The following is a 55,463-nucleotide window of genomic DNA, read 5'->3' as shown; positions in this document are numbered from 1 at the left end:
AGCGGCACCGGCGGGGGACCGGTCGGCGAGGGGTCGGCCTCGAGCAGCTGCTCGGTGACGGGAGCGGCGAGCGTCTCCGGGGTCTCGAAGGCGTCGCAGGCCTCGTTGGACATGAGGACCTCGGCGCAGACGGGGATGTCGTCGATGCGGGTGCGGGCCTCGAGCCAGGTGCCGGAGCGCTCCTGCGCGCTGATCGCCTCTATGCCGGCGACCTTCGCGAACTGCAGGACGCCGGAGGAGTCGTTGGTGCCGAAGTTCAGGCGGACGCTGAAGCCCTGCAGTTCGCCGACGACGGCGGCCGACCTGGGGAGGGTGGCCAACTGCTCGACGATGCGGTCCTTCAGCGCGGACGCGCGGCGGTAGGCCTCGCGATCGCTCTCTCTGACCTCGGATGGTGCGGCGGGTGTCGTGGGCTGGGTAGCCTGTTGCATGTGAACCTCATTGCGTTGTGGTGAGGCGATTTCTTCGGCGGGGTTGCGGGACCGGGCAGGGTCCGCGGCCCCGTTTCGCGTGCGGGGTCAGGCGCTCCGGCGCTGCGTGGTCTCGGAGAGCGGACGGACAGCGGTCATCTCGCTGATCTCGCGGATGTCACGCCCCGTGAAGGAGACCCGCTTCGCGCCATCGTTGTAGGGGATCTCTCGGGCGTACGCCTTGCGCCTCAGCTGGAGCGCTGACCAGGGCAGAAACCCCGCCGCCTCCTCGGGCGTGTAGTGGAAGAGCTCGCCCTCCGGGGTACCCGGATAGGGGACCTCGCGCGGCGGAGCCTTCTCCTTGGCCGTGGTCGCGGCCATTTGTCCTCCTTGGGTGATGTCGTCGACCGGCACGGCAAGTGCTTCCGCCAGGCGCTTGAGGAGGGCCTCACCAGGGTCTTGAGTCAGCCCTCGCTCGATTCGGGAGAGCGTCGCCGCCGAGCATCCGACCAGGTGCGCGAGATCACGCAGGCTAAGTTTCAGACCCTGGCGTAGAGCCCGGATTGCCGTTCCGTTCGGTGTCACGTCAAGAAACTATACGCACGGCGCGACCTGAGCAAGACGTTTGGGATACTTGTGGGGTCGGCAAGTGCTCGTGACGTTGCGTCAGCAGGGCGCTACCGGCGCACTTCTAGCGTCCGAAACGCAACGCATGCCCCCTTAAAGCGCTGGTCATGGCGCTGTGATGTTGCGTCCGCGTGGGGCATGATGTGAGGCATGGCCACTAAGTGGACCCGGCTCGGCGAGAAACTGAAGACGGCACGTATCGCCCTGGGTAAAGAGCAGCAGCAGATCGCTGCCGAGATCGGCATCGGTCGAGTCGCTGTTGGCAACATCGAGAAGGGGCGCGTCTCCAAGCTCACGCCGAGCATCAGGAGCTACGCGCAAATCGTGGGCTGGACTGACGACTCGCCGGAACGAGTGCTTGCGGGTGGCGAGCCGACGCTCCGCAACGAGGGTCCGCAGGCGTCGACCGAGGCCCTCGGTGTCGCGCCCGACCTGGCGATCGATGTCCGGGAGGCACTGCGGCGCGGGCCGCTGCTGAAGTCTCAGGTCGTCGAGGTGGAGACGCCGGCGGGCAAGGTCTTGGCCACCATCGTCCTCCGGGGGCAGGAGGGCATGTCTGCCGAGGAGCTCCTCGCTTCGCTGCGGGCGGTGACCGTCCGCGTTTCCGCAGATGAAACGGGAAACCAGCCGAAAGAGTGATTCTAAGTTACTTCTGAATACCCTCTGCCGTCATCCGTGTCTTTGTGATCAGATCTCAGGACCGGATGAGGGGGCCAAAACCGATTTCGGCAGGGGGACCTATGCCGACGCCTGCGCAGGATCAGGCTCGCGTGGTGCGAGTGCCCGGCGTTCCACCCAACGTCGTCATGTGGGTGGACCACGAGCACGCCGACGGCGTGCTGCGCCTGAACGCAGATCTGATCGACACCCCGACCGCACAGCAGCTCGAGGCTGCGCTGAAGGAGGGGAGTTGCACGGCCACGGAGCTCATTCAGGCTCTCGTGGCGCGAGGAGGTTAGAAGAACGTGGCCTACGCAGAGAAACGAATCGGCCGCGGGGGCAAGCCCTACTACAGGGCCTGTTACCAGCGACCGGACCGTAAGGCGCAAGGGGTCGTGGTCGACGCGGACGGCAAGGCCGTCCGCTACCCGACCAAGACCACCGCGCAGAAGGCCGCTGAGAAGGCAGAGGTCGAGGCCTTCGAGGAAGCGAAGAAGGGGCGCTGGACGCCGCCGGAGCTGAAGGTCGAGGCAGGTCAGAAGACCTTCGCCGAGTACGTCGCCGCCTGGATCGAAGACCAGGACCTCGCGCCGTCCACCATGCAGAACTACCGCCGTTCGCTGGCCCACCTGCTGCCTACGTTCGGGCCTCATCCCATTCGCAACATCTCCAAGGAGATGATCGCTGGCTGGGAGAGGCAGCAGAAGGCATCGGGCGCGATGCCGTCCTCGGTCCGTACCCGGCGCTCCCTGCTGCACCTGATTCTCGCGGACGCCGTGGACGAGGAGTACGCAACGAAGAACGTGGCGGAACGCCGGCGAGGCCGCGGCCGCCGACAGGGCAGGAGCCGTTCCAGGGGCCCCGAGAAGAAGATCACCTCCATGTTGGGTGCGCTGCTCGTCGCCGAGCGCGCGTCGCTGTTGTCGGGCCGCGACGACGAGTTCGTGGGGAGCATCAACAAGGCGTACACCGGCATGCGTTGGGGCGAGATCGTCGGCCTGGAGCGGCAGTTCGCGAGGCCGGAGGCGCGGTCCATACGTGTCGAGTGGCAGCTGTACGAGCTGGACACCGGACAGCTCGACCGCTGCCCGCCCAAGGACGACAGCTACCGCACCATCGACATCCCCGCGTGGCAGGCCGACCTGAACGCCCGCTTCTTCGCCCGCACTCCGGGCGTACCGTGCCCGTGCCACGGCCTCGTGTACGCCTTCACCGGGCGAGGGGTGGCCGGCCAGAAGCGGAGCGGGCCGACCCTCAAGCAAGTGGCCCAGGCGTGCGGGGTGTCCACCGGAACCATCTCCAACGTCCTCAACCGGCCGGAGATGGTGGCCGAGGCAACCCGGGCCAAGGTGGAGCTGGTCATCGCCGAGCTCGGCTATCAGCGTCCGGCCGGCACGGATCGCGAGGCGGCGCACTGGCGTCGTTCCGGGCACGCCACGTGGATCTTCACGCCAGCGGCCTCGGGGTGGTACCCGAAGAAGGCGCCGCAGGAGGCGCACCCGGTCCCGGTGACTGCCGAACCATGGCCGGGAGTTCCGGTACGTGGGCGCGGCGCGGCGGCGCGCGCGGAGGCATGCTGGCTGCCCATCAGGACGGGGCTGACCCGGCACGGCTTGAGGCACGGGAACCGGACTCTCCTCGAGGAGCTCGGCACGCCGAAGGTCCTCATCGATGACCGCCTGGGCCACGAGGACGGCTCGATCAGCGCCCGGTACACGCACATCACGGACTCGATGCGTGCGGCTCTGATGGAGCATCTCTCGACGGTTTGGTTCGCGGCGCTCGACGAGCGTCTGGCGATGGCGCCGCGCTCCGCGGTACGGATCCTGGACGAGTTGTTGCAGCAGCGTGCCGCCGATCTAGACCCGCTCGCCAAGATCACACCCAGCTGACACCCAGACACCCCAGAACAGCCGTCAGGCCCTGGATCCTTTTGCCGGATCCAGGGCCTGACCTGGTACTTCACTGTCGGGGTGGCGGGATTTGAACCCACGACCTCTTCGTCCCGAACGAAGCGCGCTGCCAAGCTGCGCTACACCCCGATTGTCGCTGCTTGTCGCGGCGACGTCGTTTACTTTAGCCCACCGGTGGCCGGAGACGAAATCCGGTTTTCGGGGTGGCGGTCCGGGCGGTCGGAGCGCCCCCGGCGAGGGTGTACCGGGTCGGGGCGGAGGTGGTCGATGACGACCAGGAGGAGGGCGACGGCGCAGAAGGCGAGGCCCAGGAGGAGGGCGTTGCCGAGGACCGCCTTGTAGCCGTGGCGCTCGACGTCCAGGAACGGGTAGAGGTACGGGGCCGGCCAGTCCGTGGTCACCAGGGCGGCGCGGCCGAGCGTGGACGCCAGGTACACCAGCGGGTAGAGCAGCCAGGCCGCCGCCTGGATCAGGCGGGGTGGGGACGGGCGGGTCAGCAGCAGCCAGTCCGCCACCACCGCCAAGGGGATCGCCGTGTGGAAGGCGAGGTTGGTCAGGGCGAGCCAGCCGGTGGGGGTGACCGGGGCGCCCGTCGGCGTCATCGTCATGGCGAAGGTCGCCGGGTCGTTCGAGAGGAGCAGGTGATACACCGACGCCGTGATCACGGCGTAGAGGACCGTGCCGCCGGTCACGGCGGACGGCAGGGGGCGGCGGGCCGACCAGGCGCGGCGGGCCGAGACGGCGAAGACCAGTGCCACCAGGGCCGTGCTCTGGACCGAGAAGTGGCTGAACGCGCGCAACGGGCTGCCCAACACCATCTCGGTCACCACGGCCGCTGCCGCCGCCAGTGCGACCAGGGCGCGGTACGTCCCCGCGAGGGGGCGTCGGGTCGGTGCCACCACCGCCGTCGCGGGCACGACGGACGTCACCGGAGCGGGGATGCCCGAGATCGCGGGCAGGTCGGGGATGTCCCTGGGTATCGGTGCGGTCATGCGCTCACGCTAAGCCGACCGGACGAAACGGGCCATCCAGGATGATCCGTACGGGTGGGTGGGTGGGTGGGTGGATGGGAGAAAGGTGTGGGGGAGGGGTGGTGGGTTCAGGGGCGGAGGGTTTCTGCGTGTCAGAGCATCGGCCGGGGGGCCGCCGTGGGGCGGTGCGGGCCCGGGTTTATCCCTCCCGTGCCACCAACGTCAGTAGCGAAGCCTCCGGTGGGCACGCGAAGCGCACCGGGGTGTAGCGGTTCGTGCCGCAGCCGGCGGAGACGTGCATGTAGGCGGTGCGGCCGTCGGCCGTGTGGGTGGAGAGGCCCTTGACGCGGTCCGTGTCGAGATCGCAGTTGGTGACGAGGGCGCCGTAGAAGGGGATGCAGAGCTGTCCGCCATGGGTGTGCCCGGCGAGGATGAGCGGGTATCCGTCGGCGGTGAACGCGTCCAGGCTGCGGAGGTAGGGGGCGTGGACCACGCCCAGGGAGAGGTCGGCGGAGTCCGACGGCCCCCCGGCCACCCTTGCGTACCGGTCCCGCTTGATGTGCGGGTCGTCCAGGCCGGTCAGCTCGACCGACATGCCCTCGATCTTCAGTGTGCCGCGGGTGTTGGTGAGGTTGAGCCAGCCCGCCCCGTCGAAGCCGTCCCGCAGGTCCTCCCACGGGTTGTGGATGGCGCCCACCACCGGCTTGTTGCCGTTCAGCCCGTGTCGGCCCTGGACCTTCTCCAGGAGGTAGCGCGCGGGGTTGCGCAGTTTCGGGCCGTAGTAGTCGTTGGAGCCGAAGACGTAGGCGCCGGGGAACTCCATCAGGGGGCCCAGTGCGTCCAGTACCTCGGGGACGCCCTCGGGGTCCGAGAGGTTGTCCCCGGTGTTGATCACGAAGTCCGGGCGCAGCCCGGCCAGGGACCGCAGCCAGCGCTGCTTCTTGCGCTGCCCGCTCACCATGTGGATGTCGGACACCTGGAGTATGCGCAGCGGCCGCATGCCCGGCGGCAGCACCGGCACCGTCACCCGCCGCAGCCGGAAGGAGCGGGCCTCGAAACCCGCCGCGTACACCACACCGGCGGCACCGACCGCCGCGATCCCCAGAGGTACTCCGTATCGCGCTCGCATGTGTCCATCGTGTCAGACCCCGCGGAGCCCGAGCGCCCGCCTGTGGACAACCCTCGCCCACCACCGCCGATCGTCACCGATCGTCAACTCGCCCTGTGGACAACCCACTCCAGCCGCTCCGCCCGATCCGCACACACCAGCGAAATCAAGGCGCGCTTCTCGTGCCGCACCTGCGACAATCGACGCCATGACCACGCTCAAGTCGAAGCTGCAGGAAGACCTCAACGCCGCCATCAAGGAGCGCGACGAGCTCCGCTCCTCGACGCTCCGGCTGACCCTCACCGCGATCACGAAGGAAGAGGTCGCGGGCAAGGAGAAGCGTGAGCTCTCCGACGACGAGGTGCTCAAGGTGATCACCAAGGAGGCGAAGAAGCGCCGTGAGGCCGCGGAGGCGTTCGCCCAGGGCGGTCGTACCGAGTCGGCCGAGCGGGAGAAGGCGGAGGGCGTGCTGCTCGCCGAGTACCTGCCCAAGCAGCTGTCCGACGAGGAGCTGCGGGAGATCGTCGTCCAGGCCGTCGAGGAGGTGCGGGCCGCCGGTGCCGAGGGGCCGCGTGCGATGGGCCAGGTCATGAAGATCGTCAACCCGAAGGTGGCCGGGCTCGCCGAGGGCGGCCGCGTCGCCGCCATCGTCAAGCAGCAACTCGCGGGCGGCTGAGCACCTCACCGCTCGCGCGGGCCTGCCGCGGCGACGGCCGACTGCAACCGCCCGACCTCCGGTTGCCCTCCGGTTGCCCTCCGGTCGCCCGCCGAGTTCACCCGCTCCGCCCCACCGCCCCCCTACCTTCCAGCCCACCCAAACGAACGGCGGTGGAGTCGCCCCTTCTCCAGGGACGCCTCCACCGCCGTATCTGTGTCCGTGATCCGTAACTGCGCCAAGGGACCCGAAGCGCCGCCGTGACCGCGGCGCCAAGCACCCGAGGCGCCGTCACCCGTCACTCGGCACCAGTCACCCGGTACCCGTCACCCGGCACCAGTCACCCGGTACCCGTCACCCGGCACCCGTCACCCGAACCCCCCACCATTGCCGTTCCCCCTGTTCCCGCCGTTCGTCTGGCCCTGGATCCAGTTCTCCGGGATGGTGAAGTCCGGGGTCGGGAAGCCGGTCCCGCCGTCGGTGCCGCCGATCAAGCCGCCGTTGTCGTCGCCGTTGCCGTTGTCGTCGTCGTTCCCGCGGCCGTTCCCGTTCCCGTTCCCGTTCCCGTTGCCGTTGTCGTCGTCCCCGCGACCGCGGTCCGGCCGCTCGTCGGGGATGAAGACGCGGTTGAAGTCGGGGTTCGGCCTGCCCTCCAGCGCGCCGGACATCATGTCCCGCCAGATCGGACCGGGGACCTGGCCACCGAAGACCTTGGCGTGCCGTTCGCCGCCGATGACGATGTTGACCATGCGGCGCTTGTGCGCGGGGTCGCCGACCCAGACGGCACCGGCCATGTTGGGGGTGTAGCCCACGAACCAGGCCGCGTAACGACCGTCCGTCGTACCGGTCTTACCGGCGCTGGGCCGGCTGCTGCCGAGGCCGGCCTCCCGGCCCGTACCGTCCTCGACCACGCCCTCGAGCAGCGTGTTGATCGTGTCGGCGGTCTTCTCCGACATGGCACGCGAACACGTCGACTTCGGAACCTCCAGCGACTTCGACTTGTCGCCGACCCGCTGGGTGATGGAATCGATGGCGACCGGCGTGCAGTACATGCCGCGCGCGGCGAAGGTGGCGTACGCGTTCGCCATGGTGAGCGGGGACATCTCCTGCGTGCCGAGCGCGATCGACGGGGCCTGGTCGATCTTGCGGCCGTCGGCCCGCTCGACGCCCATCTTCCCGGCCATCTTCGTCACGGGGCAGATGCCGATGTCCGCGATCATCTGCACGAAGTAGGTGTTGACCGACAGCGCGGTCGCCTTCTCCATCGAGTACGGGCCGACCTCGCTCGCGCTCTCGTTCTCGAGCTTCGCGGCGTTGGTGCCGGTTCCGTTGCGCCAACTGCCGCCGCCGCAGGTGGAGATCGGGCTCGGGTAGGCCATCTGGTACGGCGCGGAGTAGATCTTCCCCGGGGACATGCCGTCCTCGATGGCCGCCGCGGCGACGATCGGCTTGAACGTCGAACCGGGCTGGTAGCCCGCTCCGCCACCCATGGACTCGTCCACCGAGAGGTTTATCGACGTCTCGTTCTTCTTGATGTCGAGGCCGTACGGCCTGGACTGCCCCATGGCGAGGATCTTGCCGGTGCCCGGCTCCACGATCGTGGCGGCGGTGGCCACCTCGTCCTTCTGCCGGACGTGCGCCTTGACGGAGGCCTGGACCGACTTCTGGGCCTGCGGGTCCATCGTCGTCTGGATGGTCAGACCGCCCTGGTTCCAGATCTTGGCCCGGTCTTCCTTCGTCTTGCCGAAGATCGGGTCGTTGAGGAACACCTCGCGGACGTAGGCGCAGAAGAAACCGGCACCCTTGACGGCGGTGATGCAGCCGTTCTTCGGCTTGCTGATGTCGAGGCCGAGCGGCTTCTTCATGGCCTTGTCGGCGTCCGTCTGCGAGATGTCGCCGACATCGGCCATGCGCTGCAGCACGGTGTTGCGCCGCTTGGTGGCCTCCTGCGGGTCGTTCACCGGGTCGTACCGGCTGGGCGACTGCACGATGCCGGCGAGGAGTGCGGCCTCCTCGACGTCCAGGTCCTTGGCGGACTTGGAGAAGTAGCGCTGGGAGGCGGCCTCGACGCCGTAGGCCTGCTGCCCGAAGAACGTGATGTTCAGGTAGTTCTCGAGGATCTTCTTCTTGCCGAGTTCCTCTTCGAGCTGGATCGCCTTCTTCAGCTCGTTGATCTTCCGGCCGAGGGTCTGCTGGGTGGCCTGGGCGACCAGCGTCGGGTCGTCACCGGCCTCCTCCACCGCCACGTTCTTCACCAGCTGCTGCGTCAGCGTGGACGCGCCCTGGGCGACACCGCCTTCCCGCGCGTTCCGGTTCAGCGCGCGCAGGACGCCCTTCATGTCGACCGCGCCGTGCTGGTAGAACCGGGCGTCCTCGATGGCGATGATCGCCTGCTGCATGTACGGCGAGATCTCCTTGAGATCGACCACCGTACGGTCGCGGCTGTAGATCGTGGCGATCGAGTCGCCCTTGCTGTCGAGGATCGTCGTGCGCTGGCTCAGCGGTGGCTGCTTGAGGTTGGCGGGGAGTTCGTCGAACCCTTCGACCGAACCCTTGGCCGCCAGCCCCAGGGCGCCGACCGCGGGCAGGGCGATGCCCGCCATGACGGCGCCGGCGAGCACGCTGACACCTAGGAACTTGGCGGCCTGCTGTGTGGGGGACAGACCACCACCCGAGCGCTTGTTTGGCATGGAGGCAGCCTAATCCGTACCGATGACCGTTCCGAAGGAGCAGGTGGGTCCGGAGGGGTACGGGTGCCGGATCGTGACATCCGTCGCCGAGGGCGCGGCAACGCCGGGGCGTGAAGAGAACGTGAACGGTTGTCTACGTTCTCATTTGCCGGACACGCGCGCAGGCCTTGGCCTAAGCTGCTCTCAACTGTCACAGCCATAGGCCCTTGTATCAAGTACGTCGGGCGAGCCCGAATCGTTCTGACGTTCTTCCGATTTTTTTCCGGTGCCGTGTCCGAATTTACCTCGTGTGTTATTCGGTGTCCGTTGTGACGCATGTCAACTGTCCCGTTCTGACGGGATAGTCATGTATGTCCTCAGGTCACTCCCGCGGGTGATCTGCCGCTTACGCATAGTCCGTTCGGGCCATTCAAGATTGGGCCCGAAGGGGGTGTTGCGCTGTGCCCACCTTCCGTAACGTCCTCAACTGGCGGCGGTGAATATGCCGCTGCCGCCGTGGGGGAGCCTCGATTCGGGAGAGGACGGCGCCGGTATGGGCTGGGTTACCGACTGGAGTGCGCAGGCTGCCTGCCGCACTACCGATCCGGATGAACTGTTCGTTCAAGGAGCAGCGCAGAACAGGGCCAAGGCGGTGTGCACCGGATGCCCGGTGCGGACGGAGTGCCTGGCGGACGCGTTGGACAACCGCGTCGAGTTCGGCGTGTGGGGAGGAATGACGGAGCGTGAGCGCCGCGCACTGCTGCGCAGGCGACCGACCGTCACGTCGTGGCGCAGGCTGCTGGAGACCGCGCGCACGGAGTACGAGCGTGGCGCGGGCATTCTGCCGCTCGACGATGACGAGATGTACGAGAACTACGCGGCGGTGAGCTGAGGGCGAGGCCCCTTCCGGGTCACGTCACGGGCCACGTCGGTCGAGGGCGCCCTTGAGGTGTCGGCGCGTCGGGCAGGTGTGCCGGCTCTCGGGTGCCCCGAGGCGTGGACCGGCTTCCGGGCTTCGGGCTGTGAGTCGCTGTGAGTCAGGGCCGCGGGTCAGGCGGGCGCGGCCGGTCGATCGGTCAGCTGTCGGAGGTGGGTAGCTCCGGCCTTATGGCCGCGAGCCGGTCCCCGATGTCCCGCAGACCCGCCAGGTCATGTACATCGCCGGGCAGCGCGGCCACTTCGGCCACGGCCACCTCGGGATGAAGCGCGGTGAAGCGGTCACGCGTGCGCTGCTCGCGGGAGAGCAGACGCATCCGCTCGGCGTGCAACCTGAGCAGGCCGGCCGTGAGTTGTTCCACCGTCGGATCCGGGGCGGGGGAGCCGTCCTCGGCGCCGGTCGTTGCGGGAGACACCGAACTGACCTGGCTGTCAGGACTGGCAGAACCGACAGAACTGTCGGGACTGGCAGAACTGGCTGGGCTGTCGGAACTGACGGGACTGCCTGAACTGTCGTACGTGTCGGGAGAGTTACGAACTGCTTTCCCGTCCATCTGATCCACAATGCGGGGCTCGTCAAGATTTTCCGCGGCGGCGAGCGCGCGCTCGGCGGACAGCTGGGCCGCGCCGCTGCCATGGACGCGGTTCAGCACCAGCCCGGCCAGCGGCATGTCCTCGGCCGCCAGCCGCTCCACGAAGTACGCCGCCTCACGCAGCGCGTCCCGCTCCGGCGCGGCCACCACCAGGAAGGCAGTGCCGGGGGCCTGGAGCAGCTTGTACGTGGCGTCCGCACGTGTACGGAAGCCGCCGAACATGGAGTCCATGGCGGCCACGAACGTCTGGACGTCCTTGAGCAGTTGACCGCCGAGCAGCTTGCCCAGGACACCCGTCATCATCGACATGCCGACGTTCAGGAACTTCATCCCGGCCCGCCCGCCGACCTTCGCGGGCGCCAGCAGCACCCGGATCAGCTTGCCGTCGAGGAACGAGCCCAGCCGCTTCGGCGCGTCCAGGAAGTCCAGCGCCGAACGGGACGGCGGGGTGTCGACGACGATCAGGTCCCACTCGTCACGGGCCCGGAGCTGGCCCAGCTTCTCCATCGCCATGTACTCCTGCGTGCCCGCGAAGCCCGCCGAGAGCGACTGGTAGAAGGGGTTGTTCAGGATCGCGGACGCCCGGTCGGGGTCCGCGTGCGCCTCGACGATCTCGTCGAAGGTGCGCTTCATGTCGAGCATCATGGCGTGCAGTTCGCCGTTCCCGTCGACGCCCTTCACCCGGCGCGGGGTGTTGTCCAGCGAGTCGATGCCCATCGACTGGGCGAGCCGCCGGGCCGGGTCGATGGTGAGCACGACCACCTTGCGGCCGCGCTCGGCGGCCCGCAGCCCGAGCGCCGCCGCCGTGGTCGTCTTGCCCACGCCGCCCGCGCCGCAGCACACCACGATGCGGGTCCGCGGGTCGTCCAGCAGGGGATCGACGGCCAGGGGCCGGGTCGAGGCGAGCACGCGATGTCCGTCGGGTGTCTGGGAGGAGGCGTGCGCCGGGTTCGAGTCGCGGTCGTGCGCCGCGTCGCGCGAGGCGGCCGGGTCCGGAGTCATGAGATCCCTTGCTGACGCAGTTCCGTGGCGAGTTCGTAGAGGCCCGCGAGGTCCATGCCCTCGGCGAGCAGCGGCAGTTCGTGCAGCGGCAGACCCAGCTCGGCCAGGACGCCCCGCTGTTCGTGCTCCAGGGTGTAGCGCTCGGCGTACTCCTCGGCCTGCGCGAGCAGCGGCTCCACCAGCCGCTCGGCGTTGCCGCCGCGCCGCGCGCCGCCCAGGCCGGCCGTGGACAGGGACTTGGCGACGGCCGTACGCGGCACCGCGCGCGCGAACTCCAGCTCGTCGGCGTCCAGCACCTCGGACCGCACCATGTTGACGATGATCCGTCCCACCGGCAGCTTCGCCGCCCGCAGCTCGGCGATGCCGTCCGCCGTCTCCTGGACGGGCATCTCCTCCAGCAGGGTCACCAGATGCACGGCCGTCTCGGGCGACTTCAGGACGCGCATCACCGCCTGTGCCTGATTGTGTATCGGGCCGATCTTCGCGAGGCCCGCCACCTCGTCGTTGACGTTCAGGAAGCGGGTGATGCGGCCGGTGGGCGGTGCGTCCATCACCACGTAGTCGTACGTGAACCGCCCGCTCTTCTCCTTGCGGCGCACCGCCTCGCAGGCCTTGCCCGTCAGCAGCACGTCCCGGAGGCCGGGCGCGACGGTGGTCGCGAAGTCGATGGCACCGAGCTTCTTCAGGGCCCTGCCCGCACCGCCCAGCTTGTAGAACATCTGGAGGTAGTCCAACAGGGCCAGTTCGGGGTCGATGGCCAGCGCGTACACCTCCCCGCCCCCGGGGGCCACCGCGATCTTCCGCTCCTCGTACGGCAGTGCCTCTGCCTCGAAGAGCTGTGCGATGCCCTGTCTGCCCTCGACCTCGACCAGGAGGGTGCGCTTCCCCTCGGTCGCGAGGGCGAGCGCGAGTGCGGCGGCGACCGTGGTCTTTCCGGTCCCGCCCTTGCCGCTGACGACCTGGAGCCTGCTCACGTATTCGAGCCTAACCAGTCGGCCCGCGGCATACGCGGGAGGCTGTGGACAACTTGTGCCCCTGCCGTCTGTCGGTCCCCGCGCGACCCGTGCCCGGACGGCGACGGAACCCGTGCCGGACGCCGGCCGGGCAGCGGATAAAGTCGCCCACATGACCAAGTGGGAATACGCAACCGTGCCGCTGCTCGTCCATGCCACGAAGCAGATTCTGGACACCTGGGGCGAGGACGGCTGGGAGCTCGTCCAGGTCGTGCCCGGGCCGAACAACCCCGAGCAGCTGGTGGCCTACCTGAAGCGGCCCAAGCCGTGAGCGCCGTCGAAGCGAAGCTCGCGGAACTCGGGCTGAGGCTGCCCGAGGTCGTCCCGCCGCTCGCCGCGTACCAGCCGGCCGTGCGGAGCGGGGTGTACGTGTACACCGCCGGGCAGCTGCCCATGGTGGACGGCAAGCTGCCCGTCACCGGCAAGGTCGGCGCCGAGGTCACCCCCGAGGAGGCCAAGGAGCTCGCCCGCACCTGCGCGCTGAACGCGCTCGCCGCCGTCAAGTCCGTGGCGGGCGACCTGGACCGGGTCGCGCGCGTGGTGAAGGTCGTCGGCTTCGTGGCCTCGGCCTCCGACTTCACCGGCCAGCCCGCCGTGCTGAACGGCGCGAGCGAACTCCTGGGCGCCGTCTTCGGCGACAAGGGCGTCCACGCGCGCAGCGCGGTCGGTGTGGCGGTCCTGCCGCTGGACGCGCCGGTCGAGGTGGAACTCCAGGTGGAGCTCACCGACGCCTAGCCGACGCCTGGCTCGGGCCGGGATCGCGGAGGCTCACTCGAACATCAGCCCGTGACGAGTTAGCCTCCGCCCATGGCAAACGGGCAGTGGTACCCCGCCGAATGGCCGGACCGTATCCGCGCACTCGCGGCGGGCACGCTGACACCGGTGACCCCCAGGCGGGCCGCCACCGTCATGCTGCTCAAGGACACGGCCGACATCCCGGTCGTGCACATGCTGCGCAGACGCGCCTCCATGGCCTTCGCCGGGGGCGCGTACGCGTATCCGGGCGGCGGGGTCGACCCCCGCGACGACGACCGGCAGATCCGCTGGGCGGGCCCCACGCGCGCGTGGTGGGCCTCCCGGCTCGGCGTCGAGGAGTCCGACGCCCAGGCGATCGTCTGCGCGGCCGTCCGGGAGACCTACGAGGAGGCGGGCGTCCTGCTCGCCGGGCCGAGCCCCGACACCGTGATCGGCGACACCACGGGCGACGACTGGGAGACCGACCGCGCGGCGGTGGCCGCCAGGGAGCTGTCCTTCGCCGAGTTCCTGGAGCGACGGGGACTGGTCCTGCGCTCCGACCTCCTCGGCGCCTGGGCGCGCTGGATCACCCCGGAGTTCGAGGCCCGCCGCTACGACACGTGGTTCTTCGTCGCCGTGCTCCCGCAGGGCCAGCGCACCCGCAACGCCTCCACGGAGGCCGACCGCACGGTGTGGATCCGGCCCCGGGACGCGGCGGACGGATATGACAAGGGCGAGCTGATGATGATGCCGCCCACCATCGCGACCCTGCGGTCGCTCGCGGAGCACGGCTCGGCCGCCGCCGCGCTCGCCGCCGCACCCGCCCGCGACCTGACACCCGTCCTCGCCCGGGCCCGCCTGGAGAACGACGACGTGGTCCTCTCCTGGCCGGGCCACGACGAGTTCACCAAGCGCGTCCCGGCCGCCGGAGACCCCACATGACCGCCACGACAGCCCTCGTGGGCCGGTCAGCGGTTCCTGGCGGGGGAGCCCTCCTCGGCGGACCGACCCTCACTTGCGGACTGGCCCTCCGTGGCGGACAGGCCCTCCCTGGCAGGTCAGCGTTCCCTGGCGCGGCGGCCATCCTCGCCGGGTCGGCCATCCCGGACCCATCAACTCCCCTGGCAGGGGTGGCCCTCCCGGACCGGTCAGCTCCCCTCCCCGGGTCGGCCCTCACAGGCCGGTCAGCTCTCCCGGCCGGGTCGGCTCTCCCGGGCCGCTCGGGTGACCGGCCCGCGCCTGCGCGCGCGTCCCGCGTCCCGCCGCGCGGGGGCGTCGTACGGGTCCGCGACCGCGACCGCGGCACCCCTCCCCTCCCGATGGAAGGCACCTCCGCATGACCGACGCAGCAGCCCTTCCCGGCCAGCCCAGGGGCGGTGTCCTCTCCGGCCCCGCCACCGCGCGCGCCGTCAACGTGCTCGCGCCGAACCCCTCCATGATGACGCTGGACGGCACCAACACCTGGCTCGTCTCCGAACCGGACTCCGACCTCGCCGTCGTGATCGACCCCGGCCCACAGGACGACGCCCACCTGCGCAACGTCGTCGACACGGCGGAGAAGGCCGGAAAACGGGTGGCGCTGACCCTGCTCACGCACGGCCACCCCGACCACGCGGAGGGCGCCGCCCGCTTCGCCGAGCTGACCGGGACGAACGTACGGGCCCTGGACCCGGCGCTGCGGCTCGGCGACGAAGGGCTGGGCGCGGGCGACGTCGTCTCGCTCGGCGGCCTGGAACTCCGGGTCGTCCCGACCCCCGGCCACACCGCCGACTCGCTCTGCTTCCACCTGCCGGCCGACCGGGCGGTCCTGACCGGTGACACGGTTCTCGGGCGCGGTACGACGGTCGTGGCCCACCCCGACGGCCGTCTCGGCGACTATCTCGACTCCCTGCGCCGCCTGAGGTCCCTCACGGTCGACGACGGCGTCCACACCGTGCTCCCCGGCCACGGCCCCGTCCTGGAGGACGCCCAGGGCGCCGTCGAGTTCTATCTCGCCCACCGCGCCCACCGGCTGGCCCAGGTCGAGACGGCCGTCGAGAACGGTCACCGCACCCCCGGCGAAGTGGTCGCCCACGTCTACGCGGACGTCGACCGTTCCCTCTGGCCGGCCGCGGAACTCTCGGTACGGGCGCAGATGGAGTACCTGAGCGAACACGGCCTGATCTGACCGCTCCCGAGCCTGAGCGCCCTTCTCCGGGCTTCACCGGCGGCCGGGGCGCCACACGGACCTCAGTACCCTCCCGGGCCCCAGAGGCCCCTCCCAGGCGCGTCCAGGAGGTCCCGGAGCGCGCCCGTGCCGCCCTGGGCACGGGCGCGGGCCGCCCTGGACACGACAACGGGGTCCGCCCCGAGAAACGAGACGAACCCCATCGGTGTACGGCCGGCGGCCCAGCTGTCAGCGGGACCGCTTGGCCAGTCGCTCCACGTCCAGCAGGATCACCGCGCGGGCCTCCAGTCGCAGCCACCCGCGCTGCGCGAAGTCCGCCAGTGCCTTGTTCACGGTCTCCCGGGAGGCGCCGACGAGCTGCGCCAGCTCCTCCTGCGTGAGGTCGTGCACCACGTGGATGCCTTCCTCCGACTGCACGCCGAAGCGGCGGGAGAGGTCCAGCAGCGCACGGGCGACCCGCCCGGGCACGTCCGAGAAGACCAGGTCGGACATCTGGTCGTTGGTCCTGCGCAGTCGCCGGGCGACCGCGCGCAGCAGTGCCGCGGCCACCTCGGGCCGCGCGTTCAGCCAGGGCTGGAGGTCGCCGTGGCCGAGGCCCAGCAGCTTGACCTCCGTCAGCGCGGTGGCCGTAGCGGTCCGCGGGCCCGGGTCGAACAGCGACAGCTCGCCGATCAGCTCACCGGGGCCGAGCACGGCCAGCATGTTCTCGCGACCGTCGGGCGAGGCGCGGTGCAGCTTCACCTTGCCCTCGGTGACCACATACAGGCGGTCACCCGGGTCGCCCTCGTGGAAGAGAGCGTCACCGCGCGCGAGGGTCACCTCACTCATGGAGGCGCGGAGCTCCGCGGCCTGCTCGTCATCGAGCGCCGCGAAGAGCGGGGCGCGCCGCAGAACGTCGTCCACGAGTTCTCTCCTTGTCGACCTGCTCAGGGGATCTTGCTCCCCGTACTACCAGGGGACCGTGTTCCCCATCTTGCCGGACGGTCCAAACAGTGTGATCTGTCACAAGGATGCCGCACACATGTCCCGGGGTAAGCGGCAGGGGTCCAATTGGGGGCCGATCTTCTGGGCCCGGGGCGGATGTCGGTGCCGGGCTTTAGGCTGGCCGGGTGTCCAAATCGCCGGTGAGAGCACAGGCCGAGGGGGCTGCGCGGGTGGTGGTACGGCGTGATTCCGCTGTGGGCGAACAGGGCCCCACGGGAGCGAACAAAACGGCAAAGGCGACGAAGGTGTCCGATCCATCAGCGGCGGAGAACCCCGCCCGGAAGACCACGGCCCCGGCGAAAGCGGCCCCGGTGAGGAGAGCGGCCCCGGTGAAGAAGGCCGCCGCTGCCCCGAGGACGGCGCAGGCGAAGAAGGCGGCCGAGACGCAAGGGGCTGCCCCGGCCCGGAAAACGCCCGCGGCGGCCAAGCCCGAGTCCCGTACGGCCCTCGTCCGCCGGGCCCGTCGTATCAACCGCGAACTCGCCGAGGTGTACCCGTACGCCCACCCGGAGCTGGACTTCGAGAACTCCTTCCAGCTGATCGTGGCGACGGTCCTGTCCGCGCAGACGACCGACCTGCGGGTCAACCAGACGACACCGGCGCTGTTCGCGAAGTACCCCACCCCCGAGGACCTGGCGGCGGCCGACCCGCAGGAGGTCGAGGAGATCCTGCGGCCTTGCGGGTTCTTCCGGGCGAAGACGAAGTCGGTGATGGGGCTGTCGAAGGCCCTGGTGGAGAACCATGGCGGCGAGGTCCCCGGCCGTCTGGAGGACCTCGTCAAGCTGCCAGGCGTCGGCCGCAAGACCGCGTTCGTCGTGCTGGGCAACGCCTTCGGCCGCCCTGGCATCACCGTGGACACCCACTTCCAACGGCTCGTACGGCGCTGGCGGTGGACCGAGGCGACCGACCCGGACAAGATCGAGGCGGCCATCGGCGCGCTCTTCCCCAAGAGCGAGTGGACGATGCTGTCGCACCACGTGATCTTCCACGGCCGCCGCATCTGCCATGCCCGCAAGCCGGCCTGCGGCGCCTGCCCCATCGCCCCGCTCTGCCCGGCGTTCGGCGAGGGGGAGACGGACCCGGAGAAGGCCAGGAAGCTCCTGAAGTACGAGAAGGGCGGCTTCCCCGGCCAACGCCTCAAGCCTCCGCAGTCCTACCTGGACGCGGGCGGCATCCCGGCCCCGCCCCTCGGAGCCGCCGGATGACGGCCCGCACCGAGCACCCGGACCGGCGCACCACCACGGCCGCGCCCGTACGCTCCGGTCCACGCCCTGTCCGCCCCTCTCCACGCCCTCTCCGCCCCGGCCCGCGCCACCCACAAGGGGGACATGGGGCCCAAGTGGAACGATCAGCGGTCCTCCGGGCGTTGGGACCGGAAGAACGACGGGGGTGGCTATGACACGCGCGAGCCGGACGGACGGCGGCACGGACACCGACAACGGGCACCATGCGGGGCGGCGCCACGCATGGGACGACCGCGTCGGCCTGGACAAGGCGGGCCTGCCCGCCTGGCTGGACCCGGTGGTGCACGCCGTCGAGACGGTCGAGCCGCTGCAGCTCAGCCGTTTCCTGCCGCCGGAGAACGGCTCGGGGCGGCAGTCGGCGGTCCTGATCCTGTTCGGCGACGGCCCGGGCGGGCCCGAGCTGCTGCTCATGGAGCGCGCCGGTTCGCTGAGATCGCACGCGGGCCAGCCGTCCTTCCCGGGCGGCGCACTCGACCCCGAGGACGGCGACCCGCAGACGGACGGCCCGCTGCGCGCCGCCCTGCGCGAGGCCGAGGAGGAGACCGGCCTCGACCCGGCCGGCGTCCAGCTCTTCGGTGTGCTGCCCAAGCTCTACATCCCGGTCAGCGGCTTCGTCGTGACGCCCGTCCTGGGCTGGTGGCGCCGCCCCACTCCGGTCCGGGTCGTCGATCCGAACGAGACGGCCCGCGTCTTCACCGTTCCCGTGGCGGATCTCACGGATCCCGCCAACCGAGCCACCGCCGTGCACCCCCGCGGGTACGCAGGTCCGGCATTTCTGGTCGAATCGGCCCTGGTGTGGGGTTTTACGGCCGGAGTGATCGACCGTCTGCTGCACTACTCGGGCTGGGAGCGTCCCTGGGACCGCGAGAAGCAGGTCCCGCTCGACTGGCGCTCATGACAGGGTGTCTGCCGTGCTGCGTCTTCTGGGGCCTGTCGCGTCCCCCTGTCGCCGCGCGGCGGACCGGTCCCCCGGTCGGCCTGTAGTGATCGCGTAGTGACGAGGCGAGGCTTGAAGCGGTGAACGTGCTGGACATCCTGTTGCTGGTCGCCGCTGTCTGGTTCGCGATCGTGGGCTACCGACAGGGCTTCGTCGTCGGCATCCTCTCGGTGATCGGCTTCCTCGGCGGCGGACTCGTCGCGGTCTACGCCCTGCCCGTCATCTGGGACTGGATGACCGACAACTCCGAGGTCAGCACCGCAGCCGCGGTCGTCGCCGTGGTCATCGTGATCGTCTGCGCCTCCGTCGGCCAGGCCCTGACCACCCACCTCGGCAACAAACTGCGCCGCTACATCACCTGGTCCCCGGCCCGCGCCCTCGACGCCACCGGCGGCGCCCTCGTCAACGTCGTCGCGATGCTTCTGGTCGCCTGGCTGATCGGTTCCGCGCTCGCGGGGACGACCCTGCCGACGCTCGGCAAGGAGGTCCGCAACTCCAAGGTGCTCCAGGGCGTGGCCGGTGCCCTGCCCCACCAGGCGGACACCTGGTTCGCGGACTTCTCCTCGGTCCTCACACAGAACGGCTTCCCGCAGGTCTTCAGCCCGTTCTCGAACGAGCCGATCACCGAGGTCCAGCCCCCCGACCCGGCGCTCGCCAGCAGCCCGGTCGCCCAGCGCGCCAAGCGATCCATCGTCAAGGTCATGGGCACCGCCCAGAGTTGCGGCAAGGTCCTCGAAGGCACCGGCTTCGTCTTCGGCGAGCGCCGGGTGATGACCAACGCGCACGTGGTCGGCGGAGTCGACGAACCCACCGTCCAGATCGGCGGTGAAGGCCGCAAGTACGACGCCAAGGTCGTCCTCTACGACTGGGAGCGCGACATCGCCGTACTGGACGTGCCCAGCCTCAAGGCGCCCGCGCTGAAGTTCACCACCAAGGACGCCGTCAGCAGCGACGACGCGATCGTCGCGGGCTTCCCGGAGAACGGCGCGTACGACATCCGGCCCGCGCGTGTGCGGGGCCGCATCACGGCCAACGGCGCCGACATCTACAAGCGCGGCACCGTCCACCGTGACGTCTACTCGCTCTACGCGACCGTCCGTCAGGGCAACTCCGGCGGCCCGCTGCTCACACCCGAAGGCAAGGTCTACGGCGTGGTCTTCGCGAAGTCCCTCGACGACCCGCAGACGGGCTACGCCCTCACCGCGGACGAGGTCGAGGAGGACATCACCAAGGGCCGTACGGCCAACCAGCAGGTGGACAGCGACAGCTGCGCGCTCTGAGGCCCGGCGGAGCCGGTGGTGAAAGATCCTGTGCGGGTCGCCCCGCAGGGGTCAGGGGCGAGGATGGCGCAGCCGGGCCGAGACCCAGCGGGCCCGGCGGCGCAGGATGCGCGGAATGCCCAGCCGGGGATCGGTGCCCTGCAGTTGCGGGCCGCCCCTCTGGTGGGAGCTCAGGCCCGAGGCCGAGCGGCGGTTGCGTGCTGCGTCACTGTAGTCGTGCGTCCAGCCCATACCCCGACGTGTGCCCCCGCCCCAAGGTCGATAACCGCCCCCACGCCCCCCAATTGGCCTATGCGCCGGGCAAGTGGCTGTTCGTGGAACAGGTGTTCACGTTCGGATAGCGGGCGGCCCGGCCGACTCACCGGTCGGGCTCGGGGTCCTTCAGCCAGTTGATGAGTTCGGTGGAGAACGCCACCGGATCCTCCTCGTGCGGGAAGTGTCCCAGACCGTCGAACAGCCGCCAACGGTACGGCGCTTCGACGTACTCCCCGGACCCGGCCGCGCTGCGGGTGCGCATCACCGGGTCGAGCGACCCGTGCAGATGGAGGGTGGGCACCCGGACCGGCCGCTTCATCCGGCGGTTGAACTGGATGCCGTCCGGGCGGGCCAGGGACCGCACCATCCACCGGTACGGCTCGATCGAGCAGTGCGCGGTCGACGGGATGCACATCGCCCGCTGGTACGCCTCCACGGCCTCGTCGTCGGGCAGCCGCGGGCCCGACCAGTCCCTGATCAGCCGGCCGACCAACGCGCCGTCGTCGGCGGTGAGCTGCCGCTCCGGGATCCAGGGCCGCTGGAACCCCCAGATGTAGGAGCCCGCGGAGGTCTGCTTGACGTCGGAGAGCATCGCCGAGCGCCAGCGCCGCGGGTGCGGCATGGAGGAGACGGCGAGCCGCCGGACGAGCTTGGGGCGCATCACGGCCGCCGTCCACGCCAGATAGCCGCCCAGATCGTGACCGACCAGCGCGGCGTCGGGCTCGCCGAGGGACCGTACGACGCCGGTGATGTCGAGGGCGAGGTTCGCCGGGTCGTAGCCCCGGGGCGTGCGGTCGCTGCCGCCGACCCCGCGCAGGTCCATGGCCACGGCCCGGAAGCCGGCGTCGGCGAGGGCGACCAGCTGGTGCCGCCAGGTCCACCAGAACTGCGGGAAGCCGTGCAGCAGCAGCACCAGCGGTCCGTCGCCCACCTCGGCGATGTGGAAGCGCGCACCGTTGGCGGCCACGTCCCGGTGGATCAGCTCCTTGGCGCCGGGCACGTCGAGCCGTACGGGAGACGCGGGCTGATTCGAGGGGGCGGCCGGGGCGGTCGCGGGGTCGGTCATGACGTCGAGCGTGCCACAGCCTCGACCGCGCTGTCGGCCGGGGCGGGCCGACGGGGGTGCGGCTTGGCGTTCTGCAGCACGCCCGCCGTCTCCTTCATGGACGCGGCGACCTTCTGCGGGCCCTGCCCCTTCTTGGCCTTCTTGGAGAAGGCGACGCCGACGACCGTCAGGACGACGGCGACCAGCACGTTCGCCGCGAACGACAGCAGGAAGCAGATCGCCAGGTTCCAGTCGCTCCAGGTGCGGATGCCGTACGCCAGGGCGAAACTCAGCATCGGCAGGGAGAAGATCAGCACCGCGCCGGCGGCCGTGAACGCGCCACCGCCGACCATGCCGCGCTTGACGTCCTGCCTGAGCTGGGCCTTGGCCAGCGCGATCTCGTCGTGCACCAGCGCGGACATCTCGGCCGTCGCCGAGGCGAACAACTGGCCGACGCTGCGTTCGGCTCCGACCGGGCTGCCGTCGGGTGCGCTCATCGGGGTCTCCCTCATATGCGTTTGTACGGTCCTGTCTACGGTCCTGTCAGATCATGCCGGACCGTCGTCGCCGACGCCTGCCCCGCCCGCCACTTCGGCAAGCCTGCGGTGTTCGGCGGCCTTGCGTTCATAGATCTCCGCCATCCGCAGGTGGTACGCCGGGTCGTCCTGTTCGTAGACGTCGGGGATGCCGTCGAGGTCGTCGTCGCGCTCCTCGGCGGCCCAGAGCGCCTGGTACTTGGCGTTCCTCAGCTTCAGCAGAACGCTTGCCAGGACCGCCGCGACGAGCGAACCGGTGAGGACGGCGGCCTTGACGCCGTCGGTGAGCACCTGGTCGCCCTCGAAGGCCAGTTCACCGATGAGCAGCGACACGGTGAAGCCGATTCCGGCGAGGGAGGAGACGGCGAACACGTCCGGCCAGGACAGGTCCTCGGAGAGCGAGGCCCGGGTGAAGCGAGCGGTCAGCCAGGTCCCGCCGAAGATCCCGACCGCCTTGCCGATCACCAGGCCGAGCACCACCCCGAGCGTCTCCGGCTCGGTGAACACCTTCGCCAGCGCGCTGCCCGACACCGCGACCCCGGCGCTGAACAGGGCGAACAGCGGCACCGCCAGACCGGCCGACAGGGGGCGCACGAGATGCTCGATGTGCTCACCGGGGGAGTGCTCCTCGCCCTCGCGCCGGGTGCAGCGCAGCATCAGCCCCATCGCGACCCCGGCGATGGTGGCGTGCACGCCGCTGTTGTACATCAGCGCCCAGACGACGAGCGCGAGCGGAACGTACACGTACCAGCCGCGCACGCCCTTCCTCAGCAGCAGCCAGAACACGGCGAGGCTGGCGAACGCGCCGCCGAGCGCGGCGAAGTTCAGGTCGTCGGTGAAGAACACCGCGATGATCAGGATCGCGCACAGGTCGTCGACGACGGCGAGGGTGAGCAGAAAGGCCCGCAGCGCGTTCGGCAGGGAGGTGCCGATGACGGCGAGCACGGCCAGCGCGAAGGCGATGTCGGTGGCCGTGGGCACCGCCCAGCCGGCCAGGGAGCCGCCGCCGGTGACGGTGGTGAGCGTGTAGACGAGCGCCGGTACGGCCATGCCGCACAGCGCGGCGACCACGGGCAGCGCGGCCGTCCTCGGGTCCTTGAGATCACCGGCGACCAGCTCGCGCTTGAGCTCGATGCCGGCGACGAAGAAGAAGACCGCGAGGAGCCCGTCGGCCGCCCAGTGCGCCACCGAGAGGTTCAGGCCGAGTGCCTCAGGGCCGAAGTGGAAGTCGCTGACGCTCTCGTAGCTGTCGTGCAGCGCGGGGACGTTGACCCAGACCAGCGCGGTGACGGCGGCCAGCAGCAGCAGACAGCCGCCGACGGTCTCCGTGCGCAGCGCGTCCGCCACGAAGGTCCGCTCGGGCAGGGAGAGCCGGCCGAGGACCTTGCGGGTGGGGGTGGTGCGGGACGCGGCCACGGTGGGGACCTCCGGTCGGTGGGCAGCACGGAACACTCGCCGACCAGACTTCCCGGCACACCTGTTCTTTAGCTTAGCTAAGGGGCACCAGGCGTGCCTGTCGCCGGGTGCCCCTCGTCGTCGTACGAGACGCGTCAGTCCTCGCTGGGCGCCGCCGGCAGCTTGGCCTGGATGAGGTCCATGACCGTGGAGTCGGTCAGCGTCGTGACGTCACCGAGCTGACGGTTCTCCGCCACGTCACGCAGCAGGCGACGCATGATCTTGCCGGAGCGGGTCTTCGGCAGCTCCTGCACCGGCAGGATCCGCTTCGGCTTGGCGATCGGGCCGAGGGTGGCGCCGACGTGGTTGCGGAGGGTCGCGACGAGGTTCTCGTCCTCGGCGTTCGCCGTGCCGCGCAGGATCACGAACGCCACGATCGCCTGACCGGTGGTCTCGTCGGCGGCGCCGACGACGGCCGCCTCGGCCACGGACGGGTGCGAGACGAGCGCCGACTCCACCTCGGTCGTCGAGATGTTGTGACCGGACACGAGCATCACGTCGTCGACGCGGCCGAGGAGCCAGATGTCCCCGTCGTCGTCCTTCTTCGCCCCGTCACCGGCGAAGTACTTGCCCTCGAACCGCGACCAGTACGTGTCGAGGAACCGCTGGTCGTCGCCCCAGATGGTGCGCAGCATCGACGGCCACGGCTCGGTGAGGACGAGATAGCCACCGCCGCCGTTCGGCACCTCGTTCGCCTCGTCGTCGACGACCGTCGCCGAGATGCCCGGCAGCGGCGTCTGCGCGGAGCCCGGCTTGGTCGACGTCACGCCCGGCAGCGGCGAGATCATCATCGCGCCGGTCTCGGTCTGCCACCAGGTGTCCACGATCGGCGTCGCGTCGGCACCGATGTGCTTGCGATACCAGATCCACGCCTCGGGGTTGATGGGCTCACCGACCGAGCCCAGCACGCGCAGGCTGCTGAGGTCGAACTTCGCGGGGATGTCGTCGCCCCACTTCATGAACGTGCGGATGGCCGTGGGCGCCGTGTAGAGGATCGTCACCCCGTACTTCTGCACGATCTCCCAGAACCGCCCCTGGTGCGGGGTGTCCGGGGTGCCCTCGTACATCACCTGCGTCGCGCCGTTGGTCAGTGGTCCGTAGACGATGTACGAGTGGCCGGTGACCCAGCCGACGTCGGCCGTGCACCAGTACACGTCGGTCTCCGGCTTGAGGTCGAAGACGGCGTGGTGGGTGTACGACGTCTGCGTCAGGTAGCCGCCGGAGGTGTGGAGGATGCCCTTGGGCTTACCCGTCGTGCCGGACGTGTACAGGATGAACAGCGGGTGCTCGGCCCCGAACGGCTGCGGGGTGTGCTCGCTGCTCTGCCGGTCGACGATCTCGTGCCACCACACGTCACGGGAGTCGTTCCACGCGACGTCCTGACCGGTGCGGCGGACGACGAGGACGTGCTCGACATTGCCGGCGCGGTCGGCCGCGTCGTCCACGGCGGGCTTGAGCGCGGACGGCTTGCCGCGCCGGTAGCCGCCGTCGGAGGTGATGACCACACGTGCGTCGGCGTCCTGGATACGGGTCGCGAGCGCGTCCGCCGAGAAGCCGCCGAACACCACGGAGTGCGCTGCGCCGATCCGGGCGCAGGCGAGCATCGCCACGGCCGTCTCCGGGATCATCGGCATGTAGACCGCGACCCGGTCGCCTGCCCGGACGCCCAGCTCCAGCAGGGCGTTGGCGGCCTTGCTCACCTCGTTCTTGAGCTCGGCGTAGGTGACGGAGCGGCTGTCTCCGGGCTCACCCTCGAAGTGGATGGCGACCCGGTCGCCGTTGCCGGCCTCGACATGGCGGTCGACGCAGTTGTACGCGACGTTGAGTTCGCCGTCCTCGAACCACTTGGCGAACGGCGGGTTCGACCAGTTCAGTGTCTCGGTCGGCTCCTTGGCCCAGGTCAGCCGCCGGGCCTGAGCCGCCCAGAAACCGAGCCTGTCAGCCCTGGCCTGCTCGTACGCCTCACCCGTGACGTTGGCGTTCTCGGCCAGGTCAGCGGGCGGCGCGAAGCGTCGCTCCTCCTTCAAGAGGTTGGCCAGGCTTTCGTTGCTCACGACATCTCCCTCGCGGTGCTTTGCCGGGGCGACCGTTGTGTCCCAAGCCACAGCTCATCAGACCCGGACCCTCGATGACAAGGGGCTTCGTCAGATTGGTTTAGACCTGTGGGCGGGTGGCCTCGGGGCCAGGACGCCACCCGTTCCCACGGATCCGGACGGAAATCGGTTCACGCGCGCGTGTCGGACAGGACCGTTCCGGCGGGGTCGGCCGGGTCGGGCGGGTCGATCGCGCCGGAGACCCGATCGAAGACCGCGCTCTCGGACGCTGCCTCCGTGAGCAGATAGGCCTGTGCCTCGCCCACATGGAAGTACATGCCGTGCAGTTCGAGCGCGCCCTCGCGCAGGGCGCGGGCGACGGAGTCATGGGCTCTCAGGTGTTCCAGCTGCTGGATGATGTTGGTCAGGCACAGCTGTTCGATGGCGTCGGCGGGTTCGCGGCCCGCGAGACGGGCCCAGGGGCGGTTCTTGTCGGTCGCGCGCTCCAGGCTGGGCCGGCCGTGCCGCAGCCAGCGCTTGAGAGGCGTCTGGGCGCCGTGCGGATCGGTCTTGAGCAGGGCCTGCATCGCGCCGCACCCGGAGTGCCCGCAGACCGTGATGGAGCGCACCTTCAGCACGTCCACCGCGTACTCGATCGCGGCGGCCACCGAGTCGTCGCCGCTCTCCTCGCCGGGCAGCGGCACGAGGTTGCCGACATTGCGGACGACGAAGAGGTCGCCGGGGCCGCTGGAAGTGATCATCGAGGTGACGAGCCGGGAGTCGGCGCAGGTCAGGAAGAGCTGCGAGGGCTGCTGCCCCTCGCGTGCCAGCCGGGCCAGCTCCCTGCGGACCAACGGGGCCGTGTTCCGCTGGAACGCGCTGATGCCGCGCGCCAGTTGATGGCCGCTCGGGCCGTCGGCGGTCTCCTCCTGAGGCACGCCCGCGGCCGGGGTGGCGGGGGCCTCGCACTGGTGGTTGCGCCAGGGCGTCCAGGGCCGGCAGCGGCAGCCCGCCGCCGAGACGCTCGCGGGCTCGGCGATCCGGGTGCCCGCACGGCCGGTGATCTCCACGGTGCCGCCCCGCGCGTGGTGCGCGTGCTGCCAGTCCTGCAGCGACTCGTACGCCGCGTGGTCCATGAACGACCCGTCCAGCTCCACCACGGTGGCGGCCCCCGCGGGGACCTGGTGCAGGGCGCGGCTGAGGCGGGGCACCGCCAGGAACGTCAACTGGCCGCGCACATGGACGTGATGGACTCCGTCCCGCTCGTCGTGGGTGATACGGGTGCGGGTGAGGCGGTGCAGGGCGACGCCGACGGCCACGGCGATGCCGAGCGCGACGCCCTCCAGGACACCGAAGACGATGACGCCGAGGGTGGTGACGGCGTAGACCGCGACCTCGCGGTGACGGGTGACCGTACGGATGTGGTGCAGGGACACCATCTGGACCCCGACGGCCATCACCAGGGCGGCGAGCGCGGCGAGCGGGATCAGCTCCAGCACGGGCACCAGGAGCAGGGCGGCCGCCACCACCCAGACGCCGTGCAGCATCGTGGAGTTCCGGCTGGTGGCGCCGGCCCGGACGTTGGCCGTGCTGCGGACGGCGACGCCGGCGATCGGCAGCCCGCCGAGGAGGCCGGAGACGACGTTGGCCGCGCCCTGGCCGCGCAGCTCGCGGTCGAGGTCGGAGCGCCGCACGTCGGTCCGGCCCGCCGCCAGCTTGTCCATGGCGACGGCTCCGAGCAGCGACTGCACGCTGCACACGAGCGTGGTGGTGAGGACGGCCGCGACCAGGCCGAGCACCGGTCCGTCGGGCACACCGGCCAGGGCGTGGCTCCGCCAGGACGGCAGGTCGACCTTGGGCAGGCTCAACGCGGCGAGCGCGGCGGCCGCCGTGGCACCGGCGACGGCGACCAGGGCCGCCGGGATCGTGCGCAGCTGCCGGCCGACGGGGCCGGGGAGCCGGGGCCAGGCGAGCAGCAGGACGAGGGTGAGGACGCTCACGCAGAGCGCGGCGGGGTGCACGTGCGCCAACTGGGCGGGCAGGGACCCGAGATTGGCGCTGACGGAGCTCTGCGGGGTGCCGCCGAGCACGATGTGGAGCTGGGCGACGGCGATGGTGACGCCGATGCCGGCGAGCATGCCGTGCACGATCGCGGGGCTGACGGCGAGTGCCGAGCGGGCCACGCGCAGGTGGGCCAGGCCCAGTTGCGCCAGTCCCGCGAAGACGGTGATGGCGCAGGTGGTGCGCCAGCCGTACTGGTGGATGAGGTCGGCGGTGACGACGGTGAGGCCGGCCGCGGGGCCGCTGACCTGGAGGGGGGATCCGCCGAGGCGTCCGGCCACCAGTCCGCCGACGGCGGCGGCCACGAGGCCGGCCTGGAGCGGCGCGTCGGTGGCGAGGGCGATGCCCAGGGACAAGGGGAGGGCGATCAGGAAGACCGCGATGGAGGCGGACAGGTCGGTGGCCGAGACGGGGAACCGGCGACGCGGTCCCTTCGGCGGGCTGTGCGGTCGGTGATCACGCTCCGTCCGGTTCGAGTCCGGGTCGGTGGTGGGGGTGGGGACGCAGGCGGACATGTTCTCCCGTCTCCTCCGGGGCTGCGCGGACGCGTCGGTCGCGGCCGTGGGGCACGACGTTCAGTGGCGGGATTTCTCAACGCTCAGTAAACGAATCGTAATGCAGGGTAAAGGACACGCAAGAACATTAGCCGCAAATAGGTCATTAGATCACTCGCGGGGGTGAATGAAGCCTTTCATCGGCTTGTCGTATTAATCATGATCGGAACTCTGTGTGACCTTGTCGGCTCTGCCCCTGAGCGAAGGAAGGTGGGCGGGACATGGCCGTCACCCAGAGGATCGCCGCCGCAGTCACCCTCGCCGCGACCTGCGCCGCGGCGCTCGCCGGATGCGGGATCGGTGAGCCGACGACGACAACCGGCTCACCCGGTGCGAAGAAGAGCACGGAGCGGGAGGGCCGGCAGGGAGGGCCCGAGGAGGAGGGTGCCCCGGCGCCGCCCAAGACCGCGGTCCGGCTGATCGGCGACGGATCCACCGCCTACACCGGTGTGCAGCCGCACCTGCCCAGGCCGCAGCGGTTGAAGCCCGGACAGCGGCCCCCGCAGTTCGTGGTCTTCTCCTGGGACGGCGCGGGGGAGGACGGCCAGCGGCTCTTCTCGCACTTCCGCGAGGTCGCCCGGGCCAACGACGCGACCATGACGTACTTCCTGAGCGGCGTGTACATGCTGCCGGAGGAGAAGCGGGACCTGTACCGGCCGCCCCAGCACTCGCCGGGCCGCTCCGACATCGGCTTCAACGACGTCCGCGGAATCAAGGACACCGTGGACCAGCTGCGCGGCGCGTGGCTGGAGGGCAACGAGATCGGCACCCACTTCAACGGCCACTTCTGCGGCCCCGGCGGCGGGGTCGGCGAGTGGTCGGTCGAGGAGTGGAAGAGCGAGATCGCCCAGGCCAAGGCGTTCGTGAAGGCGTGGAGGACCAACACCGGCACCAAGGAGGCCGAACCGCTGCCCTTCGACTACGACAAGGAGCTGATCGGCGCCCGCACACCCTGCCTGGAGGGACGGGCGAACTTCACGCGGGCCGCCAGGGAACTGGGCTTCCGCTACGACACCAGCGGTGTCAGGAACCAGGTCTGGCCCGCGAAGGAGGACGGTCTGTGGGACCTGTCGCTGCAGCTGGTCCCCGTCCCGGGGCGCGACTTCGAGACCCTGACCATGGACTACAACTTCTACGTGAACCAGTCCGGCGCCCGCGCGGGGGCGCCCGGCCGACGGGAGGAGTGGGGCGACCAGTTCCGTGACGGGCTCCTCGCGGGCTTCGAGCGCGCCTACGAGGGCAACCGCGCGCCCCTGATCATCGGCAACCACTTCGAGTCCTGGAACGGCGGCGTCTACATGCGCGCCGTCGAGGAGACCATCGAGACGGTCTGCGGCAAGGCCGAGGTGCGCTGCGTCTCCTTCCGGCAGCTCGCCGACTGGCTCGACGCCCAGGACCCGGAGGTCCTGGACAGGCTGCGCGGCCTGGGTGTCGGTCAGTCCCCGAAGAAGGGCTGGAAGGCCTTCCTGTCCACCGGGCCGGCACCGGCCCCGAAGGGGGTCCCGGGGGCACCCGCGGCCAAGCCCAAGCCGTAGCCGCGGTCACACGGCTGCGGCGACCTCTTCGCCGAGCACGAACTCGGGGTCGATCTGCGACGCCAGGTCGGCCCCGGTCCGCTCGTTGCCCCAGCTGGTGGCGTTCTTCAGGTGGAAGTGCGCCATCTGACGGGTGTAGCGCTCCCAGTCGCGCAGCTCGTACGTGGCGTCGGCCGCCTCGTGCAGGGCGCGCAGGGAGCGGCGGTTGGCCTCCTCCAGATGCTCGAAACGGGGCGGGCGGCCCTTCTCCAGGGCGCGCACCCAGTCCGAGTGCCTGAGGGTGACCAGCAGGTCGTCCCCGACCTCGGCACGCAGGAAGTCGAGGTCGTCCTGGCCGTGCACCTTGTTCCCGACGACCTTCAGGGCGACCCCGAAGTCGGCGGCGTACTCCTGGTACTGGCGGTAGACGGAGACCCCCCTCCGGGTCGGTTCGGCCACCAGGAACGTCATGTCGAAACGGGTGAACATGCCGGACGCGAAGGAGTCGGAACCGGCCGTCATGTCGACCACCACGTACTCGTCGCGGCCGTCCACCAGGTGGTTCAGGAACAGCTCCACCGCCCCCGTCTTGGAGTGGTAGCAGGCGACCCCCAGATCGGCGTCGGTGAAGGGGCCGGTGACCATAAGACGGACGGCCCCGCCGTCGAGTTCCACCGGGCGGGCACAGGCGTCGTAGATCGCGTTGGGCTCGCAGATCCGCACCAGACGGGAGCCGTCGCCCGGCGGGGTGGTCTTGATCATCGTCTCGGCGGAGGTGATCCGTGGGTTGGAGCCCCGCAGGTGGTTCTTGATCAGTGCCAGCCGCTCGCCCATCGCGGGCAGCTCGGCGGCCTCCGACTCGTCGAGGCCGAGGGCGGCGCCCAGGTGCTGGTTGATGTCCGCGTCGACGGCGACGACGGGGGCCCCGGAGGCGGCGAGGTGGCGGATGAACAGGGCGGACAGCGTGGTCTTGCCACTCCCGCCCTTCCCGACGAAAGCAATTTTCATGTTCACTAACGGTAGTGGCGTGGGCGCCGAGGGTGTCCGCGCGGCCGGGAAGACCACTCCTTCGAGGGGTCGGCCGCAGGTGAGCGTAGGGTCGTACTCATGAGTACGACAGGTGCGGCCGCCGATCCGCTCGCGGCCCTGGGAGAGCTTCCCGGTGTGGCCGAATCCGTGGAGTCCGTGCGCAAGTCCGTGGACCGGGTCTACGGCCACCGTGTCATGCGCCGTCGCAGCAACGCGGTCACCTCCGAGGCGGCGCTGCGGGGCGCGCGCGGCTCGGCGGCGCTGTCCGGCGCCGACTGGGCCCTCGAAGAGGTGCGCCGCCGCTCGGACTTCAGCGGCCAGGACGGGGACGACGAGGCCCGCGCCATGGGTGCCGCGCTGCGGCTCACCGCCGAGGCGGGCCAGCTGCTGTCGATCTGGCGGCAGACGCCCCTGCGGGTGCTGGCCCGCCTGCACCTGGTCGCGGCCGGGAGCGACGACGCGCGCGTGGGGCGTCCCCGGCAGTCCGGCGAGAGCGTCGACGAGCCCCTCGTCGAGCTGCCGCTGCCGGGTGCGGCGGAGGTCGCCGGCCGGCTCGACGGCCTCTCCGAGCTGATCATCAAGGGCAGTTCGGCCCCGGCCCTGGTGACCGCCGCCGTCGTCCACGGCGAGCTGCTCGCCCTGCGGCCCTTCGGTTTCCACAACGGCCTCGTCGCGCGCGCGGCCGAGCGGATCGTCCTGATCGGCAGCGGCCTCGACCCCAAGTCGGTCTGCCCGGCGGAGGTCGGCCACGCGGAACTGGGCCGCGCCGCCTATCTGGCCGCCCTCGACGGCTACGTCTCCGGCACCCCGGAGGGCATGGCCGCGTGGATCACCCACTGCGGCAGGGCGATCGAACTGGGCGCGCGCGAATCGACGGCCGTGTGCGAGGCGCTACAGCGCGGAGCGGCCTAGAAACCCGCGAGGCGGGCGGCGGAAATCCCCCGGAAAAGGGTTGCGGCGGTACGAGAATTCGTACCGCCGCTGGCATGTCCACCCGGTTACCAAGCGTCCTCGATATGTGCCCATCAGGCCGGGAACTTGGCCCGTGACCTGGTGCGGCTGGCCCGTAATCGACGGGTCGACGTCGCGTGGGTGCCTGGTGTTCATGCTAGGTCCGTGGGGCCAAATGAGTTGTTTAAAGGTGATCCTCTCGGATGTCCTTTGGTCTCGCGGGCCTTGAATCCTTTCTACTCCACGACCCCGGCAAGCGGAACCCCTCGCTGCGCTTCTTTACTTTTGGGTTCAAAGAGGGGTGATTCGGCGGCCGGGGCGCGGACCGCGGGTCAGGCGGTCGCCACGCGGCGCCGGCTCGCGTACCAGACGAGCCCGGCGGTGGCCGCCGCGGCGCCTATGGCGGCAGCCGCGAGGAGGGCGGGTCGCGGCCGTACGGCCAGGCGCTGCTTGAGGCGCACCGGGCGGTGGAAGTCGAGGATGGGCCACCCGCGCGCGAGGGCCTCCTTGCGCAGCGTCCGGTCCGGGTTCACCGCGTGCGGGTGGCCCACGGCCTCCAGCATCGGCAGATCCGTCGCCGAGTCGCTGTACGCGTAGCAGTGGGCGAGGTCGTACTCCTCGGACTCCGCCAGCTCCCGGATCGCCTCCGCCTTCGTCGGACCGTAGGCGTAGTACTCCACCTCGCCGGTGAAGCAGCCGTCGTCGCCGACGACCATCCGGGTCGCCACCACGCGGTCCGCGCCGAGGAGCTCGCCGATCGGCTCGACGACCTCGGCGCCCGAGGTGGAGACGATGACGACGTCCCGCCCCGCGATGTGGTGCTCCTCGATGAGGGAGGCGGCCTCGTCGTAGATGATCGGGTCGATCAGGTCGTGCAGGGTCTCGGCGACGATGTCCTTCACCTGCTGGACGTTCCAGCCCCGGCACAGCGCGGACAGATACTTCCGCATGCGTTCCATCTGGTCGTGGTCGGCGCCGCCCGCGAGGAACACGAACTGGGTGTACGCCGTTCGCAGGGCGGCCCTTCGGTTGATCAGGCCGCCTTGGTAGAACGACTTGCTGAACGTGAGCGTGCTCGACTTCGCAATGACCGTCTTGTCCAGGTCAAAGAAGGCCGCTGTGCGGGGCAAGGAGTGGTTTTCCACGGGGCCGAGCATATGCGCCCGCCATTCGGGCTAGTGTGGGGCGTGTGGGTTTGCCTGAGAGGCCTCTCGGGTACACCATGGAAGTCACGGATCGTTCGCGACCGTGCTAACGCGGTCCGGCTCCTCCCCCCCCCGAGTCGGCCGTGAAGACGACCCCCACTCTCCCCCCCGGTGGGGGTCGTCGCATGTCCGGACGCGTTTTCTCTCTTCTCCCCGGCCCGCGAGGCGCTCTCGTGCCCTCGTGGGCTTTCCTCTGCCCGGGCACAGGATACGTCACCGTCCGTAGTCGCGAGGCTGCGCTGTGGAAGCCGTACGGGAGTCGCCTGTTCGGGTGACGGCGATATTCACAAGGGCCGAGTTGTCCACAGTTATCGACCAAGATCCACACGATTTCGAAGACCGCTGCACCGTGATTCCGGCGCGTCCCGACGGCGGCCGGTTCACGACCGGTTCCGATTCGCGGATGCGTAGGGCCGGATTCCGTCGACCGCCTCCGCGGCGGCCGATCTCCGGTGCTTCACACAGGAGTTGAACACGGCGTCCGGACCATCGGGCGACCGCGTTCACGCAGCGAAAGGGGCTGGGGATCGTGGCGGGAGCCATCACCGACGACCTGCCGTCCGCCGCCGAGGGGCGGCAGGGCAGGCCGTTGATCGTCACCGAGGACATGGAACTGCTGGACGACCTGCTGCGCCTGTGCGCGGCCGCGGGCGCCCGGCCGGAGGTCCACCACGGAGTGCCGGAAGGCCGGGGCCGGTGGGAGACGGCGCCGCTCGTGCTCGTCGGGAACGACGCGGCGCGGCGGCTGCGGGGCGCCGCGCGCAGACGAGGAGTGGTGCTCGTCGGCAAGGACCAGGACGACTCCGGGGTCTGGCAGCGGGCCGTGGAGATCGGCGCCGACCACGTCCTGATGCTGCCGGACGGCGAGCAGTGGCTCGTCGACCGCATCGCCGACGTGGCGGAGGGCGTCGGCAGGCCGGCGATCACCGTCGGCGTCGTCGGCGGCCGGGGCGGTGCCGGCGCGTCCACGCTGGCCTGCGCCCTGGCCGTCACCTCCGCGCGACAGGGCACGCGCACCCTCCTCGTGGACGCCGACCCGCTCGGCGGGGGCCTGGACGTGCTCCTCGGCGGCGAGAGCGCAGACGGGCTGCGCTGGCCGGCCTTCGCCGCCTCGCGCGGCCGGGTCGGCGGTGGCGCGCTGGAGGAGTCGCTGCCCGAGGTGCACGCCCTGCGGGTCCTCAGCTGGGACCGGGGCGACGCCGTGGCCATTCCGCCCCAGGCTGTCCGCGCGGTGCTGGCGGCCGGGCGGCGGCGCGGCGGGGCGGTCGTCGTCGACCTGCCGCGCCGCATCGACGAAGGCGTCGCCGAGGCCCTCGCCCAACTGGACATGGGGCTCTTGGTGGTCCCGGCCGAACTGCGCGCCGTCGCGGCCGCGTCACGTGTCGCCTCCGCCTTCGGCATGGTCCTGCGCGACCTCCGCGTCGCGGTCCGCGGCCCGTACGCCCCCGGCCTCGACGACCACGAGGTGGCCCGCCTCCTCGGGCTGCCGCTCGCCGGTGAGGTACCGACCGAGGCCGGGCTCTCCGACGGCGGCAAACCACCCGGAGGCATCCCACGCGGACCGCTCGCGCGCTTCTGCGCCGGGTTCTGGGAGCGCACGGCGGCCCGAGGGGAGGCGGCGTGAACCGGGTGCCGGGCAGCGGCGGGCCACGGGAAGCGGGACCCCGGAAGCGGCGTGCGATCGGGGGCGGGGCCGGATGAACGGGATGCCCGACGACGGACTGCTGGACGGCGTACGGCAGTGGCTCGTCGAGAGCGGTGCCGAGCCGACGCCCGCGCGCGTGGCGCAGGCCCTGCGGGAGCGGGGGCGCGTGCTCGGGGACGCCGAAGTGCTCGGGGCGGCCGAGCGGTTGCGGTCGGAGCTGGTGGGGAGCGGGCCGTTGGAGCCGCTGCTCGCCGATCCCTCGGTCACCGATGTGCTGGTCTCGGCGCCGGACCGGGTGTGGGTGGACCGGGGCGGCGGACTGGAGCTGACCGAGGTCTCCTTCCCGGACGCGGCGGCCGTACGGCGGCTCGCGCAGCGCCTGGCGGCCGTCGCCGGACGCCGGCTGGACGACGCCCGGCCGTGGGTGGACGCCCGGCTCCCGGACGGCACCCGGCTCCACGCGGTGCTCCCGCCGGTGGCGGTCGGCTCCACCTGTCTGTCCCTGCGGGTCGTCCGGCCCCGCGCCTTCACCCTCGCCGAACTGGTGACGGCGGGCACGGTGCCGCCGGGCGGCGACCGCGTCCTGCGGGCACTGATCCGCGCCCGGCTGTCGTACGTCATCAGCGGCGGCACGGGGACGGGGAACCCCAATAGCCCTCTAGAACGCCTCTAAAGGGATCTTGCTCCAGGGCCTCGCTTACGCGATCACGTAACCTGTCTGACCTGCGGTTTTGTGGCCCGATCCGACGCCGTGCGCGATCGCCTTCGAATCCAAGGTTGGGCATGGAGCGGCCCCGGCCGGGACACGCGTACCGGCCGGGGCCTGGTCCCGCCCGCCCCCAGGAACTCACGGGGTGCAGGGACGGGCGGGAGTCTCAACGCTTCCGCCGGTGGCAGGAACACCCGCATCGGATCGTCATGATGGGCGCCTCCCACTTAGGGGCGCCCTCCCGGCGGATGTCTCCGGGGCCGTCGCAGTGCCGGTGCATTCCGTGCTCGCACTCGGGGGTCTTCCCCGCGGTGGTCACAGCGGCTGGTCGGCGAGCGGCGTCAGATCGTAGGCGTGGCGGCACGAGGCGCACGCGAACAGTCCGCGGGGAGCGGGACCGGAGCCCTCGTCCGTGAGACGCACCAGGCGGGCGCTGTGGCTGTAGTCCTCGTGCCAGGAGCAGTAGGCGAACGAGCTGCTGGTCTCGGCGTCCTGGGGTGCCGTCACGGTCACCGCCTCCGCTTCGGGCGCGGCGCGTGGTGGGCCCGGATCTCCACGTTCAGATCCGACACCTTCGACAGGTCGTCCCGGGCGCGTGCTTCGGCCCGCTGCTTCACCAGCGCGGCGCACACCCCACAGTCCGTGGGCGGGACCGGCTCTTCGAGCGGGAGGGCGAGGGTGATCGGCGGGTCCATCGTCGTCGGCTGGGTGGTAGAAGTGGTCACGTCGGCGCTCCTCAGCAGCGTTGGCCGCGCCCCGGGAGGCTGACACCTCGCCGGGGTCTTCTCGTACCTCCCGACGCTAGGAAGGTGAACCACGCCACATCCATCGATGTACACGAATGTTCACGACGATCCGTTTCTCCTGCCCCTGGCGGGTTCGCCCTCTTGACCGCTGAGCTCGCAGGACTGACGGTGCTGTACATCCATGCACACCACCAGCTTTGGAGGCGGCGATGACACTACGGTTCATCGGAATCGACCCGAGCACAGGCCAAGGCGAAAGCCCCACCGTGTGGGTCGACGAAGAGAAGAACGAACTCGTCTTCCAGGGCTGGAAGCCAGGAGCCGAGCTGAAAGCGGAGTGTGCCGCGTTCGAGGTACCCGGCCACGCCGTCGGTATCCCGGAGAACGAAGCCGTGATCCGTATCCCCGCCAGGATGGTGTCGATGATCAGGGAGGCGTGCGATGCCGTCGAGCGTGCCGACGTTCGATGAACTCCTGGACGGCGCGCAGCGCTCCGCCGTCCACCTGGAAATGCGTGACTCCTACGGGGTCGCCAGCGAAGCCGACGACTTCGCGCGATGGCAGCGCACAGGAGAACGGGACATCGACCCCGGATCGGCCTACTGGCTGCCCTGGGTTGACCTGATCCGCCGCACCGTGGCCCGCGGCGTGGTCGTTCGCCGCGCCCGCATCGTGTCCGAGCCGGTCACCGAGTACATCCGCTACGAACATGCCGCCACCGTCGTCAACATCGGGGCCGGAGAACTTGTCCGCTGGCTGCCGCGCCGACAGGCCTCGGACATCGCCCTGCCAGGCAACGACTTCTGGCTCATCGACGGCCGGCTGATCCGATGGAACCACTTCACCGGCGACGGAGCTTCAGGCGGCGGCGAGATCAGCGAGGACCCGGCCGCCGCGAAGCTGTGCGCTGACGCTTTCAAGGCGGTGTGGGCGCGGGCGGTCCCGCACGACGAGTACAAGATCAGCTAGCGCGGAAGGTGCACAGGCCAGCTCATGCCCATCTCCCCCTCCTCCTCGGCCCAGGCCGCCCGCGAGCGGGTCGCGCAGCGCCTGCGAGACGTGCGCGCCGATGCCGGGATCACCGGGACTGAGCTGGCCGTGCGCTGCGGCTGGACGCATCCGAAGACCTCCCGCATCGAGAACGCCCGCACACCGCCTACCCCCGACGACATTCGCCGCTGGTGCCAGGCGTGCGGCGCCGACGACCAGGCCGCGGACATCATTGCCCAGTCGCGGAACGCCGAAGCCCAGTACGTCGAATGGCGCCGCAGAGTCCGCTCCGGCCTGAAGCGTCTCCAGGACAGCTACGTGGAGCTCTACCAGTCCACCCAGTTGTTCCGGGTCTACTCGCCCACCCTCGTCCCCGGCCTACTCCAGACCGAGGGCTACGCGCGCGCCGTGCTGCGCAACGCCTCCCAACTGCTCGATCTGCCCGACGACTCGGACGAGGCTGCGGCGGCCCGCCTTGAGCGATCCAAGGTGATCCACCAGCCGGGCCACCGGTTCGTCATGGTGATCGAGGAGAGCGTCCTCCGCTACCAGCTGGGGAACGAGGACGCGATGGCCGCACAACTCGGCTACCTCCTCACCGCAGGGGCGCTGCCCTCGGTGTCCCTGGGAATCGTCCCCAGCGCGACGGCAGACCGGCCCCTGTGGCCACAGGAGCTGTTCCACGTGTACGACGACACGCTCGTCTCGGTGGAGCTGCTCTCCGCTCGGGTGCGGGTCACCCAGCCGTCCGAGATCGCCCTGTACCTGAAGGCGTTCGAGCAGCTGCGTGGGATGGCCGTGTACGGGGCTGACGCGCGGGCCCTGATTCTCAAGGCCATCGAAGCGCTGCACTGACCCCGAGCATGAGGAAACGCCCCCTGCACGGCCCGTCGTGGACCGTGCAGGGGGCGCTGTCGTGGGCTATGGGTACTGGCGGCGGGTGGGGTCGAGGGCGGCGAGCGGGTTGTTGCCGTTGCCGGGTTCGTCGGGCTGCGGGGCGCCGTCGCGGCGGCAGACGAGCGCATCGGGGTCGTCGGTCGGCGCCTGGAGGCTGTATCCATCCGGGCAGGTCTGCCCGTCCTCCCCGTCTCTTCCGTCCTCCCCCGGCTCACCGGCGGGTCCGGCCGGTCCGGGCTCGCCTCTCGGGCCAGACGGTCCTGCCGGGCCGGTCACAGACACGCCGTCCTGTCCCGGTTCCCCCGGCTGTCCGGCGGCCCCAGGGGTGCCGTCCTCGCCGTCTTCCCCGGGCTTGCCCGTGGCGCTCACCCCCGAGGGGCCTTGCGGTCCAGGCGGACCAGACGGACCAGGCGGCCCGGTCACGGACACGCCCGGCTCGCCCCGGGACCCCGGCGGCCCCGCCACCGGCTTCTCCCCGAGCTGCTGCACCTGCGTGGCCAGGGCGTCCCGCGCCTCGTTCGCCGTGCGCAGATCGTGCGTCAACTGCGAGGTCTGCCACCAGATGTACGCCACCAGCAGCGCCAGCAACCCGCCCAGCAGCAGGGCAACCGGATCGCGGCGGGGCAGTCTGTGCGCGCTCACGTCACGCCCCCCTGTTGGCGTTGTACAGCTGGATGGCGAGCAGCAGCACGGGCACGACGAGGCTGAAGAAGATCAGGCGGCGGTCGTTCTGCCGTTGCTTGTCCTTCTCCTCGGCCTGTTGCTCCAGCTTCGCGACGCGGGCGACGAGGGCGGTGTGCCGCTCGTCCTGCGCCTGCTGGCCGAGGCGGAAGATCTCCGCGTCGACCTTCTGGTTGACGAGCCCGACGACTCCGTGAATGTCCTCCTTCAAGTCCTGGCGGACGTCGTCCAGGCGGCGGACTACTTCACCGGTCGTCGGGTCGGCCACGTGCGGCTCCGATCAGTCAGGCGTCCGATCGCGGGGTGTGCGGCGCGGCCCATCCGCCGATCGCGGCGGCGGCCGCGGGCAGCATCGCGAGGACGAACGGTTCCAGCGCGTCGGGCATCGAGCTGATGAGCGAGGGGTCGTCGGTGACGGCGCCGACGATCGCGAGGCCGGCGACGCCCGCGAGGTAGGTGAGCGCGGTCGCGAGCTTGACCTTCTTCTCGATGGGGGCGGAGGGGGATGCCATGGTCAGGACTCCTTGCTGGTGACGTTGACGTCGACGCTCACGACGGCGTCGGCGATGGCCTGCTGGACGGCGGCGACGACGGCCGCCGTGTCGACGTCCTCGCCGAGCTGCCCGGCCAGGGAGGTGATGGCGGCGGACTGTGCGGCGAGCGTGGCGTTCGCCTTGTCGAGCCGCTTGAGGATCTCCGTCTGGACGCTCGACAGCGTCCACGTCGGATTGCTCGCCGGAGCTCCGGGGACGGTGATGATGCCGTCCTTCTTCAGTACGGCGGTGGCGATCTCGTCGGCAGTGGGCATGTCGTCCTCCTCGGACTTGGGTCGGGGTGCCCCGGCTTTCGCCCAGGCGTAGACCGCATCGCCAGGGCACGATGTGGCGTAGCCGTCGCGGTGCCCTCCGAGCCACGTCCCCGCGGGTCCCTGGCTGCGGCAGTAGTCGATGGCGTCGCGGGCGCCGTGCAGCTGCTCGTCGGTGGGCTTGACCAGGTCCGACGAGCCGACGAGCAGGCAGACGGCGTAGTCCTGCTCGTTGAGCGCCGTGTTGCCGTTCGCGCTGTTGCGTCGCTTCAGGCCGCGGCCCTCGTAGACGTAGCCGTGCGTGCAGATCAGGAAGCTGTAGCCGATGTCGGACCAGCCGTTGCCGTCCATGTGCTGGTCCTGGAGCAGGCGCACGTAGGCCGCGCACCGGTCGTGTGCCCGGTTGGCGTAGGCGGTGCCGAGGTAGTGCAGCTTCACGCCCCGGCGAGCACCGCTGTACGGCGTCGCCCCGTTCGGAGTGCGGTAGGCCCGCGCTCCCCACTCCGAGCGCGAGACGAGCTTGATGGCCATGGTCAGGGCTCCTCTACGGGCTGGATGGCGAGCTTGAATTCGGCGAGGGTGACGGCCTTCGCGGTGCTCGCGTTGTGCCGGACCATCAGCCCGAGCGGGACCTGCGGGTCGATGAACAGGCCCCAGGTCTTGGCGCGGAACTGCCCGCCAGGACTGGCGACGTGGTCCTCTGTGCACGTGCTGTCGTAGCCGCTCGTCACGCCGAGCGGGTCGCGGACGATGCGGGAGCGGACCTCGCCGTAGTCGCCGGCCTCCCAGTACACGAGCCCGTGAACGGTGCCCCAGCCGCGGACGCCGTCCGGCCAGCACGGCCACACCAGACCCGAGCGGGGCTGCGTCGACCAACTCGTGGCCGGGACCTTGTAGGCGTCGGGCTGCAGCGGGTTGTGCATGCCCCAGGGGTCGTAGGACTCGGTGTCGTAGGGGAACCGCAGCAGGTGGTACTGCCCGTCGGCGGGGATCGGCTGGTCGACCTCGACCTTCAGTGAGACGACGCGAACACCGGCCACACGAACCTCCAGAGATGACGAAGGCCCCGGCCAGGCGGCGCGGGGCGGCGGTCGGGAACGCGGGTCAGAGCGGGGACTGGGCGATGTGGTGAAGGGTGGCCGAGACGCTGGTGACGCCGTCCACGGCCTGGAGGCGCTCGGTCACGGCGGCGATGATGTCGGCCTCGGTGACGGCGAGGTCTCCGCTGGTGAACTGGACGATGGCGGATGCACGGGCCCCATCCCCGTTCCTGGCCTGGACCTCGATGTACGGGTAGTCCACGGTGTCCTCTCTACGCTGCTGCTTCGTAGCGGCCTTGGTGCCACATCACGTCGTCGGCTGCGAGGGCGGCGAACGGAGCGACCGAGTCCCAGAACGCGGCGCCCGCCGTGTTGGGCGTGGCGAGCTGGCGCAAGCTGCCGTTGGCGTGGTTGGCCGTGCTGCACTGTGCGGTGCCGTTCTGGTTGATGGAGGCGGACTCGTCCCGCCACACCACGTGCTGGCCCCGGTGTCCGGACCAGGTGGCGGCCGGCGCGGCGGGCAGGCTGAAGTAGTAGTTGGCCGCGCCGGCGCCGTTGCCGTAGGTGGTGGTGCTGCCCATGGTGAGGCGCTGCAGGTAGTCGACCGTGCGGCCGATCTTCATGTACCTCGCGACGATCGTGCCGTTGCCGATCGCGGGCTGGGTCCCGGACTCCGCGCCCCACACGAACGTCCCGCTGTAGTCGGTCCAGGCGCCGAAGAAGGTGTTGAACTGGTCGCGGATCTCCTGGTTGAGCAGGGCCGCTGTCACGACCTCGCCGACCACCCAGGTGCGTGGTGCGAACGTCACGGCGCCTCCTCGTCAAGCGGGTCTACAGCGTCGGAGGGCGGGTGCCCCCAGCTGACGGGGTCGTCCGGGTGCCACCAGTTCCGCAGGTGCGGCAGCTCGTCCGCGACCGACTCCTCGACAGCGGCGACGTCCTCGGGGAAGACGAGGGCGATCCAGCCGTAGCCGCACTCGGTGCACGCCATCCGGGGATCCGCCGGGGTGACGACCTGCGCGGAGCCGCACGGGCAGTCGGCCACCCACCGGTTGTGGTTGATCCGGGCGAACGCCTTCTGCCCGATCACGAATCCGTCGGGCGGGCGCACCCGGCGCTGCACGCGGTCCTCGTACCAGCGGATCACCCGCTCCGCCGGGGCGACGAGAGCCCAGGCGTCGGGGCGCTGCGGGTGCGAGGGCAAGTAGAACGTCTCGGCCCGGACGACGGCGATCGACGGCACGTGACCTCCTAGTAGGCGAGGCGGGTCGTCGACCCGAGGACGGAATACACCGAGTCGTCCAGCACCCATACGGAGTCGGTGGCGCTCTTGCTGGTGTGGAACTGGATCTTGTGGCTGGTGTCCTTGATGACCTCGGTGTAGCCCTCGACGGTGTTCCGCATCGACGAGGCCGGCGCCTGCGACGGCAGGTCGGTGACGGAGAAGTAGCTGCCGATGTCCGCGTCGAGGATGTCCAGGTAGGTGGACATCGTGTACGCCTCGATCGGGATTTCCCGCAGCTCCGTCGGCGGGTCCGCGTACCGCGACACCAGCCAGGCCGCCGCGTCCATCACGCTGAGATCGGACGTCTTCAGCAGGTTGAGCTGCTGGGGTTTCTCGCCGTAGGCGAGGATCGAGGCAGGGGAGGTCACCCGCTGCGTGGCCCCGCCCGGCCTGCTGGCCTCGACGATGTTGACCATCTTCTGGTCGTCGTCGGACGCCTCGACCTCGTCGGTGTCCAGGTCGGCGTAGGCGATCGTGAACACCTCGCTCGACGGCGAGGGGTTGTAGCGGATGTCGCGGGACTGCAGGGCGATTCCGTACCAGTCCCGTTCGGCAAACAGGGTCGCCGCCTCGGTCGTCTCCACCTCCCGCATCCGGGCCAGCGCGTTGGACCCGGCCGGGCCCTGGGAGGCGACCGGATCGAACGTGCTGCCCCACACGGTCACGGAGTTCACGCCCCCGTACCGGGCCAGACGGGCGACACGGACGTCAGCGTCCTCGCCCGCGAACGCCGTGGTCCCCGCCGCGTAGCGCGTATCCACGAACTCCGTGATCAGCAGCGACGTCGTCTGGGTGGGCAGGTGGGTGACCGCGACGTGCGCGATCTGCCCACTGAACATCCGGCTGCCGCGGTATCCGCCGACGTGCAGATGCCGTATCCCGTGCATGTCCGGGGGGTTGTTCAGGGTGATAGCCCCGAGCGCGCCGTCGAGGTACACGGCCTTGTTGGTGTTCGCCATGTCGAGCACGATGTGGTGCCATTCGCCGTCGGTGACGACGTCGGCCGTGTTGAGCGTGGTCAGGGTGCCACCGCTGTCGGTGTACTCCAGAACCAGTTCGCCGGAGGCGCTGAGGGTCAGCGCCAGCTGGTTGTCCAGGCCGGTGGAGTACAGGCCGAGGATCGCCCGGCTCACCGTCGTGGTCTTGATCCAGCACTCCAGGATCATCTGCTGCGCGTCGGACGCGGCCTCGAACACGGCACCCACGTCAGCCGTCAGGTACTTGCCCGCCGACGAGGAGGCCGGAGTGAACGTGGGCGCGCCCTCGCCCGTCTCGGCCAGGCCCTCGCCGCCGAACTCCAGCGTTCCGCCGGAGCCGATCTGGGTGAGGGTGAGCGCGCCGCAGCCGCCGCCGGAGATGTCGCCGGCGGCAGTGGAGTCGGCCGGTTCGGACAGCGGGTAGTACGCCGAGAGGGTGCCGGGGACTCCGGCGGTGTCCTGGTGGAGGATCTCCTCGGCCAGGACCGATCGCAGCGCGGGCGCGGTCCCGAGACGCTTGAGCATGTCCGAGCAGGTGACCAGCACCTGGGAGGTCAGGCCCTCCCAGCGCACGGGCCAGGAGTTGACCACGCCCCAGAACCGCGGCCGGATCTCGGCGCCGAGCAGGTCCCACTCGATGTAGCCGGACGTGCCGCCGGTACGGGTCGTGGGGAAGTCGAGCGCGTGCTGCTGCGAGGTGACCCAGGCCGGGGTGGCCAGGGTGCGGCGGGTCGTCCAGATGAACCCGTCGCCGCTGGTCTCCCAGTACACGGTGCCGGCGGACTCCCGTACCCGCAGCCACGCGTGGTCGATCGCCGAGTAGGTCAGGTTCGTTGGGGTGCCGTCCGCGAACCCGGTCTGCGACATGGCGGCGAGGACGCCGGTGAGGGCGTCGTAGCGCCAGCCGATCCGCGTGCCCGAGGTGGTGGACAGAATCCACATCGACGCCGCGCAGTTCGAGGAGCCGTTCGCGGCGGGCACCGTCGTGAGCTTCGCCGTCACCTTGCTGGAGGCGAGCGTCCACTGCCGGACGCTGGTGAAGTTCGTGTCGATGCCCGGGGCGATGGTGATGCGCAGGCGGCCCTCGGCGGTCTCCTGCCCCGTGCTCCCGGTGTTCGTCGTCCACAGCGCCGCGTTGACGCGGCCGTCGTCGAAGTCGTCGCCGAGCATGGCCATCGGGTAGGGCGCCGACCCGGAGACGGTGGGCATGACCGCGGCCGAGATCCGGATCGGGGCGAGCTTGCGCACGTAGGGGTAGTACGGGCTGAGCGAGTTGCCTGGGGTGAGCGCCCCGTCCTGGTTGTCCAGGCGGAGTGTGGCCGTTCCGGGCTGGGTGTCACTCAGCTCGTCGGACGCCCCGCGGGTGATGGAGACGCCCTGCTCGTTGACGTCGACGCGGGTAGTGATGTCCGTCCACGAGATGGTCTCGGGTGACTGGACCAGCCCGCCCCATCCCATCTCCACCAGCAGCGGCACGAGGTCACCCCACTCCCAGGTTGATGTTGATTCCGTGGACGCGCTTGAGCTCCAGCAGCATGCGCCGGATCTCCCGCGCGGTGGCGACCGGGTCGATGGCGCCGTGCACGTCGACCTGGACGTTCACCTGCCGGGCGCCCGCACCTGCGACGGCAGGACGGCCGATGACGGGCTGGGTGTCGGCAACCCGCCCGGACACTGCGGCGAGCGCCTGGTCGAGGGCGGGCATGCCGCCGACCAGTCCGCGTGCCAGGCCCTCTGTGGAGTGGGCGCCGATCCGGGCCATCACCGTGGAGGGCGACTTGATGCCCAGTGCCCGGCGGATCGCCTTCTCCATGCCCTTGGCGATCTTGACCATGAGCTTCTCGATCGCGTCCTGCTGGGACTCCAGCCCCTTCAGGAACCCGCGGCCCGCGTGCTTCCCGGAGTCGTACAGCCGGTCGGCGCCGATCCGCCCCAGCGACCTGGTGTCGGTGTCGATCTTCTTCTGCAGGGAGTTGATCTCGTTGAACGTGGCCTTGTCCGCCCCGGCGAGGGCGCTGGCGTAGGCGTAGCCCTGCTCGGGGCCCATGTCGAGGACCTGCCGCAGCAGCCCCTTGTTCAGGCCGCGCTTGGCCAGCTCCTTGATGTAGCTGGTGAACTTGCGGATCTGCTCCAGCTTCGAGGTCAGCCCGCCCTTGATGCCGCCGGAGGTGACCTCGCCCTCGGCCATGCCCAGGCTCGCGAGCCCGGCCTGCTGGCGTGCGGTGGAGGTGACCCCGGACGCGTAGTCCTTGGCGGCCTTGATCTTCTCGGCCAGCTTGTCGCGCTGGGCGGCCAGGGTCAGCAGCCGCTTGGTCTGCCGGTTGACCATGCCCACCAGACGGTTGTCTTTCCGGCCGTCGAAGGCCTTCCAGATGTCGGCCGCGAGATCCTTCGCGGTCGCCTTGATCTTGTCGCGGGACCCGGTCAGGCCCTTGATCAGACCGGCGCCGATGTCCTTTGCCAGGGCCGCCGTCTTCTTCGACGGCGAGGCGATCTCCAGTTCCGCCCGGATCCCGGCGATGACCGCAGACGCCATCCGCCGGGCCCCGCCCTCGACCAGACCGAATGAGGCGGTCATGCCGCCGGCCAGGCCCTGGGCGACCGCAGTCCCGGCTCCGCCCAGGCCGGCGACGCCGAGCCGGTCGGTGTTGATGGCCTCGATCAGGGACCGGTACTTCGCCGTGCTCCTGGCGTTGATGACGTACTCGCCGTCGGAGAGCATCGCCGGGATGCTGTCCGAGGTGGAGGTGCCGGGCCCGCTCACCGCACCGCCGCCGGGGAAACCGACCGGGCCGCCGGTCGCCATACGGCCGGCGGACACGGCGGCCATGCTCTTGCCCTTGTAGGTCAGGAACGTGGTGACGGTGACGGTCTTGTCCTGGATCGACGCGAGCGCACCCTTGGCCTGGCTGACCTTGGCCTGCAGATCGTCGATGGTGGCCTGGAGCTTGGCCCGCTTGCTCGGCGGGACCGTCTTCATCTTCGCCTTGGCCGTCTCGATCTGGGACTGCCAGTTCTCGATGTTCAGCTTCAGCTTGCCCGCCGACAGCTTGGGCACCACCGACTCGGCGAACCCGCGGGCCTTGTCCTCTGCGGTCTGCAGGCCGGAGAGGTAGGACTCCTTGAACGACTGGAACTTCTCGTCAGCGCTCTTCAGCTTGCCGCCGATGCCGGGGATCCAGCCGAACGCCTCGGCGGCCGCGTGCAGGACGCCGCCGAGCGCGGTGACCATGCCGCCGGTGACGAGCCGGAAGATCTTGATCAGGGTGGGGAGGTGGGTCACCCCGGCCTGTACCAGGGTGATGAAGCCCGTCGCGCCCTGCCGGGCGAACTCCTGGATCGCGCCCTTGTTGTCCTGCACCCACCCGCTCAGCCGCTGCAGCGGGCCCTGCGCCTGGTCGACCTGCGAGAACGATGGCAGCAGGCTGCCGACGATCGCGCCGGCCGTGTCCCGCACGGTCGGGCCGATGATCTGCATGAGCTGGGTCGTGGTCTTCAGGCCGAACCCGAGATCCTTGAAGACCGGGGTCAGTCCCTTCACGACCTGGCCCAGGGTGTCCAGGGCTCCGGCGCCGCGCACGCCCAGGGACGTGAACATCTCGCCCAGCAGCGGACCGAGAGAGCGGGCCACCTCGCCGGAGAACCGGCCGATCGCCGGCAGCAGCCGGTTGATCATCCCGAAGAGTCCGTTCAGGAACTTCGAGCTGCCCTCGATCCCGACCTTCAGCCCGTCGAACATGCCGGGCAGCCCCTGACCGAGCAGGTCCCGGATCCCGCCCGACAGGGCGGTCAGGGTCGGCTTCGAGGCCGCACCGAAGGACAGGAAGCCGCGGCCCAGTCCGCCGAGCCCGGACATCATGTCCCCGACGAACTGGCGCCCCAGGGTCAGGTTCGCCTCCAGGTCCTTCTGGAACCCGGAGTCCTTGAACAGCCGTCCCGCGCCCTCGGCCGCCTTGCCGAAGGCGCCGCCGAGTTCGGTCATGCCCCGGCCGACGATCTTCACGACCGGGTCGGCGGCCTTGAGCGCCTTGGTGAAGCCGGGCAGCATCGCCTTCTGCACGTCGCGGCCGACGTCAGCGAACTCCTTCTTCATCCCCACGAGTTCCTTGGTGAAGGAACGTGCCTCGGGGGAGAGCTTCTTGAGTTCCTTCTGGTACTCCTTCTTGCTCTTGCCCGCCGCCGCCACGGCGTCGCCGACCCCGGCGAACCCGAGCTTGAGGGTGCCCGAGGCGAGCGCAACCCCGGCGATCATCGGCGCCAGGGCGCCGATGGCGGGCAGCAGCGACAGCCCGATGACCGCGGCCAGGCCGCCCATCGCCCCGCTCATTCCGCCGACCTTGCCGCCCGCGGCCTCGGCCGCGTCTCCCAGGCCGCCGGCCGCGCCGCCTGCGCCGAGGAACCGGCCCTGGGCGTCCCGCATCCGGGCGTTGATGTCGCCGGTGACGCGGGTGACGGTGCGGCCCGCGTCGTTGGTGTCGTCGTTGAGCTGCCGCATCCGGGTTGCCGCGCCGCCCGCGGCATCGCCCGCCGCCCGCAGCGCCGGGGGCAGGCCGTTGGTCACCGCGGCCATACGGCGGGCCGCCACCTCCGAGGTGACGAAGCGGCCGTTGAGGTCGCGCCAGCGGCCGTTGGAGTCCTGGATCAGGCGGGCCGCGTGCGCGACCGACACGAACCGGCCCTGCAGGTTGCGCAGATGTCCGTCCGCGTCACGGGTGAAGGCGCGCAGGGAAGCAGAGCTGCGGCTGGTCGAGTCGTCGAGGCGGCGGTGCAGACGGACCGCTCCGTCGCCCGCACGGTTCAGGACGGGAGTCAGCCGGTCGTCGCCGTCCAGGACGAACCGCATCCGGTTGGACATCACTCACCTCCGCGCAGCCGTGCTTCGTGGGCGTCGATCCAGGTGGTGAGCAGGTCGAACCGCTCCTCGGTGAGGGCGTCGACGTCCGCGTCGGTGTAGTGCAGGTACAGGCCGAACAGCGGTAGGTAGGTCAGGTACCGCTCGGTGAAGCTGGGCTCTCCTCCGGCTGCGGCTCTGCCTCGGGGGCGTCCGGGGATTTTGGGGCCATCACGTCGGCGATCGCCGCCTCACATGCCTCGCGGTCGAAGGACGCGTCACGCAGCTCGTCGAAGGCGTCGGCCAGGTCCTCGGGGTTGTCGCCGTACTTGGCGAGGAGCCTCTCCGCGTAGGCGCGGGTCTCCTTCGCGTCGAGCATGACCCGCAGCTCGTCGTCCCACGGGTCGAAGTCCCCGAACCTGAGGGACGGCTCGGTGCGCTTCTTGATGACCCAGGCCACCACGCGCATCGCGTTGACGTTGCCGAGGCCCATCTCCTCCTTGATGGCCGGCCAGCTGCGGTCTGCGGTCCGCTCGATGATCTGGATCTCGGAGGCGCGCATCCGTCCCGCGTCGAACAGCTGCGGCTCACCCTCGGCGGGCATGTACTTGATGATCAACGGGTGCTCCTATTCGAGGCGGCGCCGGACGTCGTCGAGGACACGGGCGACCTCACGTTCGATACGGGGGGTGTGCCGGCGGACGGTGGTGTCCCACCAGGGCGGCTGAGCCCACTGGTTCACCCAGCGGCGCCGGTTGCCGAAGACGGGGTGCCGAACGCGGCCCTCGTTCAGGACCTCCGGCATGTTCTTCAGGTCGGCCGGCAGGCGCGACTTGTCGACCCACACCGTCGCCCCGGGGCTGGCCCCCGTGCGGACACTGATGCGGATCGCGTCGGCGATCGTGTCGCGCAGCGGACGGGTTGTGGGAGACGCGCCGCCGGGCCGGGTGGTGCGGCCGGGCGGACGGATGGTCAGACCGCGCATCGAGGCCTGCAGATCGTCCTTGAGCGGCTCGGCCGCACGCCGGATCCGGCGGTGCATGGACTGGCGGATGTTCTCGCCACCGGCAGCGCGCAGGCGCCGCGACAGCTCCAGCAGGCTGCCGGTGTTCAGGATCCGCACCTGCTGTGCCACGGCCTACCTCACAGCGCGGTGTCGGTGGACATGTACTCGATCGACGTGCTGTTCGTGCCGTCGTACAGGCCGGTGAAGGACAGGGTGGGCTTGATGACCTCGAAGCCCTCGACGGTGGGCGGGGCGTCGTCGAAGCGGATCGCCGGGAGCTTGATGCGGAACGTCTCGTCGTGGGTCAGGGCGATGTTGGGGCCGATGAACTCCCACACCAGGCTGGTCGCCGCGTCACTGGTGAACAGGTCGTCGAGGGTGGTGTCGACGTAGTCCATCTCGATCGACCCGGTGACCTTCACCTGGTCGTTGGTGATCGGTTCCTTCTTGAGGCCGGCCTGCCCGGCGTAGAAGCGGCCCACGTCCTGCGGGCGTTCGAACTTGACGCTCATCTTGCGGATGCCGTCCCGTGCGGCCTCCGCGCCGAAGCTGCCGGTCTTGACCGCCATCTGCCCGAAGTGGAACGGGGACATGGACGGGTAGCTCGCGGAGGCCAGGGTCTGGCCCTCGTCGACGTTCTTCGCGTCGATCTCGAACGTGGCCATCAGCATGCCGCCGACCTCGCACGAGAACTCCGCGCTGATGATCTTGCAGCCGACGAAGGACTTGTCGGTGACCGTGCCGGTGGTCAGCGGGATGCCGGCCTGCAGCGTCAGAAACTTGCCCGCGACATCGGCGAGCGTGTGCGTTTGCAGGTAGGCGGCCGTGGCGCCCTGCTGGGTCGGCGTACCGCCCCCGCCCATCAGGGTGTTCAGCCACAGACCCATGGCCTTGTTGGTGACCTCCATCTCCACCGCGCCCTGCGCCTCGCGCTGGGTCACCACACGCCGGGCCGACAGCGGCTGCAGACGGCCCGCGGCCACGCCGGCGCTCTGGGCGGTGGTCTTCTTCAGCTGCACGCCGAACTTGGTGAACTCCACGAACTTGCTCGGCGCCACGAAGGTGCCGTAGGTGACCTCGGCCGCGATGCCGAGCTGGGCGCCGAGCCCGGATCCGATCGCCATGGATCAGCCCTCCTGGTTCTGCGGCGCCTTCGCCGCGGTCTTCTTCTTCGCGGCGCCGGGCTCCTCGATGACCTCCCAGTTCGAGGGCTGGCAGGCGTAGCCCTCGAACCTGGCGTCAGGAACCTCGACGATCTGATCGGGCTCGACGGTCCGGCCCAGCTCGGGCACGGTGACCTGCTCGGGCCCCAGGAAGCGCACACGCGCCATGACTGGACTCCTCGGGTAGCGGTGGGTCAGATGCGGGCGCGGCAGGCGATGGTGAAGGACAGGCCTGCGATCGCGCCCTCGGCGTGGGACTGGAACAGGTCGCCGACGGTCAGCTCGGACCAGAGCACCGTGTTGTTCAGGGTCGGCGCCTCGGGCTCGTCGTTCGTGGCGCGCAGCGCCTGCTCGACGGCCGCGACCATCTCGAACACCCTGCGGCGGCGGAACGCCATGTCCTTGTCGCCGCCGCGTGATTCGGCGTAGCAGGGGATCGCGAACGACTCGTCGCGGGTCCTGGCTCCGGCAGCGTTCCACTGCTGCTGGAGGGAGGCCGCCGACTCGGCGCCGGGCTGCCACCCGATGTGGATGCGGTCCCGCTCGGTGACGTTGACGGCCGACGGCCCGTCGACGACCTTCACACCGTCCAGGGCCAGCCCCTGCACCAGCGCGACGATCGCGTCCATCGCGGCCGGAACGCGGGAGGTCGTCGCCATCACAGCACCGCCGGGGGCAGCTTGTACGGCTCGAGCAGCTGCAGGACCCGGTTGGGGATGGCGTAGCCCCACCCGGCGACCGGCTCGGTGACGGAGAAGTCGTCACCGCCGCCGATGCTCGCCCCGGCCCGCGACGCGCCGTACTGGGTGCGCCACAGGTGCTGGACCATGATGCGGGCCGCCAGGTTGATGGTGGCTGGCACCGAGGTCCGGCCCGCTACGTAGGTGAAGCGCAGCGGGCCGTACATCCGGCCGCCGTCCAGTCGCTGCACCACACCGGTGGCCCCGTCCAGGTCCAGGGCCGCGACCTGGTAGGTGGTGCCGTTCGTGAGGACAGGCACCACGCTCGTCAGCGACACAGCAGGGGTCTGCAGCAGCACCACCTGCCGTACACCGCGGGCCGTGTGGGTCTCGGTCACGGACCGGTTCTCCACCGGGCCCACGTGCGCCTCGATGGCGGCGGTGACGCCGTCGACGTAGACCTGCAGCTCGGTGTCGTGCGAGGAGCCGTCGATGTCCAACTGGGTCTTGGCCTCGGCCAGTGTCAGCAGCGCCACCGCTACCCCCTCACGTGCGGGAGACGGGCAGGACGGTGGGGAACCCGAGCAGGATCGTCGCCCCGTACACGCCGCCGGTGGTCGTCCCCGACGGGGTGGTGACCGCGCGCAGGTAGCGGGCGGTGCCCGTGTAGCCGACCTCGTACAGCGCGTCGTCGTCGGAAGAGCCGATCGACGGCAGTGAGCCCTGCAGATCAGCGGCCGCGGCCGCCGACCAGTTGGAGTTGTCGTCGCTGACTTCGAGGGTGATGGCGTGGGTGCCGTCGGTGATCGTGCCGGTGTGGACGACGAGCATCGCCGAGCCGTACCACTCGTTGGCGCCGGACGCCCCGGACAGCTTCCGGTCGACGGCCGTGCCGTTGGCGGCCGCCGTGCGCAGGGCGATCGCCAGGGTGGCCCTGGCACGGACGTGGTTGTAGACGGTGCGCTTCACTCCTGGCCACCCCCATCGGACGTCCTCTCCTGCGGGTCCTCGTCGGCCGGGTCGTCCTTCTTGCTGTCGCCGGAGGCCGCCGAGGCTGAAGGCTTGGCGGCGGTCGTCTTCTTCGCCGCGGTCTTCTTCGCGGCGGGCTTCGCCGCCTCGCGCGCCAACGCCTGCGGGATGACGACCTCCTCGAAGAGGCCCTCGCGGCCCTCGACGGCGGGGTCGTCCGGGGCGACGAGGTCGCCCTTGACGATGCGCCGGTTGCCCGGCACCCAGAACGTGTCCTTCGCTCGATACATCGTTCGCAGCTCCTGGAACGGGACGGGCGCGGCCCGCTGCATGCCGGCCGCGCCCGAAGGGGTGGGTAGGGATCAGGTGATGTTCAGGAGCCGGAAGGCGTCGGCGTTGACGACGTCCGAGCCGACCCGCCAGTAGGCGAACCAGCCCGCCTCACCGGTCGGACGTCCGTTCGCGCCCTTGACCAGCGGTTCGTACACCATGGTCATGCCGACCCGGTCGACGATGTAGAAGTTGCGGAAGTCGCCCAGCAGCAGGCTGTAGTTCTCCGCGCCGGCGTTGATGACGCCGTCCATCGCCGAGGCCTCGTAGATCGGCGCGCCGAGCAGCTGCTCGGGCTGCCCCATGCCGAGGTTGGCCCAGAAGCTGGAGCCGCCGGAGGTGTCGAACTGGCGGGTCTTGTTGATGATCGCCTTGTTCGCCATCCACGACGGCGAGCCCGTCAGCCGGTGCCGCGGGGGCAGCGCCTGCTCGACGGCGTACACGTCCGCGACGGCGTAGGTGTCGGTGGTCGCAGACGCGACAACCGAGCCGCCCACGGCAGACACGGCGGTGATGACGCCCTTGGGCTGGGTGGTGCCGTTGCCGGTGGTGAAGGCGGTCGCCTCCAGGCGGTCCTTGGCGTCCGCGAGGAGCGGGCCGACCTCCGCACCGAAGCCGGAGTCGGCGAGAACCTCGAAGCTGCCCTGCACCCAGGCCGCTGCCTTCTTCGGGGTGATGGACGGCTGCGCGAACGTCGGAGAGGCGTCGGCAACCTGGCTGGCCTCGGCGAGCCACTCGGCCGTCACGCCGGCGCTGGAGACGCCGTTCCACGTGTCCGTCGTGATCGTCTTGACGGTGGAGACCTGACGGAACGGGTTCGCCGATCCGGCGTTCGTCAGGATGATCGTCGGGTCGAGGGTGAACGGCACCAGGAAGCCACCCGCCGAGTCCGTCAGGGTCATCGCCCGCCGGTGCGCCTCTGCGAGCTTGTACGCCTGGTACTCGTCCGACTCCAGCAGCGCCGGGTTTCCTGCGTTGGACAGCAGCGACTCGAACGCCCTCTGATACTCGTCCGAGCCGGTGAGGAGGATGTGCTGGGCAATCCGCCCCCGACGGTCGCCGCGCACCAGCTTCTCGGCACGGTCCTGCTGGTCGGCGGTGATGAACTCGCCCGCCTGGTCGATCGCGGTCAGCGCGCGGGACCGCAGGTCGCCCACGGCGCTGCGGTCGTTGAGGTTCGCGCCGCGGACGCGGTCCAGGTCTTCATACGGGTTGGAGCGGCTGCGAGTCAGCACGTCCGGGCCGGAGCCCCGCTCGACGCTGCTTTCGACCAGCGCTGCAGACCGGACGGCTTCCACGCGCTCCTCGTGGGCGACCTGCTCGTTGTACGCCTCCTGAGCGGTGTCGAAGTCTCCGACGAGACTGCGGGCACGCTCGACCTGCTCCTCGGTCGGCTCTTCGAGCTCTTCCAGCTCAAGGAGCTCGGAACGGATCGCCTCGACCTGCTCCTTGAGCAGATCGGACTTCTTCTTCCTCTTGGCGGTCATGAAGGCCTCCGGGCCTTGATGTCGGCGCGGACGTTCGCCCACGCCACAGCGAGCCGAGCGGAGTGCCCATCAGTGGGCGGGTCCTCGGCGGCGGAGCCCGGATTGGGGTCGCCGGCGGACGGCGGGCCTGCGGGAGCATCGCCAGCGGGCGATTCCAGCGGGGTGCCGGTCCGAAGCATGTCGACGAGCCTCAAGCGCTCATCGTCGGGTAGGTCGGCCAGCAGGCGGGCAGCCTGCTCAGCGCGGACGCCAACTACCGCGGCGTCGGGGTAGGCAGGGAACGGGGTAGGTCCGTACTCCCGCAGTGCGATCTCCTGGCGGCGCACCGTGCGCAGCTTGCCGCTGGCATCGGCCCGGTAGCCGCCACGGGGCGCGCGGCCCGGGTCGGAGCGCAGGAATCCACCACTGAAGGACTGGGCGGTGATGGATCCCTCACGGATGTTCTCCAGGACTTCGTCGGCCAACTCGGTCCGGTTGTAGCGGGTGACGGTCAGCAGGCCCCGAGTGTCGGCCTTGATCTCCACTGGCGCGCCAATCGGCATCGCACCCCGCTCGGACGGCGTCCCGAACAGGGTCCGCCCGTGGTTGTAGAGCACCCCGACGCGCCAGTTGGTACGGCTGCCAGCCGGAGCCAGCTGGGTCAGCGTTCGCTCGAAGGCGCGCCGGTCGATGACCTCGTTGTAGTGGCCGTCCTGGTCGTGAATCTCCGTCGGGGTGTCGAACACCGCGGCGTAGGCCTCGACTGTGCGGCCGTCCCCGCCGGCGCGGACACGGATGTCCTCCAGCGGGAAGCTGCGAATGAATGCGTCCATCACTGCTCCTCCGTGGGTGGTGAGGCGGGCCCGGCGCCGGGCGGGGCGGTGCCGGGCTTCTGCAGCTGCACGGAGTACAGCCCGGTGTGCTTCAGCAGGGCGAAGTCGTCGGCTTCGACGGCGGCGACAACCGAGGTGGGCTCGAACCCGGCGTCCATCAGTTGGCGGATCGTGCGGGACTTCACGCCCTGGATGTCGGCGGCGTCCTTGCTGTCCTCGCGGAGGAAGGCCACGTCCCGCTCGTCGTACCAGAGCTCCGCCCCGGCGGGGACATCGACCAGGGTGGACAGGGCTCCGGCAGCCTCCCGCCACAGCGGCCGCATCGTGGCGTCGGCGAACCGGCGCCGGGCGGCCGTGTAGTTACCCGCGTTCAGCGACGACCCGGCCAGGCTCTCGGAGAACCCGACGATGCTCGGCGGCACCCCGGCCGCCGCCGCGAGACGCGATTCCCCGGCGCCCTGCGTGACCTTGAAGTCGAGCTGGTGCAGATCCTTGCCCGCGACCGTCACATCAGCGCCACCGCCGAGGAACAGCGTCTTGTAGGCGTTGTCGGCCCCGGCGTGCGAGGCGTCCATCACGGCCTTGAGCTTCGCGAACTTCTCCGCGGTGACCGAGGCGTCGTAGGCCACCACGAGCTGCGGGGTGGCGCCGTTCTCGAAGAACTTCAGCTTGTGCGTCGTCGCCGCCGAGTCGGCGGTGATCTCCCGCACCACCGGCGTCAGCCACGACATACCGCGAAACTGGAACTCCGGATCGGGGATCGGAGCGAAGTGCGCGACCTGCTCGGGCAGCAGGAACACCGGATCGTCCCAGTTGCCCTGCGGGGCGTAGCCGTAGCCGAGGAGGTCACCGTCGATGGCGTCACCCGCCAGGTGCGGCTCCTCCTCCGACCCGGTCACGATGATCGTCCAGTCCGGCCGCATCCGCTTCAGCCGACCGGGGTTGTAGTTCGTGACGAACCCGTTCCCGTTCAGGTCGCCGTCCTGGATCATCCGCGACAGCAGCTTGCCCGTCGTGCCGCCCGTCCACGGGGTCTCCAGGACTTCCAGGGCCTGCGTGCCGAACAGTTCGCCGGGGCGGCCGTTGCGGATCTGCCGGAACTGGAACCGTGCCTCACTGAACACCAGCTGTCTGACCAGCATCAGCGCGAAGATGGGACCGTTGCGCTTGTACGCGAAGCGCACCGCCGCCTCGAAGTCCCACGCCGACGCCCGCTCTTCGCCGCCCGACGGCCGGCCGAGCCCGAAGTAGGTGTTTCCGCCCGTCGACCACGACGCGTCATCGAGCGCCGAGGACAAGTCGAAGCGCTGGAACGCGCGCTGCAGCAGGTTCACAGGACATCACCGCCCTTCGGGGGCCCCTTCGCTTCGACATCGACCAGCAGCAGGCACGAGGCCGCCCCCAGGGCGCCGCCCACCGTCAGCCCCCACCCAGGCCCGAACTCCCAGCCGACGCCCACGGAGGCCGTCAGGCAGCCGACCGTGTAGCCGAGCCGCGACCACACCAGGGCCGTCACCCGCCGTATGCGCTTCACCCGTACACCGCCCACGGCTCCGACTCCTCCGGCTCCTCCTCGACCTCCACCGACAGCCCCCACTTCGCGAGCGTCCCGGCCACCAGCGGACTGATGTCCACCGACGGGATCCGCCTGGCCCAGGCCCATGCATCGCCCAGGGGCCGCTTCTGGGCCCCGGCCAGGGCCGCAGCCAGCGGCGCCTGGGCGAGGTGAGACAGGCCCTGCTCGGCGACCGCGTCGTAGAACTGACCGGTGGCCTGGGCGACGTCCCGTGTCCTCGTCTCGACGACCGGGGCCAGGAGCCGGGGCTCCTCGTCCTCGCCGCCCTCGTCCTCCGGATCCGTCTTCAGCG

Annotated in this window: 58 protein-coding genes, 1 tRNA gene and 2 pseudogenes (2 of these 61 running past the window's edge); 18 read left to right on the top strand and 43 right to left on the bottom strand. The window is 70.4% G+C overall.

The window, feature by feature from the left end:
* From HW837_RS00605 to HW837_RS50230, 3 genes and pseudogenes are all read right to left on the bottom strand, one after another.
* Positions 1-431 carry the 5' portion of a hypothetical protein gene (locus HW837_RS00605; protein WP_193383358.1) on the bottom strand. It extends 184 nt beyond the left edge of the window, so only the first 431 of its 615 coding nucleotides appear in the window; the start codon lies at positions 429-431; its stop codon lies off the left edge, out of view.
* 87 nt (positions 432-518) lie between these two features.
* Positions 519-791, bottom strand: a complete 273-nt coding sequence (locus tag HW837_RS48280) for a hypothetical protein (protein WP_237269790.1) — start codon at positions 789-791, stop codon at positions 519-521.
* Positions 792-818: 27 nt separating this feature from the next.
* Positions 819-995 (bottom strand): annotated as a pseudogene (locus tag HW837_RS50230) (helix-turn-helix domain-containing protein); the annotation flags it as partial.
* Between the two features lie 192 nt (positions 996-1,187).
* On the opposite strand from HW837_RS50230, the gene HW837_RS00595 reads away from it, so the two are divergent.
* Both HW837_RS00595 and HW837_RS00590 read left to right on the top strand, forming a co-directional pair.
* Positions 1,188-1,676, top strand: coding sequence for a helix-turn-helix domain-containing protein (locus HW837_RS00595; RefSeq protein ID WP_193383356.1), 489 nt, complete (start codon positions 1,188-1,190; stop codon positions 1,674-1,676).
* A gap of 326 nt (positions 1,677-2,002) precedes the next feature.
* Complete coding sequence (locus tag HW837_RS00590) at positions 2,003-3,589, top strand: LacI family DNA-binding transcriptional regulator (RefSeq protein WP_193383355.1); 1,587 nt, start codon at positions 2,003-2,005, stop codon at positions 3,587-3,589.
* A 76-nt stretch (positions 3,590-3,665) separates the two neighbouring features.
* Here the strand turns inward: HW837_RS00590 and HW837_RS00585 are convergent.
* The 3 genes from HW837_RS00585 to HW837_RS00575 all read right to left on the bottom strand — a co-directional run bounded on the left by HW837_RS00585 (position 3,666) and on the right by HW837_RS00575 (position 5,710).
* A tRNA-Pro gene (locus HW837_RS00585) sits at positions 3,666-3,739 on the bottom strand.
* Positions 3,740-3,768: 29 nt separating this feature from the next.
* Positions 3,769-4,602, bottom strand: coding sequence for a Pr6Pr family membrane protein (locus HW837_RS00580; RefSeq protein WP_193379525.1), 834 nt, complete (start codon positions 4,600-4,602; stop codon positions 3,769-3,771).
* Between the two features lie 178 nt (positions 4,603-4,780).
* Complete coding sequence (locus HW837_RS00575) at positions 4,781-5,710, bottom strand: metallophosphoesterase (protein WP_045563030.1); 930 nt, start codon at positions 5,708-5,710, stop codon at positions 4,781-4,783.
* A 187-nt stretch (positions 5,711-5,897) separates the two neighbouring features.
* On the opposite strand from HW837_RS00575, the gene HW837_RS00570 reads away from it, so the two are divergent.
* The gene (locus tag HW837_RS00570) at positions 5,898-6,365 is read left to right on the top strand and encodes a GatB/YqeY domain-containing protein (RefSeq protein ID WP_045563031.1); all 468 of its coding nucleotides are present in this window, start codon (positions 5,898-5,900) and stop codon (positions 6,363-6,365) included.
* Positions 6,366-6,712: 347 nt separating this feature from the next.
* On the opposite strand, the gene HW837_RS00565 is transcribed toward HW837_RS00570, so the two are convergent.
* Positions 6,713-9,034: a transglycosylase domain-containing protein gene (locus HW837_RS00565; RefSeq protein ID WP_193379526.1), complete on the bottom strand. Its 2,322-nt coding sequence runs from the start codon at positions 9,032-9,034 to the stop codon at positions 6,713-6,715.
* Between the two features lie 532 nt (positions 9,035-9,566).
* Between HW837_RS00565 and wblA the strand changes: the two genes are divergently transcribed.
* Positions 9,567-9,905 carry a transcriptional regulator WblA gene (gene wblA / locus HW837_RS00560; protein WP_033524587.1) on the top strand — a complete coding sequence of 113 codons (339 nt, stop codon included), beginning with the start codon at positions 9,567-9,569 and terminating at the stop codon, positions 9,903-9,905.
* 184 nt (positions 9,906-10,089) lie between these two features.
* Here the strand turns inward: wblA and bagB are convergent, their stop codons facing one another.
* Together bagB and bagA are read right to left on the bottom strand one after the other, a co-directional pair.
* Entirely contained in the window at positions 10,090-11,544 is a 1,455-nt protein-coding gene (gene bagB / locus HW837_RS00555) for an ATPase BagB (protein WP_093791110.1), read from the bottom strand.
* A complete protein-coding gene (gene bagA, locus HW837_RS00550; protein ID WP_045563034.1) occupies positions 11,541-12,518 on the bottom strand; it encodes an ATPase BagA in 978 nt (325 codons plus the stop codon). Before bagA ends, bagB begins: the two co-directional genes overlap by 4 nt.
* 151 nt (positions 12,519-12,669) lie before the next feature.
* On the opposite strand from bagA, the gene HW837_RS00545 reads away from it, so the two are divergent.
* The 4 genes from HW837_RS00545 (at position 12,670) to HW837_RS00530 (ending at position 15,459) form a co-directional block, all read left to right on the top strand.
* The gene (locus HW837_RS00545) at positions 12,670-12,828 is read left to right on the top strand and encodes a Sp36 family protein (RefSeq protein ID WP_086785308.1); all 159 of its coding nucleotides are present in this window, start codon (positions 12,670-12,672) and stop codon (positions 12,826-12,828) included.
* Positions 12,825-13,292: a RidA family protein gene (locus tag HW837_RS00540; RefSeq protein WP_045563035.1), complete on the top strand. Its 468-nt coding sequence runs from the start codon at positions 12,825-12,827 to the stop codon at positions 13,290-13,292. The genes HW837_RS00545 and HW837_RS00540 overlap by 4 nt, the downstream gene beginning before the upstream one ends.
* A 72-nt stretch (positions 13,293-13,364) precedes the next feature.
* Positions 13,365-14,234, top strand: a complete 870-nt coding sequence (locus HW837_RS00535) for an NUDIX hydrolase (RefSeq protein ID WP_045563036.1) — start codon at positions 13,365-13,367, stop codon at positions 14,232-14,234.
* Between the two features lie 394 nt (positions 14,235-14,628).
* Positions 14,629-15,459 carry an MBL fold metallo-hydrolase gene (locus HW837_RS00530; protein ID WP_045563037.1) on the top strand — a complete coding sequence of 277 codons (831 nt, stop codon included), beginning with the start codon at positions 14,629-14,631 and terminating at the stop codon, positions 15,457-15,459.
* A 228-nt stretch (positions 15,460-15,687) separates the two neighbouring features.
* Here HW837_RS00530 and HW837_RS00525 read toward each other — a convergent pair whose 3' ends face one another.
* A complete protein-coding gene (locus HW837_RS00525; protein ID WP_013001822.1) occupies positions 15,688-16,362 on the bottom strand; it encodes a Crp/Fnr family transcriptional regulator in 675 nt (224 codons plus the stop codon).
* Between the two features lie 251 nt (positions 16,363-16,613).
* Between HW837_RS00525 and nth the strand changes: the two genes are divergently transcribed.
* From nth to HW837_RS00510, 3 genes are all read left to right on the top strand, one after another.
* Positions 16,614-17,648 carry an endonuclease III gene (gene nth / locus HW837_RS00520; RefSeq protein WP_371271620.1) on the top strand — a complete coding sequence of 345 codons (1,035 nt, stop codon included), beginning with the start codon at positions 16,614-16,616 and terminating at the stop codon, positions 17,646-17,648.
* A gap of 190 nt (positions 17,649-17,838) precedes the next feature.
* Positions 17,839-18,585 carry an NUDIX hydrolase gene (locus HW837_RS00515; RefSeq protein ID WP_234442836.1) on the top strand — a complete coding sequence of 249 codons (747 nt, stop codon included), beginning with the start codon at positions 17,839-17,841 and terminating at the stop codon, positions 18,583-18,585.
* A 119-nt stretch (positions 18,586-18,704) separates the two neighbouring features.
* A complete protein-coding gene (locus HW837_RS00510) occupies positions 18,705-19,904 on the top strand; it encodes a MarP family serine protease (protein WP_060883838.1) in 1,200 nt (399 codons plus the stop codon).
* Between the two features lie 51 nt (positions 19,905-19,955).
* Here the strand turns inward: HW837_RS00510 and HW837_RS48275 are convergent, their stop codons facing one another.
* The 6 genes from HW837_RS48275 to HW837_RS00485 all read right to left on the bottom strand — a co-directional run bounded on the left by HW837_RS48275 (position 19,956) and on the right by HW837_RS00485 (position 27,804).
* Positions 19,956-20,135, bottom strand: a complete 180-nt coding sequence (locus HW837_RS48275) for a hypothetical protein (RefSeq protein WP_078853953.1) — start codon at positions 20,133-20,135, stop codon at positions 19,956-19,958.
* 127 nt (positions 20,136-20,262) lie between these two features.
* Complete coding sequence (locus tag HW837_RS00505) at positions 20,263-21,225, bottom strand: alpha/beta fold hydrolase (RefSeq protein WP_093791108.1); 963 nt, start codon at positions 21,223-21,225, stop codon at positions 20,263-20,265.
* Positions 21,222-21,701: a phage holin family protein gene (locus HW837_RS00500; RefSeq protein ID WP_060883836.1), complete on the bottom strand. Its 480-nt coding sequence runs from the start codon at positions 21,699-21,701 to the stop codon at positions 21,222-21,224. Before HW837_RS00500 ends, HW837_RS00505 begins: the two co-directional genes overlap by 4 nt.
* Positions 21,702-21,752: 51 nt before the next feature.
* The gene (gene nhaA / locus HW837_RS00495; RefSeq protein ID WP_193379527.1) at positions 21,753-23,156 is read right to left on the bottom strand and encodes a Na+/H+ antiporter NhaA; all 1,404 of its coding nucleotides are present in this window, start codon (positions 23,154-23,156) and stop codon (positions 21,753-21,755) included.
* Positions 23,157-23,290: 134 nt separating this feature from the next.
* Positions 23,291-25,249, bottom strand: a complete 1,959-nt coding sequence (acs, locus tag HW837_RS00490) for an acetate--CoA ligase (protein WP_193379528.1) — start codon at positions 25,247-25,249, stop codon at positions 23,291-23,293.
* A gap of 170 nt (positions 25,250-25,419) precedes the next feature.
* On the bottom strand, positions 25,420-27,804 hold the full coding sequence (locus HW837_RS00485; protein ID WP_045563044.1) for a SulP family inorganic anion transporter: 2,385 nt from the start codon (positions 27,802-27,804) through the stop codon (positions 25,420-25,422).
* Between the two features lie 260 nt (positions 27,805-28,064).
* Between HW837_RS00485 and HW837_RS00480 the strand changes: the two genes are divergently transcribed.
* Positions 28,065-29,378: a polysaccharide deacetylase family protein gene (locus tag HW837_RS00480; RefSeq protein WP_045563045.1), complete on the top strand. Its 1,314-nt coding sequence runs from the start codon at positions 28,065-28,067 to the stop codon at positions 29,376-29,378.
* A gap of 6 nt (positions 29,379-29,384) precedes the next feature.
* Here the strand turns inward: HW837_RS00480 and HW837_RS00475 are convergent, their stop codons facing one another.
* Positions 29,385-30,365 (bottom strand): ATP-binding protein, encoded by a 981-nt coding sequence (locus HW837_RS00475; protein WP_193379529.1) that lies wholly within the window; start codon positions 30,363-30,365, stop codon positions 29,385-29,387.
* A gap of 99 nt (positions 30,366-30,464) precedes the next feature.
* Between HW837_RS00475 and HW837_RS00470 the strand changes: the two genes are divergently transcribed.
* A complete protein-coding gene (locus HW837_RS00470) occupies positions 30,465-31,298 on the top strand; it encodes a Fic family protein (RefSeq protein ID WP_193379530.1) in 834 nt (277 codons plus the stop codon).
* Positions 31,299-31,669: 371 nt separating this feature from the next.
* Here the strand turns inward: HW837_RS00470 and HW837_RS00465 are convergent, their stop codons facing one another.
* On the bottom strand, positions 31,670-32,494 hold the full coding sequence (locus tag HW837_RS00465) for an HAD family hydrolase (RefSeq protein WP_045563048.1): 825 nt from the start codon (positions 32,492-32,494) through the stop codon (positions 31,670-31,672).
* Positions 32,495-33,071: 577 nt separating this feature from the next.
* On the opposite strand from HW837_RS00465, the gene ssd reads away from it, so the two are divergent.
* Positions 33,072-34,166, top strand: a complete 1,095-nt coding sequence (ssd, locus tag HW837_RS00460) for a septum site-determining protein Ssd (RefSeq protein WP_093791106.1) — start codon at positions 33,072-33,074, stop codon at positions 34,164-34,166.
* Between the two features lie 73 nt (positions 34,167-34,239).
* Positions 34,240-34,830: pseudogene (locus tag HW837_RS00455) on the top strand (ATPase, T2SS/T4P/T4SS family); the annotation flags it as partial.
* Between the two features lie 381 nt (positions 34,831-35,211).
* On the opposite strand, the gene HW837_RS00450 reads toward HW837_RS00455, so the two are convergent.
* Positions 35,212-35,403 (bottom strand): hypothetical protein, encoded by a 192-nt coding sequence (locus tag HW837_RS00450; protein ID WP_196791494.1) that lies wholly within the window; start codon positions 35,401-35,403, stop codon positions 35,212-35,214.
* A gap of 2 nt (positions 35,404-35,405) precedes the next feature.
* A complete protein-coding gene (locus tag HW837_RS00445) occupies positions 35,406-35,621 on the bottom strand; it encodes a hypothetical protein (RefSeq protein WP_336512570.1) in 216 nt (71 codons plus the stop codon).
* A 230-nt stretch (positions 35,622-35,851) separates the two neighbouring features.
* Here HW837_RS00445 and HW837_RS00440 point away from each other — a divergent pair, with 230 nt between their 5' ends.
* From HW837_RS00440 to HW837_RS00430, 3 genes are read left to right on the top strand one after another with little or no spacing between them, the layout of a single operon-like run.
* The gene (locus tag HW837_RS00440; protein WP_193383352.1) at positions 35,852-36,112 is read left to right on the top strand and encodes a hypothetical protein; all 261 of its coding nucleotides are present in this window, start codon (positions 35,852-35,854) and stop codon (positions 36,110-36,112) included.
* Positions 36,084-36,611, top strand: a complete 528-nt coding sequence (locus HW837_RS00435) for a DUF6879 family protein (protein ID WP_193383351.1) — start codon at positions 36,084-36,086, stop codon at positions 36,609-36,611. The genes HW837_RS00440 and HW837_RS00435 overlap by 29 nt, the downstream gene beginning before the upstream one ends.
* Positions 36,612-36,635: 24 nt before the next feature.
* Positions 36,636-37,487, top strand: coding sequence for a helix-turn-helix domain-containing protein (locus tag HW837_RS00430; RefSeq protein ID WP_193383350.1), 852 nt, complete (start codon positions 36,636-36,638; stop codon positions 37,485-37,487).
* A gap of 66 nt (positions 37,488-37,553) precedes the next feature.
* Here HW837_RS00430 and HW837_RS00425 read toward each other — a convergent pair whose 3' ends face one another.
* The 23 genes from HW837_RS00425 to HW837_RS00315 form a co-directional block, all read right to left on the bottom strand.
* Positions 37,554-38,171 carry a collagen-like protein gene (locus HW837_RS00425; RefSeq protein ID WP_193383349.1) on the bottom strand — a complete coding sequence of 206 codons (618 nt, stop codon included), beginning with the start codon at positions 38,169-38,171 and terminating at the stop codon, positions 37,554-37,556.
* Between the two features lies 1 nt (position 38,172).
* Positions 38,173-38,478: a hypothetical protein gene (locus tag HW837_RS00420; protein ID WP_193383348.1), complete on the bottom strand. Its 306-nt coding sequence runs from the start codon at positions 38,476-38,478 to the stop codon at positions 38,173-38,175.
* A gap of 16 nt (positions 38,479-38,494) precedes the next feature.
* Positions 38,495-38,722, bottom strand: coding sequence for a holin (locus HW837_RS00415; protein WP_184905308.1), 228 nt, complete (start codon positions 38,720-38,722; stop codon positions 38,495-38,497).
* Positions 38,723-38,724: 2 nt separating this feature from the next.
* Positions 38,725-39,546 carry a peptidoglycan recognition protein family protein gene (locus tag HW837_RS00410; RefSeq protein ID WP_193383347.1) on the bottom strand — a complete coding sequence of 274 codons (822 nt, stop codon included), beginning with the start codon at positions 39,544-39,546 and terminating at the stop codon, positions 38,725-38,727.
* Positions 39,547-39,548: 2 nt separating this feature from the next.
* Positions 39,549-40,055 (bottom strand): hypothetical protein, encoded by a 507-nt coding sequence (locus tag HW837_RS00405; RefSeq protein WP_193383346.1) that lies wholly within the window; start codon positions 40,053-40,055, stop codon positions 39,549-39,551.
* A gap of 64 nt (positions 40,056-40,119) precedes the next feature.
* Entirely contained in the window at positions 40,120-40,317 is a 198-nt protein-coding gene (locus tag HW837_RS00400) for a hypothetical protein (RefSeq protein WP_193383345.1), read from the bottom strand.
* A 10-nt stretch (positions 40,318-40,327) separates the two neighbouring features.
* Positions 40,328-40,864, bottom strand: coding sequence for a hypothetical protein (locus tag HW837_RS00395; protein WP_193383344.1), 537 nt, complete (start codon positions 40,862-40,864; stop codon positions 40,328-40,330).
* The gene (locus HW837_RS00390; RefSeq protein WP_193383343.1) at positions 40,861-41,298 is read right to left on the bottom strand and encodes a hypothetical protein; all 438 of its coding nucleotides are present in this window, start codon (positions 41,296-41,298) and stop codon (positions 40,861-40,863) included. The genes HW837_RS00395 and HW837_RS00390 overlap by 4 nt, the downstream gene beginning before the upstream one ends.
* 8 nt (positions 41,299-41,306) lie before the next feature.
* Complete coding sequence (locus tag HW837_RS00385) at positions 41,307-43,793, bottom strand: LamG-like jellyroll fold domain-containing protein (protein WP_193383342.1); 2,487 nt, start codon at positions 43,791-43,793, stop codon at positions 41,307-41,309.
* Positions 43,794-43,797: 4 nt separating this feature from the next.
* Entirely contained in the window at positions 43,798-47,172 is a 3,375-nt protein-coding gene (locus HW837_RS00380) for a hypothetical protein (RefSeq protein ID WP_193383341.1), read from the bottom strand.
* 130 nt (positions 47,173-47,302) lie between these two features.
* Complete coding sequence (locus tag HW837_RS00375; RefSeq protein WP_193383340.1) at positions 47,303-47,767, bottom strand: hypothetical protein; 465 nt, start codon at positions 47,765-47,767, stop codon at positions 47,303-47,305.
* A gap of 9 nt (positions 47,768-47,776) precedes the next feature.
* The gene (locus HW837_RS00370; protein WP_193383000.1) at positions 47,777-48,283 is read right to left on the bottom strand and encodes a hypothetical protein; all 507 of its coding nucleotides are present in this window, start codon (positions 48,281-48,283) and stop codon (positions 47,777-47,779) included.
* A gap of 8 nt (positions 48,284-48,291) precedes the next feature.
* On the bottom strand, positions 48,292-49,278 hold the full coding sequence (locus HW837_RS00365) for a phage tail tube protein (protein ID WP_193383001.1): 987 nt from the start codon (positions 49,276-49,278) through the stop codon (positions 48,292-48,294).
* Between the two features lie 3 nt (positions 49,279-49,281).
* Positions 49,282-49,485, bottom strand: a complete 204-nt coding sequence (locus HW837_RS00360) for a hypothetical protein (RefSeq protein WP_193383002.1) — start codon at positions 49,483-49,485, stop codon at positions 49,282-49,284.
* 26 nt (positions 49,486-49,511) lie between these two features.
* Positions 49,512-49,976, bottom strand: a complete 465-nt coding sequence (locus tag HW837_RS00355; RefSeq protein ID WP_193383339.1) for a hypothetical protein — start codon at positions 49,974-49,976, stop codon at positions 49,512-49,514.
* Positions 49,976-50,533, bottom strand: coding sequence for a head-tail connector protein (locus HW837_RS00350; RefSeq protein WP_193383338.1), 558 nt, complete (start codon positions 50,531-50,533; stop codon positions 49,976-49,978). The genes HW837_RS00355 and HW837_RS00350 overlap by 1 nt, the downstream gene beginning before the upstream one ends.
* 10 nt (positions 50,534-50,543) lie before the next feature.
* Entirely contained in the window at positions 50,544-50,966 is a 423-nt protein-coding gene (locus HW837_RS00345; RefSeq protein WP_193383337.1) for a hypothetical protein, read from the bottom strand.
* Entirely contained in the window at positions 50,963-51,256 is a 294-nt protein-coding gene (locus HW837_RS00340; RefSeq protein WP_193383336.1) for a hypothetical protein, read from the bottom strand. The genes HW837_RS00345 and HW837_RS00340 overlap by 4 nt, the downstream gene beginning before the upstream one ends.
* Before the next feature lie 72 nt (positions 51,257-51,328).
* Positions 51,329-52,783, bottom strand: a complete 1,455-nt coding sequence (locus tag HW837_RS00335) for a phage major capsid protein (protein ID WP_193383335.1) — start codon at positions 52,781-52,783, stop codon at positions 51,329-51,331.
* Complete coding sequence (locus tag HW837_RS00330; protein ID WP_193383334.1) at positions 52,780-53,595, bottom strand: HK97 family phage prohead protease; 816 nt, start codon at positions 53,593-53,595, stop codon at positions 52,780-52,782. Before HW837_RS00330 ends, HW837_RS00335 begins: the two co-directional genes overlap by 4 nt.
* On the bottom strand, positions 53,595-54,929 hold the full coding sequence (locus tag HW837_RS00325; RefSeq protein ID WP_193383333.1) for a phage portal protein: 1,335 nt from the start codon (positions 54,927-54,929) through the stop codon (positions 53,595-53,597). The genes HW837_RS00330 and HW837_RS00325 overlap by 1 nt, the downstream gene beginning before the upstream one ends.
* The gene (locus HW837_RS00320; protein WP_193383332.1) at positions 54,926-55,144 is read right to left on the bottom strand and encodes a hypothetical protein; all 219 of its coding nucleotides are present in this window, start codon (positions 55,142-55,144) and stop codon (positions 54,926-54,928) included. The genes HW837_RS00325 and HW837_RS00320 overlap by 4 nt, the downstream gene beginning before the upstream one ends.
* On the bottom strand, positions 55,126-55,463 hold the 3' portion of the coding sequence (locus HW837_RS00315; RefSeq protein ID WP_237269788.1) for a terminase. Its footprint extends 1,243 nt past the window's final position; the window shows 338 of its 1,581 coding nt (coding positions 1,244-1,581); its start codon lies off the right edge, out of view; it ends in the stop codon at positions 55,126-55,128. The genes HW837_RS00320 and HW837_RS00315 overlap by 19 nt, the downstream gene beginning before the upstream one ends.

The organism is Streptomyces caniscabiei, assembly GCF_014930365.1.
Lineage (GTDB): Bacteria > Actinomycetota > Actinomycetes > Streptomycetales > Streptomycetaceae > Streptomyces > Streptomyces caniscabiei.
Note: the sequence above shows the minus strand (reverse complement) of the source record. Positions and strands in the feature narration are given on the sequence as shown.

Excerpts from the sequence above, each read along its gene's own strand:
- HW837_RS48280 (WP_237269790.1), bottom strand. The coding sequence starts at position 791 with ATGGCCGCGACCACGGCCAAGGAGAAGGCTCCGCCGCGCGAGGTCCCC.
- HW837_RS00595 (WP_193383356.1), top strand. The coding sequence starts at position 1,188 with ATGGCCACTAAGTGGACCCGGCTCGGCGAGAAACTGAAGACGGCACGT.
- HW837_RS00580 (WP_193379525.1), bottom strand. The coding sequence starts at position 4,602 with ATGACCGCACCGATACCCAGGGACATCCCCGACCTGCCCGCGATCTCG.
- HW837_RS00575 (WP_045563030.1), bottom strand. The coding sequence starts at position 5,710 with ATGCGAGCGCGATACGGAGTACCTCTGGGGATCGCGGCGGTCGGTGCC.
- HW837_RS00570 (WP_045563031.1), top strand. The coding sequence starts at position 5,898 with ATGACCACGCTCAAGTCGAAGCTGCAGGAAGACCTCAACGCCGCCATC.
- HW837_RS00565 (WP_193379526.1), bottom strand. The coding sequence starts at position 9,034 with ATGCCAAACAAGCGCTCGGGTGGTGGTCTGTCCCCCACACAGCAGGCC.
- wblA (WP_033524587.1), top strand. The coding sequence starts at position 9,567 with ATGGGCTGGGTTACCGACTGGAGTGCGCAGGCTGCCTGCCGCACTACC.
- bagB (WP_093791110.1), bottom strand. The coding sequence starts at position 11,544 with ATGACTCCGGACCCGGCCGCCTCGCGCGACGCGGCGCACGACCGCGAC.
- HW837_RS00545 (WP_086785308.1), top strand. The coding sequence starts at position 12,670 with ATGACCAAGTGGGAATACGCAACCGTGCCGCTGCTCGTCCATGCCACG.
- HW837_RS00535 (WP_045563036.1), top strand. The coding sequence starts at position 13,365 with ATGGCAAACGGGCAGTGGTACCCCGCCGAATGGCCGGACCGTATCCGC.
- HW837_RS00530 (WP_045563037.1), top strand. The coding sequence starts at position 14,629 with ATGACCGACGCAGCAGCCCTTCCCGGCCAGCCCAGGGGCGGTGTCCTC.
- HW837_RS00515 (WP_234442836.1), top strand. The coding sequence starts at position 17,839 with ATGACACGCGCGAGCCGGACGGACGGCGGCACGGACACCGACAACGGG.
- HW837_RS48275 (WP_078853953.1), bottom strand. The coding sequence starts at position 20,135 with ATGGGCTGGACGCACGACTACAGTGACGCAGCACGCAACCGCCGCTCG.
- HW837_RS00505 (WP_093791108.1), bottom strand. The coding sequence starts at position 21,225 with ATGACCGACCCCGCGACCGCCCCGGCCGCCCCCTCGAATCAGCCCGCG.
- HW837_RS00500 (WP_060883836.1), bottom strand. The coding sequence starts at position 21,701 with ATGAGCGCACCCGACGGCAGCCCGGTCGGAGCCGAACGCAGCGTCGGC.
- HW837_RS00485 (WP_045563044.1), bottom strand. The coding sequence starts at position 27,804 with ATGTCCGCCTGCGTCCCCACCCCCACCACCGACCCGGACTCGAACCGG.
- HW837_RS00480 (WP_045563045.1), top strand. The coding sequence starts at position 28,065 with ATGGCCGTCACCCAGAGGATCGCCGCCGCAGTCACCCTCGCCGCGACC.
- HW837_RS00475 (WP_193379529.1), bottom strand. The coding sequence starts at position 30,365 with ATGAAAATTGCTTTCGTCGGGAAGGGCGGGAGTGGCAAGACCACGCTG.
- HW837_RS00470 (WP_193379530.1), top strand. The coding sequence starts at position 30,465 with ATGAGTACGACAGGTGCGGCCGCCGATCCGCTCGCGGCCCTGGGAGAG.
- HW837_RS00465 (WP_045563048.1), bottom strand. The coding sequence starts at position 32,494 with ATGCTCGGCCCCGTGGAAAACCACTCCTTGCCCCGCACAGCGGCCTTC.
- HW837_RS00440 (WP_193383352.1), top strand. The coding sequence starts at position 35,852 with ATGACACTACGGTTCATCGGAATCGACCCGAGCACAGGCCAAGGCGAA.
- HW837_RS00435 (WP_193383351.1), top strand. The coding sequence starts at position 36,084 with ATGCCGTCGAGCGTGCCGACGTTCGATGAACTCCTGGACGGCGCGCAG.
- HW837_RS00430 (WP_193383350.1), top strand. The coding sequence starts at position 36,636 with ATGCCCATCTCCCCCTCCTCCTCGGCCCAGGCCGCCCGCGAGCGGGTC.
- HW837_RS00415 (WP_184905308.1), bottom strand. The coding sequence starts at position 38,722 with ATGGCATCCCCCTCCGCCCCCATCGAGAAGAAGGTCAAGCTCGCGACC.
- HW837_RS00410 (WP_193383347.1), bottom strand. The coding sequence starts at position 39,546 with ATGGCCATCAAGCTCGTCTCGCGCTCGGAGTGGGGAGCGCGGGCCTAC.
- HW837_RS00380 (WP_193383341.1), bottom strand. The coding sequence starts at position 47,172 with ATGTCCAACCGGATGCGGTTCGTCCTGGACGGCGACGACCGGCTGACT.
- HW837_RS00365 (WP_193383001.1), bottom strand. The coding sequence starts at position 49,278 with ATGGCGATCGGATCCGGGCTCGGCGCCCAGCTCGGCATCGCGGCCGAG.
- HW837_RS00360 (WP_193383002.1), bottom strand. The coding sequence starts at position 49,485 with ATGGCGCGTGTGCGCTTCCTGGGGCCCGAGCAGGTCACCGTGCCCGAG.
- HW837_RS00355 (WP_193383339.1), bottom strand. The coding sequence starts at position 49,976 with ATGGCGACGACCTCCCGCGTTCCGGCCGCGATGGACGCGATCGTCGCG.
- HW837_RS00340 (WP_193383336.1), bottom strand. The coding sequence starts at position 51,256 with ATGTATCGAGCGAAGGACACGTTCTGGGTGCCGGGCAACCGGCGCATC.
- HW837_RS00335 (WP_193383335.1), bottom strand. The coding sequence starts at position 52,783 with ATGACCGCCAAGAGGAAGAAGAAGTCCGATCTGCTCAAGGAGCAGGTC.
- HW837_RS00330 (WP_193383334.1), bottom strand. The coding sequence starts at position 53,595 with ATGGACGCATTCATTCGCAGCTTCCCGCTGGAGGACATCCGTGTCCGC.